This is a genomic window from Niveispirillum sp. FG156 (assembly GCF_057809555.1).
This window is the reverse complement of sequence record NZ_JBMDKE010000022.1, coordinates 55,126-111,446: the sequence shown is the minus strand read 5'-3', so window position 1 is coordinate 111,446 and position 56,321 is coordinate 55,126. Positions and strand designations below refer to the sequence as shown.

The 56,321-nt window shown below is 63.5% G+C and carries 48 protein-coding genes and 1 other RNA gene; 17 read left to right on the top strand and 32 right to left on the bottom strand.

Translation table 11 applies throughout. From position 1 onward, the window contains the following. Window positions 1-222: 222 nt before the first annotated feature. Both prmB and nudC read right to left on the bottom strand, forming a co-directional pair. On the bottom strand, window positions 223-1,164 hold the full coding sequence (prmB, locus tag ACODSP_RS15550) for a 50S ribosomal protein L3 N(5)-glutamine methyltransferase (protein WP_488966478.1): 942 nt from the start codon (window positions 1,162-1,164) through the stop codon (window positions 223-225). Window positions 1,165-1,242: 78 nt separating this feature from the next. After that, window positions 1,243-2,163, bottom strand: a complete 921-nt coding sequence (gene nudC / locus ACODSP_RS15545; protein ID WP_488966477.1) for an NAD(+) diphosphatase — start codon at window positions 2,161-2,163, stop codon at window positions 1,243-1,245. 112 nt (window positions 2,164-2,275) lie between these two features. Between nudC and ffs the strand changes: the two genes are divergently transcribed. From ffs to ACODSP_RS15530, 3 genes are all read left to right on the top strand, one after another. Next, window positions 2,276-2,373, top strand: an RNA gene (gene ffs / locus ACODSP_RS15540) — signal recognition particle sRNA small type. Window positions 2,374-2,491: 118 nt separating this feature from the next. Continuing rightward, window positions 2,492-4,399: a DNA polymerase III subunit gamma/tau gene (locus ACODSP_RS15535; RefSeq protein ID WP_488966476.1), complete on the top strand. Its 1,908-nt coding sequence runs from the start codon at window positions 2,492-2,494 to the stop codon at window positions 4,397-4,399. 3 nt (window positions 4,400-4,402) lie between these two features. Then, window positions 4,403-4,726, top strand: a complete 324-nt coding sequence (locus ACODSP_RS15530; protein ID WP_054169286.1) for a YbaB/EbfC family nucleoid-associated protein — start codon at window positions 4,403-4,405, stop codon at window positions 4,724-4,726. 130 nt (window positions 4,727-4,856) lie between these two features. Here ACODSP_RS15530 and ACODSP_RS15525 read toward each other — a convergent pair whose 3' ends face one another. Beyond that, a complete protein-coding gene (locus tag ACODSP_RS15525) occupies window positions 4,857-5,756 on the bottom strand; it encodes a LysR family transcriptional regulator (protein WP_488966475.1) in 900 nt (299 codons plus the stop codon). A gap of 228 nt (window positions 5,757-5,984) precedes the next feature. Here ACODSP_RS15525 and ACODSP_RS15520 point away from each other — a divergent pair, with 228 nt between their 5' ends. From ACODSP_RS15520 to ACODSP_RS15510, 3 genes are all read left to right on the top strand, one after another. Next, entirely contained in the window at window positions 5,985-7,034 is a 1,050-nt protein-coding gene (locus tag ACODSP_RS15520) for an enoyl-CoA hydratase/isomerase family protein (RefSeq protein ID WP_488966474.1), read from the top strand. Between the two features lie 207 nt (window positions 7,035-7,241). Continuing rightward, window positions 7,242-8,129: a 3-hydroxyisobutyrate dehydrogenase gene (mmsB, locus tag ACODSP_RS15515; RefSeq protein WP_488966473.1), complete on the top strand. Its 888-nt coding sequence runs from the start codon at window positions 7,242-7,244 to the stop codon at window positions 8,127-8,129. A gap of 1 nt (window position 8,130) precedes the next feature. After that, window positions 8,131-9,675: a malonate--CoA ligase gene (locus ACODSP_RS15510; protein WP_488966472.1), complete on the top strand. Its 1,545-nt coding sequence runs from the start codon at window positions 8,131-8,133 to the stop codon at window positions 9,673-9,675. Window positions 9,676-9,773: 98 nt separating this feature from the next. Here the strand turns inward: ACODSP_RS15510 and ACODSP_RS15505 are convergent, their stop codons facing one another. The 3 genes from ACODSP_RS15505 to ACODSP_RS15495 all read right to left on the bottom strand — a co-directional run bounded on the left by ACODSP_RS15505 (window position 9,774) and on the right by ACODSP_RS15495 (window position 13,195). Then, a complete protein-coding gene (locus tag ACODSP_RS15505; RefSeq protein ID WP_488966471.1) occupies window positions 9,774-10,319 on the bottom strand; it encodes a DUF1697 domain-containing protein in 546 nt (181 codons plus the stop codon). Between the two features lie 90 nt (window positions 10,320-10,409). Next, complete coding sequence (locus tag ACODSP_RS15500; protein ID WP_488966470.1) at window positions 10,410-10,799, bottom strand: hypothetical protein; 390 nt, start codon at window positions 10,797-10,799, stop codon at window positions 10,410-10,412. Window positions 10,800-10,924: 125 nt separating this feature from the next. Continuing rightward, window positions 10,925-13,195, bottom strand: coding sequence for a beta-glucosidase family protein (locus ACODSP_RS15495; protein WP_488966469.1), 2,271 nt, complete (start codon window positions 13,193-13,195; stop codon window positions 10,925-10,927). Window positions 13,196-13,892: 697 nt separating this feature from the next. Between ACODSP_RS15495 and ACODSP_RS15490 the strand changes: the two genes are divergently transcribed. The 3 genes from ACODSP_RS15490 (at window position 13,893) to ACODSP_RS15480 (ending at window position 20,135) form a co-directional block, all read left to right on the top strand. Next, complete coding sequence (locus ACODSP_RS15490) at window positions 13,893-16,961, top strand: TonB-dependent receptor (protein WP_488966468.1); 3,069 nt, start codon at window positions 13,893-13,895, stop codon at window positions 16,959-16,961. A gap of 117 nt (window positions 16,962-17,078) precedes the next feature. Next, window positions 17,079-18,590: a tryptophan halogenase family protein gene (locus ACODSP_RS15485; protein WP_488966467.1), complete on the top strand. Its 1,512-nt coding sequence runs from the start codon at window positions 17,079-17,081 to the stop codon at window positions 18,588-18,590. A gap of 30 nt (window positions 18,591-18,620) precedes the next feature. Next, complete coding sequence (locus tag ACODSP_RS15480; RefSeq protein ID WP_488966466.1) at window positions 18,621-20,135, top strand: tryptophan halogenase family protein; 1,515 nt, start codon at window positions 18,621-18,623, stop codon at window positions 20,133-20,135. Window positions 20,136-20,152: 17 nt separating this feature from the next. Here the strand turns inward: ACODSP_RS15480 and ACODSP_RS15475 are convergent, their stop codons facing one another. The 5 genes from ACODSP_RS15475 to flgF form a co-directional block, all read right to left on the bottom strand. Continuing rightward, window positions 20,153-21,193, bottom strand: a complete 1,041-nt coding sequence (locus tag ACODSP_RS15475; protein ID WP_488966465.1) for a LacI family DNA-binding transcriptional regulator — start codon at window positions 21,191-21,193, stop codon at window positions 20,153-20,155. Between the two features lie 220 nt (window positions 21,194-21,413). Continuing rightward, window positions 21,414-22,181, bottom strand: coding sequence for a flagellar basal body L-ring protein FlgH (flgH, locus tag ACODSP_RS15470; RefSeq protein WP_488966464.1), 768 nt, complete (start codon window positions 22,179-22,181; stop codon window positions 21,414-21,416). An 11-nt stretch (window positions 22,182-22,192) separates the two neighbouring features. Further along, entirely contained in the window at window positions 22,193-23,176 is a 984-nt protein-coding gene (gene flgA, locus ACODSP_RS15465; protein ID WP_488966463.1) for a flagellar basal body P-ring formation chaperone FlgA, read from the bottom strand. Between the two features lie 49 nt (window positions 23,177-23,225). After that, window positions 23,226-24,011, bottom strand: a complete 786-nt coding sequence (flgG, locus tag ACODSP_RS15460; protein WP_488966462.1) for a flagellar basal-body rod protein FlgG — start codon at window positions 24,009-24,011, stop codon at window positions 23,226-23,228. 26 nt (window positions 24,012-24,037) lie between these two features. Further along, window positions 24,038-24,760, bottom strand: coding sequence for a flagellar basal-body rod protein FlgF (gene flgF, locus ACODSP_RS15455; RefSeq protein WP_488966461.1), 723 nt, complete (start codon window positions 24,758-24,760; stop codon window positions 24,038-24,040). 137 nt (window positions 24,761-24,897) lie between these two features. Here flgF and ACODSP_RS15450 point away from each other — a divergent pair, with 137 nt between their 5' ends. The 3 genes from ACODSP_RS15450 to ACODSP_RS15440 all read left to right on the top strand — a co-directional run bounded on the left by ACODSP_RS15450 (window position 24,898) and on the right by ACODSP_RS15440 (window position 27,008). Continuing rightward, window positions 24,898-25,416: a mismatch-specific DNA-glycosylase gene (locus tag ACODSP_RS15450; protein WP_488966460.1), complete on the top strand. Its 519-nt coding sequence runs from the start codon at window positions 24,898-24,900 to the stop codon at window positions 25,414-25,416. A gap of 112 nt (window positions 25,417-25,528) precedes the next feature. Next, entirely contained in the window at window positions 25,529-25,846 is a 318-nt protein-coding gene (gene fliN / locus ACODSP_RS15445) for a flagellar motor switch protein FliN (protein WP_245924247.1), read from the top strand. 67 nt (window positions 25,847-25,913) lie between these two features. Then, entirely contained in the window at window positions 25,914-27,008 is a 1,095-nt protein-coding gene (locus tag ACODSP_RS15440; RefSeq protein WP_488966459.1) for a PA0069 family radical SAM protein, read from the top strand. 1 nt (window position 27,009) lies between these two features. On the opposite strand, the gene ACODSP_RS15435 is transcribed toward ACODSP_RS15440, so the two are convergent. Both ACODSP_RS15435 and ACODSP_RS15430 read right to left on the bottom strand, forming a co-directional pair. Next, window positions 27,010-27,573: a lysozyme family protein gene (locus ACODSP_RS15435; protein WP_488966458.1), complete on the bottom strand. Its 564-nt coding sequence runs from the start codon at window positions 27,571-27,573 to the stop codon at window positions 27,010-27,012. Between the two features lie 42 nt (window positions 27,574-27,615). Further along, on the bottom strand, window positions 27,616-27,939 hold the full coding sequence (locus ACODSP_RS15430) for an MmcQ/YjbR family DNA-binding protein (protein WP_488966457.1): 324 nt from the start codon (window positions 27,937-27,939) through the stop codon (window positions 27,616-27,618). Window positions 27,940-28,069: 130 nt separating this feature from the next. Here ACODSP_RS15430 and ACODSP_RS15425 point away from each other — a divergent pair, with 130 nt between their 5' ends. After that, complete coding sequence (locus ACODSP_RS15425; protein ID WP_488966456.1) at window positions 28,070-29,968, top strand: potassium transporter Kup; 1,899 nt, start codon at window positions 28,070-28,072, stop codon at window positions 29,966-29,968. Here the strand turns inward: ACODSP_RS15425 and ACODSP_RS15420 are convergent. Next, the gene (locus ACODSP_RS15420; RefSeq protein ID WP_488966455.1) at window positions 29,965-31,020 is read right to left on the bottom strand and encodes an AraC family transcriptional regulator; all 1,056 of its coding nucleotides are present in this window, start codon (window positions 31,018-31,020) and stop codon (window positions 29,965-29,967) included. The two genes, ACODSP_RS15425 and ACODSP_RS15420, sit on opposite strands and share 4 nt — an antisense overlap. Before the next feature lie 72 nt (window positions 31,021-31,092). On the opposite strand from ACODSP_RS15420, the gene ACODSP_RS15415 reads away from it, so the two are divergent. After that, a complete protein-coding gene (locus ACODSP_RS15415) occupies window positions 31,093-32,274 on the top strand; it encodes an acetyl-CoA C-acyltransferase (RefSeq protein ID WP_488966454.1) in 1,182 nt (393 codons plus the stop codon). 121 nt (window positions 32,275-32,395) lie between these two features. Next, window positions 32,396-33,523, top strand: coding sequence for an acyl-CoA dehydrogenase (locus ACODSP_RS15410; RefSeq protein WP_488966453.1), 1,128 nt, complete (start codon window positions 32,396-32,398; stop codon window positions 33,521-33,523). 42 nt (window positions 33,524-33,565) lie between these two features. Here the strand turns inward: ACODSP_RS15410 and ACODSP_RS15405 are convergent, their stop codons facing one another. Next, window positions 33,566-35,098 (bottom strand): hypothetical protein, encoded by a 1,533-nt coding sequence (locus ACODSP_RS15405; protein ID WP_488966452.1) that lies wholly within the window; start codon window positions 35,096-35,098, stop codon window positions 33,566-33,568. Then, on the bottom strand, window positions 35,095-35,850 hold the full coding sequence (locus ACODSP_RS15400) for an ABC transporter ATP-binding protein (protein ID WP_488966451.1): 756 nt from the start codon (window positions 35,848-35,850) through the stop codon (window positions 35,095-35,097). The genes ACODSP_RS15405 and ACODSP_RS15400 overlap by 4 nt, the downstream gene beginning before the upstream one ends. A 123-nt stretch (window positions 35,851-35,973) precedes the next feature. On the opposite strand from ACODSP_RS15400, the gene ACODSP_RS15395 reads away from it, so the two are divergent. Beyond that, on the top strand, window positions 35,974-36,576 hold the full coding sequence (locus tag ACODSP_RS15395) for a cytochrome b family protein (RefSeq protein ID WP_488966450.1): 603 nt from the start codon (window positions 35,974-35,976) through the stop codon (window positions 36,574-36,576). A gap of 36 nt (window positions 36,577-36,612) precedes the next feature. Here ACODSP_RS15395 and ACODSP_RS15390 read toward each other — a convergent pair whose 3' ends face one another. The 3 genes from ACODSP_RS15390 to ACODSP_RS15380 are packed head-to-tail and all read right to left on the bottom strand — an operon-like array spanning window position 36,613 to window position 40,018. Beyond that, window positions 36,613-37,683 (bottom strand): tartrate dehydrogenase, encoded by a 1,071-nt coding sequence (locus ACODSP_RS15390; RefSeq protein ID WP_488966449.1) that lies wholly within the window; start codon window positions 37,681-37,683, stop codon window positions 36,613-36,615. Between the two features lie 2 nt (window positions 37,684-37,685). Further along, on the bottom strand, window positions 37,686-39,158 hold the full coding sequence (locus ACODSP_RS15385) for an NAD-dependent succinate-semialdehyde dehydrogenase (protein ID WP_488966448.1): 1,473 nt from the start codon (window positions 39,156-39,158) through the stop codon (window positions 37,686-37,688). 2 nt (window positions 39,159-39,160) lie between these two features. Then, window positions 39,161-40,018: a GNAT family N-acetyltransferase gene (locus ACODSP_RS15380; RefSeq protein ID WP_488966447.1), complete on the bottom strand. Its 858-nt coding sequence runs from the start codon at window positions 40,016-40,018 to the stop codon at window positions 39,161-39,163. Window positions 40,019-40,203: 185 nt separating this feature from the next. On the opposite strand from ACODSP_RS15380, the gene ACODSP_RS15375 reads away from it, so the two are divergent. Then, window positions 40,204-41,715 (top strand): aldehyde dehydrogenase family protein, encoded by a 1,512-nt coding sequence (locus tag ACODSP_RS15375; protein ID WP_488966446.1) that lies wholly within the window; start codon window positions 40,204-40,206, stop codon window positions 41,713-41,715. A gap of 8 nt (window positions 41,716-41,723) precedes the next feature. Here ACODSP_RS15375 and ACODSP_RS15370 read toward each other — a convergent pair whose 3' ends face one another. The 13 genes from ACODSP_RS15370 to ACODSP_RS15310 form a co-directional block, all read right to left on the bottom strand. After that, window positions 41,724-42,149 (bottom strand): type II toxin-antitoxin system VapC family toxin, encoded by a 426-nt coding sequence (locus ACODSP_RS15370; protein WP_488966445.1) that lies wholly within the window; start codon window positions 42,147-42,149, stop codon window positions 41,724-41,726. Then, window positions 42,146-42,448 (bottom strand): hypothetical protein, encoded by a 303-nt coding sequence (locus tag ACODSP_RS15365; protein ID WP_488966444.1) that lies wholly within the window; start codon window positions 42,446-42,448, stop codon window positions 42,146-42,148. The genes ACODSP_RS15370 and ACODSP_RS15365 overlap by 4 nt, the downstream gene beginning before the upstream one ends. A 63-nt stretch (window positions 42,449-42,511) precedes the next feature. Further along, window positions 42,512-43,663, bottom strand: coding sequence for an NAD(P)/FAD-dependent oxidoreductase (locus ACODSP_RS15360; RefSeq protein WP_488966443.1), 1,152 nt, complete (start codon window positions 43,661-43,663; stop codon window positions 42,512-42,514). Next, the gene (locus tag ACODSP_RS15355; RefSeq protein ID WP_488966442.1) at window positions 43,660-45,051 is read right to left on the bottom strand and encodes an FAD/NAD(P)-dependent oxidoreductase; all 1,392 of its coding nucleotides are present in this window, start codon (window positions 45,049-45,051) and stop codon (window positions 43,660-43,662) included. The genes ACODSP_RS15360 and ACODSP_RS15355 overlap by 4 nt, the downstream gene beginning before the upstream one ends. Further along, entirely contained in the window at window positions 45,033-45,344 is a 312-nt protein-coding gene (locus ACODSP_RS15350; protein ID WP_488966441.1) for a (2Fe-2S)-binding protein, read from the bottom strand. The genes ACODSP_RS15355 and ACODSP_RS15350 overlap by 19 nt, the downstream gene beginning before the upstream one ends. Then, window positions 45,341-47,236 (bottom strand): ABC transporter ATP-binding protein, encoded by a 1,896-nt coding sequence (locus tag ACODSP_RS15345; RefSeq protein WP_488966440.1) that lies wholly within the window; start codon window positions 47,234-47,236, stop codon window positions 45,341-45,343. Before ACODSP_RS15345 ends, ACODSP_RS15350 begins: the two co-directional genes overlap by 4 nt. A 2-nt stretch (window positions 47,237-47,238) precedes the next feature. Further along, a complete protein-coding gene (locus ACODSP_RS15340; protein ID WP_488966439.1) occupies window positions 47,239-48,078 on the bottom strand; it encodes an ABC transporter permease in 840 nt (279 codons plus the stop codon). Beyond that, window positions 48,075-49,055 carry an ABC transporter permease gene (locus ACODSP_RS15335; protein ID WP_488966438.1) on the bottom strand — a complete coding sequence of 327 codons (981 nt, stop codon included), beginning with the start codon at window positions 49,053-49,055 and terminating at the stop codon, window positions 48,075-48,077. Before ACODSP_RS15335 ends, ACODSP_RS15340 begins: the two co-directional genes overlap by 4 nt. Before the next feature lie 5 nt (window positions 49,056-49,060). Next, entirely contained in the window at window positions 49,061-50,584 is a 1,524-nt protein-coding gene (locus ACODSP_RS15330; protein ID WP_488966437.1) for an ABC transporter substrate-binding protein, read from the bottom strand. An 8-nt stretch (window positions 50,585-50,592) separates the two neighbouring features. Next, complete coding sequence (locus tag ACODSP_RS15325; protein ID WP_488966436.1) at window positions 50,593-51,879, bottom strand: NAD(P)/FAD-dependent oxidoreductase; 1,287 nt, start codon at window positions 51,877-51,879, stop codon at window positions 50,593-50,595. A 212-nt stretch (window positions 51,880-52,091) separates the two neighbouring features. Then, window positions 52,092-52,760 carry a haloacid dehalogenase type II gene (locus tag ACODSP_RS15320; protein WP_488966435.1) on the bottom strand — a complete coding sequence of 223 codons (669 nt, stop codon included), beginning with the start codon at window positions 52,758-52,760 and terminating at the stop codon, window positions 52,092-52,094. Between the two features lie 174 nt (window positions 52,761-52,934). After that, window positions 52,935-53,861: a 2-hydroxyacid dehydrogenase gene (locus ACODSP_RS15315; RefSeq protein ID WP_488966434.1), complete on the bottom strand. Its 927-nt coding sequence runs from the start codon at window positions 53,859-53,861 to the stop codon at window positions 52,935-52,937. Between the two features lie 90 nt (window positions 53,862-53,951). Further along, entirely contained in the window at window positions 53,952-56,099 is a 2,148-nt protein-coding gene (locus ACODSP_RS15310) for a TonB-dependent siderophore receptor (RefSeq protein WP_488966433.1), read from the bottom strand. Window positions 56,100-56,321 lie beyond the last annotated feature (222 nt).

The window sequence follows — 56,321 nt, the reverse complement described above, 5'->3', positions numbered from 1 at the left end:
TCCAAGCCGTTGGGTATCCCCTTGCGATTCAACCTAAATTCATCCCGCTCTAGCGCGTTTTACGCCAATCTCCCTTGCTCGTGACCGATCAAGGGAGATTTCTTGTTCCCTCAGACGCCGGGCGCCGCCATCCGGCGGCTTGGCTTCACGCCGCTACCAAGCGGCGGGCCGGCGGTCGCCGGCCTCCACTCTGCCAACGGGCAAGCCCTTGGCAGAGTGGTATTACAGCTCCAACAACTGTTCACGCGTGATCCAGAACACCTCGCCGAAGGAATGTTCGGTTTCCAGCCACAGGAATTCTGCGTCCGGGTACGCTTCTTCCAGTGCGGCACGACCGGTGCCGACCTCCACCAGAAGGCCACCCTCGGGGTTCAGGTACTTGGGCGCTTCCTTCAGGATGCGGTGGACGATGGCCATGCCATCATCATCGCCGCCGACCAGGGCCATGCGCGGCTCCGCCTGATATTCGGGCGGCAGATTGTCCATCGCCTCCTTATCGACATAGGGCGGGTTGGAGATGATCAGATCGTATTTCTTGCCCTTCAGCGGCTTGAACAAGTCGCCATGGAACAGCTTCACGCGTTCTTCCAGGCCATGGTCGGCCACGTTGATCTTCGCCACTTCCAACGCGTCGGGCGACAGGTCGACGGCATCGACATCGGCCAGCGGGAAGATGCTGGCCGCCAGGATGGCAAGGCAGCCGGAACCGGTGCAGAGATCCAGCACCTTTTCCACGTCCGTCACGTCATCGACCAGGGTGAAATCCTGCTCGCCCCCGAACAACTCGCCAAACAGCAGCTCCCCGATGAACGACCGGGGGACGATGACGCGGTCATCGACATAGAAAGGCACGCCCTGGATATAGGTGCGCTTGGTCAGGTAAGCGGCGGGTTTGCGCGTCGTGACCCGCTGGTGGATAATCTCCGCCAGCGCCAGCCGTTCAGCGGGGATCAGTTTGGCATCGAAATAGGGTTCCAGCTGATCCACCGGCAGCTTCAGCGTTTCCAGCACGATGAAGGCCGCTTCGTCATAGGCGGTGACGGCCCCGTGCCCATGCACCAGCCCGGCGCGATTGAAGCGGCTGACGGCATAGCGGATGAAATCACGCACCGTGGACAGTTCCGCCGCCACGACATTGGTGGCGGGCAGGGACAGGTCGGACATTTGGGTACACACTCCGGCTGGGACGGGTTTGGGCGGTCAGGATGGCAGGGCGCGGATAAACGGGCAAGGATCGCCCTTTTATCCGCGCAGCCACGCCTCGATCAACTGTCTGGAAATGCTGTCGAACGGCGGCAGGCGGAAGTTCTCACCATTCTGATTCTTTCGCACGAAATCGCGGCTGAACCAGCGCACATCCTCCAGCTCATCCTCATCCGCCTTCACGTCAAGCGTGGTGGCACGCGCGTGGAAGCCCAGCATCAGGGAGGAGGGGAAGGGCCAAGGCTGGCTGGAATGGTATTTCACATCCGTGACGCGCACGCCCGCCTCTTCGAAACATTCGCGCATTACCGTCTCTTCCAGGCTTTCGCCCGGTTCCACGAATCCGGCGAGCGTAGAATACATGCCTGGGGGAAAGCGCGATTGCCGGCCCAGAAGGCAGCGGTCACCGCCATCATGGACCAGCATGATGACCGCCGGGTCATGGCGGGGGAAATGCTGGGCGGCGCAGTCGGGATTGGTGCAGCGCCGGCTGTGCCCGCCTTCCGCCGCCGCCGTGGGCGACCCGCAGGTGCCGCAGAATTTATGCTTGCCGTGCCACAGCATCAGGGCGCGGATATAGGCATACATGCCCCCCGCCCGCTGCCCGATGCGGGTGCCCAGCGACCGCAGTTCCACAAACCGGCCCAGCTTCGCCACCTCCGCATGGGTGTCGACATCTTCCAAAGGGGAGATATCGACGGCGAAATAGGAATGGCCGCCATCATCACCCAGATAGATGGGTGGCATGGCCAGATGCCATCCCCACCAGTCGGCAGTGACCGGCAGGTAAGCGGGCAGGGGTGCATCATCGGCCCCCGCAATCAGATGCCGGCCCCGCCACCAGGGGATGATCCGGGCGGCCTGCGGGTGGCGCAGACGGGCGGCAAGCCAGTCCTCATCCTTGCGCCGGTGGGCGGCCCGATCCAGGCCGGAGCCGGCATAGAAATTCAGTCTCATCATGGTTTGGCGACGGTGACATGCGCGCGGGCAAGCCGCCAATGCACAGGTGTCAGAGCGGCCCCGGCGGATTTCTCCCTTGTTTTTCTGCTGACACTCGCCGATATAGGCGTCGGGAGGTTGGCAACGGGCGGGTCCCTCGCCAACCCGGTCAGGTCCGGAAGGAAGCAGCCGTAACGAGTTTCGGCTCGGGTCGTTCGTCCAGCCTCCCACCTTTCACAAAATTCGCCATCGTCGCGCCGCTCTGTCAAAAGCGGTATCGCAAAACCATGGCGTCGGCGCGCTTGCATCACTAAACTGCCGCGTCCTTGCCGTAGACCCGAGACGCCCCGTGACCGACGAGACGAACAGCCATTCCGCCGCCGGTGCCGCCTATCGCGTGCTGGCGCGTAAATACCGGCCACAGAATTTTGATGAGCTGGTGGGGCAGGACGCGCTGGTCCGGACGCTGCGCAATGCCATCCAGTCGGGCCGCATCCATCAGGCCTATATGCTGACCGGTGTGCGCGGGGTGGGCAAGACGACGACGGCGCGTATCATTGCGCGTGCCCTGAACTGCATTGGGCCGGACGGGCAGGGCGGGCCGACCATCAGCCCCTGTGGCGTGTGCGAGATGTGCGTGTCCATTGCCGCCGACCGCAATGTCGATGTCATCGAAATGGACGCCGCGTCGAATACCGGCGTCGATAATGTGCGCGAGATCATTGAGGGTGTGCGCTATGCGCCGTCTGCCGCGCGCTACAAGCTCTACATCATCGACGAAGTCCATATGCTGTCGAAAAGCGCCTTCAACGCACTGCTGAAGACGCTGGAAGAACCGCCGCCGCATGTGAAGTTCGTCTTCGCCACCACCGAGATTCGCAAGGTGCCGGTGACAGTGCTGTCGCGGTGTCAGCGATTCGACCTGCGTCGTGTGGATCACCCCACCCTGGTGGGGCATTTCACCCGCGTGGCGGGCAAGGAAGGCGTGCCGGTGGAGCCCGACGCCATCGCCCAGATCGCGCGGGCCGCCGACGGATCGGTGCGTGACGGGCTATCGCTGCTGGATCAGGCCATCGCGCTGGGCGGCGGTAACGTCACCCTGGCGCAGGTGCGTGATATGCTGGGTCTGGCCGACCGGACACGCGTCATCGACCTGTTCGAAGCGACCATGACGGGCAAGCCGGCGGATGCGCTGGATATCCTGACCGATCTGCATCGTTGCGGGGCCGATCCGATTGTCATTACCCAGGACCTGCTGGATTTCGCGCATTTCCTGACCCGTGCCCGTGTCATTCCGGCCACTGCCGAGGATGTGTCGATCCCGGAGGACGAGCGGACGCGCGGTGTGGCCCTGGCCCAGAAGCTGGGCATGGCGTCGCTATCGCGGGCCTGGCAGATTTTGTTGAAGGGTTTGGCCGAAATCCAGCATGCGCCGGTGCCGATGCAGGCGCTGGAAATGGTGCTGATCCGCCTGTCCTATGCCTCCGATCTGCCCAGCCCGGCGGAACTGATCAAGAAGATCAATGAGGCAGGTGGGGTGGAGGCGGCGGCGCGCGCCCTGCACGGGGGTAGCCCTGGCGGCGGCGGATTTGCCGGTGGTGGCGGTCCGGGGCCGGTGGTGCATTCGGCCCCGACCCAGGGGGCGCCAATGGCCATGGTGGCGGGCGGAAGGGCCTTTGCCGGGGCGCCGGCGCCAATGTCGGCGACCATGCCGATGGCGACGCCGCAGCCGGTTGGCAAGATCGATACGGTGCCGGAACCAACCAGCTTCCGTGAGGTTGCCGATCTGTTTCTGGACAAGCGCGAGGGCGTGCTGGCCGGCATGCTGCGCGCCTCGGTCCATCTCGTCCGGTTCGAGTCCGGAATGATTGAGCTGCGCTTGTTGCCTGCCTGCCCGCAGAACCTACCTGGCAAGGTGGGGCAGTTGCTGACCGAATGGACGGGTAAACGCTGGGTCGTGTCCGTATCCGGTGCCGCCGGTGAGCCGACCATTGCCGAGCAGGAACGCGAAGCCGAGCTGCGCCAGCGTGCCGAGGCCGCCGAACATCCGCTGGTCAAGGCCGTGCTTGAGGCGTTTCCAGGTGCCAAGATTGACAAGATCATCGACCAGAGCCAGGTGACCCTGGCCCCACCGCCGATGGCCGAACCCGAGATTCCCGAGGCGATGGACGCTTTTGGGGGTGACGAGATGGCCGACAGCCCTTATTTCGATGCACCACCGCCCCTGGATGAGGGCGATTATGAAGGAGACTTCTGAGCCATGAAGAATATCGGCCAGATGATGAAGCAGGCCCAGCAGATGCAGTCCAAGATGGCTGAGATGCAGGCCAAGATGCAGGAACATGAAGCCACCGGTGTGTCCGGCGGCGGCATGGTCAAGCTGACCCTGAACGGCAAGGGCGATCTGCGCGGTCTGAAGATCGACAAGTCCATCGTCGATCCCGAGGATGTCGAGGTTCTGGAAGACCTGATCACCGCCGCGTACAACGACGCCAAGGGCAAGATCGAGGCCTTCACGGCGGAACAGACCAACGCCATGATGGGCGGTCTGAAGCTGCCGCCCGGTTTCAAGATGCCGTTCTGAGACGGACGGTTTCGTAGCGCGGATTAGCGACGCGTAATCCGCGGGATATCATCGACGGAATTTCCGCGGATTACGCTTCACTAATCCGCGCTACACTTCCTTTGGTCTTCCTGAAATCGCGTTGCACTCGTCACCCCTGGAACAGCCGTGCGTTGCGCTTTACCTCGTCTGCGATGAATTCCGCGGCCACGCGGATGCGGGAGAGGTGGCGCACGTCGGAATGCATGACCAGCCAGAAGCTGCGGATCAGCTTCACCTCGCCCGGCAGCAGCCGGACCAGCTCTTTCTCCCCCGCCGCCATGAAACAGGGCAGAACGGCAATACCGCTGCCAGCCTGCACCGCCCGGAACTGTGCCACCAGACTAGCGCTTTTCAGGTAAGGGCGGATATCGCGGGAGACGAGCGGGACGTAATCCAGCTCCGGCGTATAGAGCAGATCATCGATATAGGAGATGAAACGGTGGGCCGCGAGGTCGCCCGGCCCGTCGATGGGCGGCGCCGTCTCCAGATATGAGCGCGCGGCGTAGAGGCCCAGCTCATAATCGGTCAGCTTGCGTGCATGCAGGCGCCCGGCTTCCGGCTGTGCCAGGGTCACGGCGATATCCGCCTCACGCTTCGACAGGCTGAACAGGCGCGGCATGGCCACCAGCTGCACCTCCAGATCGGGATGCAGCGCGCCCAGGCCACCGATGCGCGGGGCCAGAAAGAAGCTGCCGAAGCCATCGGGCGTGCCGATCCGCACCGCGCCCGACAGCTTGGCTCCGGCACCCGACAGTTCCTCCTGGATGGTCAGGGCCATGCCCTCCATGGCTTCGGCACTTTGCAGCAGGGTCTCCCCCGCCTGGGTCAGGCTGTATCCCGTGGCATGGCGTTCGAACAGGGTGGTGCCCAGCGCCTGTTCCAGACCCGTCAGGCGGCGGCCGAGCGTGGTGTGATCCACCCCCATGCGCTTGGCCGCCAGGGTCAGCCGGCCCGACCGCGCCACCGCCAGAAAGGATTGCAGATCGTCCCAATCGAACCGGCTGGCCATACCCACCCCATGCGAATTTGCGCACAATAACGGCGAGGAACTTCGCATGGATGTGCGTCTGGCCGCAATGGTACTGGTTTAAAGAACGCGATGGCCGTAGGTCAGGTCGAGGCGTGAGCCGAGCCCTGACGGAAAAGGCATCAGGCAATGCCGTCAGGGCTCGCTTCGCTCGACCTGACCTACGATAAGATTGCCGCCGACCATTGCGATTGAAAGGGAGGATGGGTTTTGAGTGAGGATGTCATCTGCACCGTCAAGGGTGCCATCGGCCATATTCTGCTGAACCGGCCCAAGGCGCTGAACGCCTTGACGCTGGACATGGTGGAGGTGATCGCGCCGGTGCTGGATGCGTGGGGCCAGGATCCCGCCATCAAGGCCGTGGTGATCCGGGGGGCCGGTGACCGGGCCTTCTGTGCCGGGGGAGATGTCCGCGCCGTCTGGGATGCCGGGTGGGAACGCAAGCGGGGCGAGGGCACGGGCGCCCTGACCGCCGCCTTCTTCGGCGGCGAATATCGCCTGAACCGGCAGATCAAACGCTTTCCCAAGCCCTATGTCGCTCTGATGGATGGTATCACGATGGGCGGCGGTGTCGGCCTGTCGGTTCATGGCAGCCACCGGGTGGTGACGGAAAAGACCCTGCTGGCCATGCCGGAAACCGGCATCGGCCTGTTCCCGGATGTCGGCGGGACGTACTTCCTCCCGCGCGTGCCGGGCAAGCTGGGCCTCTATCTGGGCCTGACCGGCGCGCGGGTGCATGCGGCGGACCTGATCTATACCGGGATCGGCACGCATCATGTGCCGTCCGCTTCGCTGGATGCCATCGAGGCAGCACTGGCCGAGGGGCAGGATGTGGATGCGGTCCTGACAGCATATGCCGCACCGGTGGGGGAGCCGCCGCTGGCCGCTCTGCGTGACGCGATTGATACGGCGTTTGAGGTCGAGAATGTCGAAGGCATCGTGGCGGGCCTGATCTCCCAGGGCACGCCCTGGGCCGACAAGGTGGCCGAAACCATCCTGTCCATGTCACCCACCAGCCTGAAAGTAACGTTCGAGCAACTGCGGCGCGGGGCGGAACTAGACTTCGACGATTGCATGCGGCTGGAATTCCGCATGACCCAGGCGGTGATGGACGGCAACGACTTCTTCGAAGGCATCCGTGCCGTTCTGGTCGATAAGGACAAAAACCCGAAATGGAACCCGGCCAAGCTGGCCGACGTGTCGGCGGCGGATGTCGCGCGGTACTTCGCGGTGCCGGCGGGCGGGGATCTGGTGTTTTAAAGTTGAAAGTAGCCTGATTGGTCGCTCTCTGCCGTCATCCCGGCGAAAGCCGGGACCCAGCGTGAGCGGCGTCAGCCGCGACATGAATCATATCGGCGCTAAACGCGCCTTGACGCTGGGTCCCGGCTTTCGCCGGGATGACGGTTCATAGATGTTTCGACCTAACCTATTCGACTCCTGAAACAATAACCTGTGGAGGAAATGACCATGGCGACCATTGCGTTCATCGGGCTGGGCAATATGGGGCTGCCCATGGCCAAAAACCTTCTGAATGGTGGGCACAATGTGCTGGGCGTCGATCTGGCGCCCGCCAATATTGCCGCCGCCAATGAGGCGGGAATCGATATGTCCAAGTCCGCCGGCGATGCGGCGGCGTTGGCGGATGTCGTCGTCTCCATGCTGCCCGCCGGTGGCCATGTCCGCGCCGTCTACAGCAACGCGGGCGGGGTGATTGAGCGGGCCCGCCCCGGCACCATCTTCATCGACAGCTCTACCATCGATGTGGACAGTGCCCGCGCCGTGATCGCCCAGGCGGAGAAGGCTGGACACCTGATGGTCGATGCGCCCGTGTCCGGCGGCACCGGCGGGGCGGCGGCGGGCACGCTCACCTTTATGGTGGGCGGGGCCGAGGCGGCTTTCGCGGCGGCACAGCCGTTCCTGGCCCTGATGGGCAAAAATATCGTGCATGCCGGGGGTCCTGGCACGGGGCAGGCGGCCAAGATCTGCAATAATATGGTGCTGGGCATCTCCATGATCGCCGTGTCGGAGGCGTTTGCCCTGGCCGACAAGCTGGGGCTTGAGCGGCAGAAGCTGTTTGATATCTCCAGCACCTCGTCGGGGCAGTGCTGGTCGCTGACCAGCTATTGCCCGGTGCCAGGGCCGGTGCCGACATCGCCCGCCAACCGCGACTATGCGCCGGGCTTTGCCGTGGACATGATGTTGAAGGACCTGAAGCTGGCGCAGCAGGCAGCGGCCAGCAGCGGGGCCAGCACCCCCCTTGGCGCGCAGGCCGCATCCCTGTATCAGCTATTCTCAGCGGCGGGGAACGGGGGTCTCGATTTCTCCGCTATCGTGAAGATGTTGCAGGGGAAATGACATGAGCGGCGGGAAAAGCGGCAATCTCTACCATTTGTTCGAAAGCCGCTTTCCCGCCGATCCTACGGCCCGTTTCATCACCCTGATGGACGGGCCGCGTCAGGGTGTGTGGTATACCTACGCCGATGTCGCCTCCATCTCCGCCCGTTTTGCCCATGCCATGGCGGCGCTGGGTGTGAAGCGTGGTGACCGCGTGGCGGTACAGGTGGAGAAGAGTGCGGAAAACCTGTTCCTCTATCTCGCCACTCTGCGGATGGGGGCGGTTTATCTGCCGCTGAACAATGCCTATCAACGGGGCGAGGTCAGTTACTTTCTGGAAGATGCTGCCCCTGCTTTGTTCGTTTGCCGGCCCGAGGATGAGGTGGGCATGAAGGAACTGGCAACGCGGTGTGGCGTGCCGGCGGTGGCGACCTTGGGCGTGGCCGCGGATGGCAGCCTGCCCGATATGGCCCTGAACCTCAGCCCGCAGTTTGAGACGGTGGCGGTGGGCGAGGATGAGCTGGCGGCCATCCTCTATACCTCTGGCACCACGGGGCGGTCGAAGGGGGCCATGACCAGCCATGGCAATCTGGCCAGCAATGCCCTGACCCTTCATCAGCTGTGGGGCTTTATGCCGGGCGAGGTGCTGCTGCATGCCCTGCCGATTTTCCATGTGCATGGGCTGTTCGTCGCCACCAACACGACCCTGCTGAATGGCGGGCACATGCTGTTCCTGTCGAAATTCGATGCGGACCGGGTGGTGGAGCTGTTGGGGCAGGCAAGTGTCCTGATGGGTGTGCCCACCTTCTATACCCGCCTGCTGACCCATCCCGGCTTCACGCGCGATCTGGTGGCGCATATGCGGCTGTTCATCAGCGGGTCGGCACCCCTGCTGGCCGATACGCATACGGAGTTCTCTGCCCGGACCGGTCACGCCATTCTGGAGCGTTATGGCATGACAGAGGCGGGGATGATCACATCCAACCCGCTGACTGGGGATCGTGTGCCGGGAACGGTGGGCTTTCCGCTACCCGGCGTGTCGCTACGCGTTGCCGATGAAAAGGGGACGTTGCTGAGCACGGACGAGATCGGGCAGATCGAGATCAAGGGGCCCAATCTGTTCAAAGGATATTGGAACAAGCCGGAGAAGACGGCGGAGGATATGCGCGCCGATGGCTTCTTCATCACGGGCGATGTGGGGAAGGTGGATGCGCGCGGGTATGTCCATATTGTGGGCCGGGCCAAGGATCTGGTGATCTGCGGCGGGTTCAATGTTTATCCCAAGGAGATCGAGACGGTTCTGGATGCCATTGATGGCGTTGTGGAAAGTGCCGTGATCGGCCTGCCGCACCCGGATTTCGGTGAGGCGGTCGCCGCGGTGATCCAGAGGCAGCCGGCGCGCGATGATGTGACGGAGGCGTCGATCATCGCGCATGTGAAGGGCGAACTGGCCAATTTCAAGGTGCCCAAGCGGGTCTGGTTCGTGGATGAACTGCCGCGCAACCAGATGGGCAAGGTGCAGAAGGCGGCCCTGCGGGAGCAGCACAAGGCGGCTTTTGGCGGGTGAACGCCGTAGGTCAAGTCGAGCCGGAGGCGAGCCCTGACAGCGAAGGATTGAAAGCTATACTGTCAGGGCTCGCCTCCGGCTCGACCTGACCTACGTCATTACCCCGCCATCAGCGCGGCCAGCTTGTTCAAGGTCGTCCAGTTGCGGGACGTGCCAGTGACGCCGGCCAGGCGCAGCAGCTTCACCGGGTCGGTGGTGGCCTTGCCGGCGCCGTTGATGAAATGCATGTAGAGCAGGTTGTCCGACAGGTGCAGGCGGTCGGGGCCGGTATCGAGGGCGGCCAGCTTCGCCGCGCCCGCCGCATCCGGGGCCTTGGACAGGAAAAAGACCAGCAAATGGTTGGGTACGTTGGCGGCGGCGTCGGGGAAGGGGTTGTCGGCGATGGCGGCCTGCACCTGCGTGGTGTCGCGGATGATATGGTCGGCGGTGAAGCCGAATCGCGTGGCGAATGCGGTCTCCAGCCGGGGGTGTAGGCTCTCAAGCGGTTCGTCGCTGGCTGTGTCGAACAGCAGGTTGCCCGATTGCAGCAACGTGCGGACGTTGGTGAAGCCCATTTCCTCATAAAGCTGCTTCCACAGGGCCATCTTCACGATCTTGTTGCCGCCGACATTGATGCCGCGCAGCAGGCAGGCGAGGGTGGGCATGCTGGTCCTGTTCGTAGAGCGGATGAGCGTAGCGTAATCCGCGGAAGAGCCGCGACGGGGCCGCGGATTACGGCTGACGCCTAATCCGCTCTACGCCATGCGCGCTGTCAAGCCCGTCCGCAGACTGACGATCTGGGCGGCACTGATCCCGGCGACGGCCAACGCTTGTACCAGAACGAAGCCGGTGCCCAGCGGCGTGGTCCAGCCCAGCGACAGCAGGGCGAGGCTGCCCAGGATCCAGGACAGGTTCAGCGCGATCATCAGTTTGGCGGGACCCGCCGGCACGCCCACCCGACGCCCGGCCCAGGCCGCGAAAAGGGTGCAGGGGAACAGGATGATGCCCGCCTCTAGCAGCAACCAGGATGGCAGGCCCAACAGCGGCTCCAGCAGGCCGGCACCGAACGTCAGCAGCAGGCCCGAGGCCAGGCAGGTGGCGGCGTCGATCAGCAGAAGCTGGCGGGTGAGGGGACCGATACCCATGATCATCTCCATCATTTGGCGTTGTGATGGGCGGATCATGGCGCGGGCGTCGCAGCGGCGCGATTACCTGTGGCGTAATAAGGAAAAGAAAAAGGGCCGCCCGGTGAAGCGGCCCTTGATCTTGGTTACTTTCCCTTCACGGCACTGAAACTGCCGCCTTTCAGCGTGACCTCTGTGGTCACGGGCAGTTCGGCGGCTGACGCGCCCAGCCAGACCTTGTAGCGACCGGGCTTCACCACCCATTCCTTCTTGGCCACGTCAAAATTGGCCAGCAGGCGGGCATCGACGGGGACGGAGAAGCGGCTGCTGGCGCCTGGAGCCAGTTCCAGCTTCTGCCAGCCGGCCAGACGCTTGGGCGCCTCCCAGCCGCCGCCGACGGGACCGATATAAAGCTGCGGCACGGCCTTGCCGGCCCGTTCGCCCTTGTTGGTGACGGTGCCGGACAGGGTCAGGGTGCCATCCGATCCGACCTCCGCCTTCAGGCCGCTAAAGCTGAAATTGGTGTAGGACAGGCCATAGCCGAAGGGGAACAGCGGCTTGTGGCCCTTCTGGTCGAACCATTTATAGCCGACGGCGGCCCCCTCCCTATAGGAGACGTCGAACTTGGTCCCATCGGGGAGGCCTTCGCCGTCCAGCTTGGGACGCGGCAGCTGATCCAGGCTGGCGGGGAAGGTCACCGGCAGGCGTCCGCTGGCATCCACCTCGCCATAGAGCACGCGGGCAATTGCCTCGCCGCCGGCGGTGCCGGGATACCAGGCGGCCAGGACCGCGCCGACATCCTTCAGCCAGGGCATGAAGACGGGGCCGCCCGACTGCACCACCACGATGGTGCGCTTGTTGGCCTTGGCGACGGCGGCGACCAGCGCATCCTGATTGTCAGGCAGGGTCAGGGCGAAATCCATCGCCTCGCCCGTCCACTGGTTCACGAAGACGATGGCCAGATCGCTGTCGGCGGCCAGTTTGGCCGCTGCCGCCGGGTCGGTGCCGGCATCGAACGCGACACCACCGCCGGCGCGGGCCTGGATGGCGGCCAGGGGCGGGTTGGCGTGATAGACGATGGGGCCGGGGAAATTCTTCGGCCCCGTGCCCGGCACGGGATTGCCGCCGCGCCCGAAGACGGTGGAAGAACCCCCGCCCGACATCACGCCCTTGTCGGCGTGACCGCCGATGACGGCGATCTTTTTTGCACCTTCCGCCAGGGGCAGCAGATCACCCTGATTCTTCAAAAGGACAATGCCTTCCTCCGCGTCGGCGCGTGTGATCTTGGCATGGGCATCATAGTCGATCTTGTGGTCTTCGACGGCGACGGGATTGTCCATCACGCCATGCGCGAATAGGGCGCGCAGGATGCGGCGGTTCATATCGTCAAGACGGGCCATAGGCACGGAGCCATCGGCCAGCGCCTTGCCCAGCAGATCGGCGCCGAAGAACATCTCCTTGTCGAAGATATAGCCCGATTCCTGATCCAAACCGTTGTTGGCGGCCTTGGCGGTGCTGTGGACGGCGCCCCAGTCGGACATGACATAGCCCTTATAGCCCCAATCCCCCTTCAGTACCTTGTTCAGAAGGAAGTCGTTTTCGCAGGCATAGTCGCCGTTATAGCGGTTGTACGCGCACATGACGGAGCCGGGGTTGGACCGTTCCATGGCGATCTCAAAGGCCAGCAGGTCCGACACGCGCGCACCCGCTTCATCAATATTGGCGGACAGGACGAAACGGCCCGTCTCCTGTGCATTCAGGGCGTAATGCTTGATGGTGGAAACGATGTTGTTGGACTGAATACCGCTGATCTGGGCGCCGACCATGATGCCGGCCAGAAGCGGGTCTTCCGTCCCATATTCGAAATTGCGGCCATTGCGGGGTTCACGCACCAGATTGATGCCACCGGCCAGCATGATGTTGAAGCCCGACAGGCGCGCTTCCTTGCCGATCATGGCGCCACCCTGCCGGGCCAGCGCGGGATTCCAGGTGGCCACGGTGGCGATGCCGGCGGGCAGGGAGGTGCGCTCGCGCATCGGCTCGCTCGAGTCCCGCTGGGTTGCCACGCCGACGCCAGCATCGGTCTGCCACTGTGCCGGGATGCCCAGACGGTCGATGCCGGGGATATAGCCAGCCGAACCCATGCGGATGCCAGCGGGCGGAACATAATTGCGTTCCTTGAACGGCGATCCGAAATAGCCGAAGACCAGCAGCTTCTTCTCTTCCACCGTCATTTCGCGCAGCAGCAGATCGGCGCGCGCATCGGCGGAAAGAGAGCTGTCCATCCAGGGACGGGCGGCCGGGGCCGTGGTGGCGGTGGCCGGTGCCGCATTTTCGGCGGCCCGCGCCGTGCCAGCGGACAGAGCCGTGGCCAGCAGCAGGGTGGACATGAAGGCCCGCATCTTCCTGTTATTCATTGCCGTTTCTCTTTCGTCGTTTATGGCACAGGCCGAGGATCGGATGATCCAGCGTCCTCCCGCATCAATTTTCATCCTTTGAAGGAGACAGGTTTTCCGCCACCGAATTGATGACTTCTCCTGCTCCTCCCAAAGGCGTTCCCCCGGCATTGGCGGCGGGTGGTTCATTCTCCATAGTAGCACCAGCGTATCATCGCACCAGTGAAATCAGACAACGTTGTCTGATTTCTGTCTGTCCCAACATTCGTAAATCCTCTCTTAACCGTGACATCCTGGCAACAATGAATGGATTGGGGGGCCTGTGGGGTAAGGGTGTGTTAGGGAAATGCTTGAAATCCCGTGATTTGGGCGCATGCGTCTCGCAGTCGCGGAAACTTTCAATAAGCCAATCCACCATGGATTATGCGTTTATATCCCAGACAGCCCATGTTCGCGCTGTCACTTTGTATGACAACGATGACATATAGCGCTTGACATCAAACCGGCCTGTCGTAAATTCAGAACCACTAAGGATGGGAGCGTGTGACGAAACACGCCGGATGGGTGGGGAAACAAACCGAGCGGCTAAATAAATAGCCCGAAGGAAAATATCAGACGCATGGCACCCTGAACCGGTGTTCTGCGAATGATCCCGCGCATTCTGGCGCCAAAAAATCACACGTAAAACTTTGCTCTGAGGGAGGATCTCTTGACAGGGATGCATTCAATGCTTGGTCGCGGCATGGCCGTGGCCCTGCTGGCAAGCGCGTCGCCGTTCGCGCTGGCATCGACCGCCATGGCCCAGGCCGCACCGGCAGCCACCGATACGCTTGATGAAATCATTGTTACCGGCGTGCGCGCTTCGCAGCAGCGCTCGGTCGATGTCAAGCGCAACCAGACGGCCATTGTCGATGCCATCTCGTCCGAAGATATCGGCAAGCTGCCGGACGTGACCATCGCGGACAGCTTGCAGCGCGTTCCCGGCATTCAGATCCGCCGCGACGCCGGCGAAGGCTCGACGGTGAATGTCCGCGGTCTGCCGCAGGTCATCACGATGCTGAACGGCGAACAGTACCTGTCCGCCGGCAACCAGGGTGAAGCCAAGCCGAACCTGACCGACGTTCCGGCCCAGCTGATGAACGCGGTCGTCGTCTATAAGAGCACCGAGACCAAGAACGCCCTGTCGGGCATTTCCGGCACCATCGACCTGCGCACCCGTCGTCCCTCCGACATGCCCTATGGCTTCTCCGCCTCCGGCGCTGTGGAAGGCCAGACGGGCAAGGACACGAAGGAAAAGGATTACCTGGCCAACGGTCTGTTGGCCTATCGCGGTGACCGTATCGGCGTGCTGGTGTCTGCTGCCGGCAGCCAGTCTAATCTGGGTAACAACTTCTCCGGCGTGGCGCCGGGGCCCGGCGTCGGTGGCCTGTCCGGCAACAATGACTGGGGCGGCAGCAATCCCAACCAGTTCATCTCGCCGCACGGCTTTGAAAGCTTCAAGAAGGAAACCGAGCGCGACCGTCTGTCCGTGTCCGGTGCGTTCGAAGCTGATCTGGGGGAAGGCTTCACCTTCCTGGCCGAAGGCTTCTACACCAAGATGGACGAGTATAACCGCGCGGCCGGTTTGAACATCTCAAACCGCTGGTCGGGCGACGCTTTCGGCGTCTGGACCAAGCCGACCGACAGCACGCCGGTCAGCGGCGGCAACTGGCTGGCCGTAGATGAATATGACATTGACGCCTGGTGGGTGAACTCCTTCTCGGTCAACCGCGTCAACAAGTCCGAGTCCAAGAACTACAACGCGGAATTGAAGTACGACAATGGCGGGCCGTTCAAGATGGAAGCCCGGGCCATGCGGTCGGATGCTGACCGTCTGTCGATGAATGGTCAGGCCCAGGGCGATCTGTCGAACTGGAAATACGCGCCGGGCCGTTTCACGCTGTTCCGTGACGCCAATGATCGTACCCGCGGCACCTTCTATCCGGCCTCCATCGCCTCGACCTTCCCGGCCTCGCGCTACACCAACAACGTCGTTGGCAGCCTGGGTGGTCGTTATGTCGACCCGAACCCGCTGGGTTATGGCCAGAACCCGCAGTTGCACTATGACATTTCGGGCAGCAGCCCGGTTTGGTCCGGCTTCGACAAGGTCATCTCCGGTGGTTTGGGCGCGGGCAAGACCCTGACCGACTACATGGCGAACAAGGACAGCTACGCCATCGGTGCCTTCTCGTCGGAAGGCAATAACGAGGCGAAGTCTGACCTGAACGTTTATCGCATCGACACCCACTACGATTTCGAGGAGCCGCTGGGTGGTTTCCTCAACAAGATCGATGTGGGTATCCGCCGCGCCGATCGTTCCGTGTCGATCGAACAGTTCCACCTGTTCTCCAACTTCTACCAGGGCAAGGGCGTGAACGCCGCCGGTCAGCCGAACACGTCGGGCTGCTCGGCCCAGTGGAAGGCCATCGACGTTGTCATGAACCAGAACCAGTGCCAGGCCGGCGAATTCGTTCGCGACCCGGTCACGGGCCAGCAGGTGTTCCAGGGTTACACGGTGAACGCGCCGACCCGCCTCGACACGTATAATAACGTGATCTGGGTGGACAATATGGGTTCCATCACCAAGGGCATCCCTGGCTTCTGGGCAATCGACCCGCGTGACTTCGACGATCCGGAGGCCTTCCATAAGAAGGTGTTCGGTGGTGCCGACCGCGCCATCATTCCCGGCCAGTCCTATGCCGTCGATCTGACGGAAGACAGCGGCTATCTGAACACCACGTTCGAGTATGGTCGCCTGTCCGGTACCGCCGGCGTGAAGATCATCCGTACCGAGCTGCAGGTTCGCCAGAATATCACCGGCGACACCCTGAACTATGGCGACACCAACATCGATGCCGGTGACGTCGTTTCCAAGCGCAGCTATTACGACTACCTGCCGGCTGTGAACGCTTCGTATGACGTCACTGACGATCTGCGTTTGCGCTTCAGCTACAGCAAGACCATGCAGCCGCTGGACCTGCTGAAGTATGGTGGCGCTCTGAAGATCAACACGGCGGATGATCCGGGCCTGGGCATTCGTGTCGTGACCAGCGCTGAGGCCAGCGGTAATCCCGATCTTGATCCATGGCGTGCGGATAATTGGGACGCGGCCATCGAATATTATATCGGCGACGCCAGCATGCTGAATCTGGCCGTGTTCCGAATGAATATTGAAAGCTACGTCGTCACCCGCACGACCGCCGACGGTCGTTATCCTGACCAGGACGGCGTCATTCGCCGGACGGTCAACGTGACCCGTCCGCAGCAGGGTGAAGGCGGTCGCGTTGAAGGTGTTGAAGTTGGCGCCAAGCTGTCCTTTAAGGACTTCCTGGACAATGACAGCTTCATTTCCAACTTCGGTGTCGACACCAACTACACCTACTCGCCCTCCGAACAGACGCTGTCGTCGGGTAAGAAGCTGCCGTTCTCTGACAACTCTAAGCATCAGTACAACCTGATCGGCTGGTACCAGGACGATAATTTCCAGGCACGTATTGCTTACAACTTCCGTAGCAAGCGTCTGGAAAACACGTTCAAGGACTTCCCCGTCTATCAGGATAGCACGCAGTTCGTTGACGTGAACCTGAGCTACAACATCAACGAAAAGATCACGATTTACGCCAACGGTTCCAACATCACCGGCGAGATCGAGGATTACTTCGTGGAGTTCGCACCCGGCACCACCCAGTACGCCTGGCAGAACGAGTATGAAAGCCGTTACACCGTTGGTGTCCGCTTCAAGTGGTAATCATCGTGTAGGTTGAGTACGAGGGCGCCGCCGGGACGTGATCTACGTCAAGGCGGCGCCCTTTTTTCTTTGCCATTCCACTGTACAATCCCAACAAATCTGCCTGGAAGAATGAAGATGCCCAGCGATAACCGTATTCGTGAACTGGTCATTGTCGGTGGCGGTACGGCAGGTTGGATGACGGCTGCTTCGCTGGCCAACCATTTCCAGGGATCGGGGATGAAGATCACCCTGATCGAAAGTTCCGCCATCGGCACCATCGGGGTGGGGGAGGCGACGATCCCCACCATCCGCCGCTTCTATCAATCGCTGGGTCTGCGCGATCTGGATGTGCTGAAGGCCACGCATGGTACGGTGAAGCTGGGTATTCGCTTCGATGGCTGGCTGAACAAGGATAGTAGTTTCATCCATCCGTTCGGTGTCTATGGCCAGGATTTACGCGACATTCCCTTCCACCAATATTGGCTGCGTCTGCGCGCCGCTGGTGAGAAGGCAGACCTGGGTGATTATTCGCTGGCAGTGGCCCTTGCGCGCGGCGGGCGGTTCACGACCCCGTCGCCCAACCCGCCATCCACCTTGTCGGTCTTCGACTGGGCCCTGCATTTTGATGCCGGCCTGTTCGCGCAGCTGATGCGGCAGACGGCGGAAAAGCTGGGTGTTCGGCGTATCGACGCCAAGATCGAAAAGGTCGATCTAAACCCGGAGAACGGCCATATCACGGGCTTGCTGCTGGATAGCGGCGCCACGGTAGGGGGCGACCTGTTTGTCGATTGCTCCGGCTTCCACGGGTTGCTGATCGAAGGCGCGATGAGTGCAGGGTATGAGCATTGGGGCCAGTGGCTGCTGTGTGATCGCGCGCTGGCGGCGCAGGGACATGCCATCATTCCGCCGCCGCCCTTTACCCGTGTCACGGCGCACAATGCCGGCTGGCGCTGGACCATCCCGCTTCAGCACCGGACCGGTCACGGCTACGTCTACTCCAGTCGGCATATCAGCGACAGCGATGCCGAGGCTGAACTGCTGGCCGCGGTGGGGGGGGATCTGAAAATGGCACCGCGCCGCATCGCCTTCACGCCGGGCCGCCGCAAACAAGCATGGAAGGGAAACTGCGTTGCCATCGGCCTGTCGTCAGGCTTTCTGGAACCGCTGGAAAGCACGTCCATCGCCTTGATCGAAACGGGTATCGACAAGCTGAAGCAGCTGTTTCCGGGTCGGGATATCGATCCGCTGCTGGTCGATGAATATAATGACTGGAGCCGGCGGGAGATGGAGCGGGTGCGCGACTTCATCATCCTGCATTATTGGCTGAACCGGCGCGAGGATACGGAATTCTGGCGCGACTGCCGGGCCATCGAGTTGCCCGACACATTGACCCGAAAGGTTGAGATGTGGAAGCGTCGGGGACACATGGTCCGCTATCGCTGGGAGATGTTTCAACCGGCCAGCTGGCTTGCCATCTATGCCGGGTTTGATTTCCTGCCCGACGGTTACGATCCGGCACTGGACGGGTTTGATGTGCCTAGCCTGTCGCGCGGGCTGGCTGGCATGCGCAAGGCCATTGCCGATACGGTGGCCGATTGCCCCACACATCAGGAATTTATCGACCGGTACGCCAAGGTCGCGCCTTAACCAACAAGAAATCGGACAAGAGGGAACGTCATGAAGCCGTTGAACAAGATCGTCATCGCCGGGGGCGGTACGGCCGGCTGGATCACCGCCGCCATGCTGTCCTTCATGACGAAGGGAACGGGCACCGCCGTCGAGTTGGTTGAATCCGATGAAATCGGTACAATCGGTGTGGGCGAGAGCACCATTCCGCCCTTCGTCGTACTGCTGCGCAGTCTGGGGATTGATGAGCAGGATTTCATCAAATCGACCAATGCCAGCTTCAAACTGGCCATCCGGTTCGAGGATTGGTTCAAGAAGAACCAGCATTATTACCACCCGTTCGGCACGCTGGGTGGGTTGATCGACAATCACGAATTCTATCAATGCTGGCTGCGGGCCAAGGCGGCGGGCCATCCGTCGGAATTGCAGGATTTCGCGGCGGCCACGGTGATGGCCGACCAGATGAAATTCCTGCTGCCCTTCAAGGCGCCGCGCACCATGATCGCGTCTGCGTCCTATGCGCTGCATGTCGATGCCAAGCGTGTGGCGCAGTATCTGCGCCGCTATGCCGAAGAACGTGGCGTGACGCGGACGGAGGGGCGGATTAACCGGGTGCGCACCCATCCCGACGGGTCCATTGCGGGGCTGGACCTGGCCAATGGCAAGGTTGTCGACGGCGATTTCTTCATCGACTGTACGGGCTTCCGTGCCCTGCTGATTGGTCAGACGTTGGGCGTGGGCTATGTCAGCTGGGCCGATGAGCTTTTGTGCGACCGGGCCGTGGCGGTGCAGACGGAGAATACCGAGGATGATGCCGATGTGCATCCCTACACCCTGTCCCAGGCGCAAGATTGCGGCTGGCGCTGGCGCATTCCGCTGCAACACCGGGCGGGCAATGGCTATGTCTATTCCAGCCGCTTCCTGTCGGATGATGAGGCGGTAGCGACCCTGATGCGTCAGGTGAAGGGCCGCCCCCTGATCGAGCCGAACATCATCCCCTTCAAGACTGGCATGCGGGCCAAGATGTGGGAAAAGAACTGCGTGGCGCTGGGTCTGGCCGCCGGTTTCATTGAGCCGCTGGAATCAACGGCCATCCATCTGGTTTATCGTGCCGTTGATTACCTTTTCCGCTTCTTCCCCGACGGCGATATCGACCCGTCACTGCAGGCCGAATTCAACCGCCGTGTCGCGGCAGAGTATGAGGAAGTGCGCGATTTCATCGTGCTGCATTACTGCACCACCCAGCGCGACGACACGCCGTTCTGGCGCGCGGCCCAGCGTACGCCGATCCCGGCCAGCCTGCGCGCCCGCATGGACCTGTTCAAGGCGACCGGTATCCTGCGCCAGGGGCTGGAAGAACTGTTCGGGGCCGCCAGCTGGCAGTCGGTCTATGAGGGCATGGGCGTGCGTCCGGCGCGGTATCAGCCGTTTGTGGACAAGGTACCGATGAGTGTGATTACCGAAACGCTGGACCGGTCCGCCCCGCTGCTGAAGGCACAGGTCGCGGGTCTGCCGCATCATGCGCAGTTCCTGCGCGACCATTGCCGCGCCGAACGGGATTTTTAAGGCATCGGAATGCCGGTTCACCGCCGCGCGGGCGGGGCGGTGGACCGGCGGATCACCACATGGTGGGGCAGCACGCGATGGGCCTGGGGTGCAGGCTCACCCGGCTGCTTTTTCCGTGTCAGGATATTCACCAGGATTTCCGCCGCCGCATCGGCCAGTTCCTGGATGGGCTGCTTCACCGTTGTCAGAGGCGGCCAGACCATTTCGGCCAGTTCTATATCGTCGAAACCGACCACCGACAGGTCGCCCGGCAGGGACAGGCCCCGGTCATGGGCCACGGACAGGACGGCGGCGGCCATTTCGTCGTTTGACGCAACAATGGCCGTCGGCGGTTCGGCCAGCGACAGGAGACGGCGGGTGCAGGGCAGGGCGGAACGGTAGGTGAAGCCGCCCTGCTCAATGATCTCCGGGTCCGGTTCCAGCCCATATTCGCGCAAGGCGTCGCAATAGCCGGAATAGCGCAGGCGGGTACCGGCATGATGTTCCGGCCCCTTGATGAAGCCGATGCGCCGGTGACCGAAGGCCAGCAGATGCATGGTCAGATCGTTGGCTGCCGCCCGCTCATCGATCCGCACCGAGGAACCGCCGTCGCGTTCATGCTGTGGCGTGACGCGGACATAGGGAATATTGGCGCGTTCGATGACGCTGATGACGGTGTCATTGTCCGTGACGGGCGCGGTCAGGACGACGGCGTCCAGGTTCAACTGATTGACCAGCTTGCTGACACGGTCTTCCACATCGTCGCCGCGATAATCGATTTCCTCGATCAGCAGGTGATAGCCCTGGTCGCGGAACCGGGTCAGCAGGCCCATCTGGATCTGGCCCGTATATGGACCGCCGGGGTCACCATAGACATGAGCGATCAGGTAGGATTTGTCGCCCTTCAGGCTCTGCGCCGACTTGTTGGGCTGGAACTGCAATTCCGCCATCACACGCTGAACACGTTCGCGGGTTTCCGCGCTGACATAGCGTTCATTGTTCATGACGCGGGAAACGGTCTTGATCGACGCGCCGGCGGCGCGGGCCACATCAATGATCGTCGGCTTGCGATCTGCCACGATGGAACACCTGTGCATAAAGGCGGCCAGAGGTCGGCGCCCCGGCACTCAAATTTCACGGAAACCAGCCGCTTGGCAAGCATCAGATAACGATGTCAGGTTTTCGGCAAGAGCGCTTGGGCGTCAGTGCGGGCGTCCGTCTGTCCCTGGACATGACAAAGCCCCCGGACGGTTTCCCATCCGGAGGCTTTCCCTGTCATACCCTGTGCCGCCGCCCGTGTCAGAACGGGCTGATGGCTTCCAGGACCTGCTGACCCCAGCGCGGGGCCTGCACATCGGTGATGTGGCCGCGACCGCCGTAAGAGATACGGGCCTCGGCGATCTTTTCGTAAGAGATGGTGTTGGCCGACGTGATGTCTTCGGGCCGGATGATGCCGGTCAGGGTCAGTTCGCGCACCTCGTTATTGACGCGCACCTCCTGCTTGCCATTCACCACCATGTTGCCATTGGGCAGAACCTGCACGATCAGGGCGGCCACCTGCAGGTTGATCTGCTCCTGACGCTGGATCTGGCCGGTACCCGTGCTGTTGGAGGTGCCAGACGCGCTGATCAGGCTGCCGGGGTCGACGGCATTGGGCAGGATGTTGTTGGTGGAGGATTCCAGACCGAACAGGTTGGGGATGCCCATGCTGTCGCTACCGTCCCGGGTGCGGGTCGTGTTGTTCTGCATCTGGGCGCGGTCATTGATCTGGATCGTGACGGTCATGATGTCGCCGACGCGTGCCGCGCGCTGATCCTTGAAGAAGGCGCGGGCACCGGCCCGCCACAGGGAATTGGCCTGGCGTTCCTGCACCGGCGCTTCGGGCATCGGCAGGCGCACGGGGCGGTAGCTGGGATCGCGCGAAGGGTCCTCAATGCCCGACAGAGCTGGGGTCTGTCCGACCGCCGCCAGCTTGTCCGTCACACAGCCGGTCAGCGGCAGGACGGTCAGCGACAGCAGCAGGGCGGTGCGGATGGAGGGGCGGACGGTCAGGGCACGGGCGGACATTTCGGTTCTCCTTACCGGGCCGCCTTCTTCGACGGGCCCGACACTTGGCTGACAGGGGCGATGACCGGGTTGGACGGGTTGACGGTCACCAGATTGGGACCGGCCACCACGGCCTCGATCACTCTGTTGGAGGATGTATTCACAATCCGTACCAACTCGCCCATGCCACCATCAGAAAGTGCCTTTCCCGATGCTGTCAGGCTCATTGTCGTGCTTTGCAGAAGGATGGTGACGGCCTGACCCTTGCCCACCACCACCGGTTCCCGCACGTCGCGGACATTCACCGCCTGGTTCGGGGCAACAGCCCGGCGCAGGGTTTTGCCAATCATTTCAGATGCTTCAACAACAGCGCCGGCCTGCACCCGGTCGCGCGGCTGTCGCAGATAGGTGATGTCACCATCCCCGATCACTTCACCCACCGCCATACGGCGGGCCAGCACGGGCAGTTCCACCATATCCATGACGCGGGCGCCGATGGTCTGACGCACCACCTCCGGCCCGGTGGCCGGGGCAATGATTTCCGCGGTAACGCGGCCACGAACCGTGTCATAGGCAAGATTTTCCACGCGCACCGAGGCATCGTTGCCGGTCGGGAGGAACAGGCTGAGCGTGCGGTTATCCAGCAGCACATCGGCCTGACCGCCGACCCCGGCATCGCGCAGGGCCAGACGCAGCCCATCGACGATGGCGTCGTTCGTCACCTGTACCGAGGCTCGTTCCACCACGATCCGATCCGCCCCGCCCGACGCACGCCAGTCGATGCCATTGCTGGCCGCGATGCGCGACAGGGTGGGGGCATCCAGGCTGGCGCGGCGGCCCGGAACGGGGGCAACCATGACCGCGCGGGTCGCGACATCGGGTTCCAGCCCGTCGAACAGGTCACCCAGCAGAATTTGCCCATCGGCCACACTGGCAGCCGGCTTCAGCGTGGCGGCCTGCGCGGCGGTGCCGGACAGCAGGACAGCGGCGAGCATCAGGGCGGCGAAGCGGGTCATGACGAAGGCTCCGAAAACGGGGTGGGCAGAAATGACCTAGTGACTCAAATCAGCGCAGCTGGCTGACCGACTGCATCATCTGATCCGTGGTGGAGATGACGCGGGAATTCATTTCGTATGCGCGCTGAGCGGTGATCAGCTGGGTGATCTCGGCAACGATATTGACGTTGGAGGTCTCCAGCGTGCCCTGCATCACGCGGCCAAAGCCGGGGCCGCCGGGATTGCCGGTGATGGCCTGACCGGAAGCCGGGGTTTCCAGCAGCAGGTTGTCGCCGATGGCTTCCAGACCCGCCGTGTTGGGGAAGGCCGCCAGCTGGATCTGGCCCACATTCTGCGGCACGGTCTGGCCGTCAATCTTGGCCAGGACCTCGCCGTTCGGGTTGATGGTGATATCCACGGTGTTCTGCGGTACCACGATGCCGGGCTGCACCTGATAACCATCGGCGGTGACCAGGGTACCTTCTGCGTTCAGCTGGAACGAACCGGCGCGGGTATAGGCCGTTTCGCCGTTGGGCAGCTGCACCTGGAAGTAACCCTGGCCGTTGATGGCCACGTCCAGCGTGTTGCCGGTCGGGTTGATATTGCCCTGTTCGTTGATGCGGTAGATGGCGGCGGCCTTGACGCCCAGACCCACCTGGATGCCCGACGGGACGATCGTGCCGGCATCAGACGAGGTGGAGCCCACGCGGCGCTGGTTCTGGTACAGTAGGTCCTGGAATTCGGCCCGCTGACGCTTGTAACCGGTCGTCGTCATGTTGGCGATGTTGTTGGAGATGGTTTCGACATTCAGCTGCTGGGCCAGCATGCCGGTGGAACCAATGGAGAGGCTGCGCATGGTTTCTATCCTTCTAGCTGGCTGGATTACTGAACGCGGGCGAGCTTGCCGATGGCGCCGCGGATGCGTTCATGTTCGGTGTCGATCATCTTCTGGACGCTCTGGTAGGTACGCAGGACATCGATCATCTGCGTCATCTCCACCACGCTCTGAACATTGCTGCCTTCGATGGCGCCCTGGGTGATCTGGGGCTGTTCGACGGCAATTTCTTCCTGGTTGGCTTCATACAGACCGCCGCCCAGTTCCATCATCCGCTGCTCGTCAGCGAAGGTCACAACCTTCAACTGACCCAGCTGACCCTGCTCCGTGGTGACGGCACCGTTGCCGGCGATATGGATCTGGGTGGCGTCGACGGGGATGACGATACGCTGGTTGTTGGTGTCCAGCACCGGCAGGCCGGAGCGGTCCACGATCTCGCGGTTGGTGTTCAGCTGGAACGCGCCGCCACGGGTGTAACGGGTGCCGGTCAGCGTTTCGACAGCGAAATAACCGTCACTGCGCAAGGCAACATCCAGTTCGTTGTTGGTCACGGTGATGGGGCCGGCGTCGACATTGCGCTGCAGACCGAAATCCTGAACGAAGCTCATCCGGTCGCCCTGACGGTCGGGACGCTCCAGATATTCCAGGAACAGCATGCGCTGCGACTTGAAGCCGGTGGTGTTCATGTTCGCGATGTTATTCGACACCACGTCCAACTGCCGGCGCAGGGCTTCCTGGCGGGACAGGGTGATGTAGAGTGAATTTTCCATCGCTCGAATTCCTCATGCTGGCCAGGGGCCGTTGCTTGCCAGGATTAAAAGCAAACAGCGTGCCAAGTCTGGGGAGTGGCGGAAATCCGCCCTTTTCGGTTGCGCGGGGAAAGGGGGCGGCAAATAATGCCGGGATCATGATCCTGCCCGATATCCTGGCCCCCGACCTTCACCTTGTCTTTTGCGGAACGGCCCCGTCGCGCGTATCCGCCGCCAAGGGCGCCTACTACGCCAATCCCGGCAATGCCTTCTGGCCTACGCTGGTTCGCATCGGTCTGGTGCCCGATGGCTGGCGGGCCGCTGACTTCATCCGTATGAATGAGTTGGGCCTGGGCCTGACCGATCTGAACAAGGTGGAGATCGGCAATGATGTGGACCTGACGCCGGACGGGTTCGACATTCCTGGCTTCATGGTCAAGATGCGCGCCCATCGCCCTGCCGCCATCGCCTTTACCAGCAAGAACGGCGCGCGCCTGTTCCTTGGCCCCAAGGCGGTGATCCCGTGGGGGCGGCAGCCGGAGGATTGGGAAGGCATTGCGCTTTTCGTTCTGCCCTCGCCATCGGGGCAGGCGCGGGCCAGCTTTGACATCGGGCCATGGCGGGAGGCGGCGGCTTTTGTGAAGACCTACCGTAGGTCAGGTCGAGCCGGAGGCTAGCCCTGACGGAAACGGCTTTCAATCCATTTACTGTCAGGGCTCGGCTTGCACCTCGACCTGACCTACGGCATGTTAGGTTTGTGGGAAGCAACCGGCATCAGGGACCAAGGACATGCCCGATCAGGACGATATCGATGCCATGTTCGGCGAAATGGCCAGCGGCGGTTCGGTCCGCGCGCTTCCCGAACAACAGGAAATCTCCGCCGTCTACGACACGGAGGTGGAGATGAGCGTCGTTCTGGGCACGTCCAATATCCGCGTGCGCGACCTGCTGAAGCTGGGCCGTGGCGCTATCGTGGAACTGGACCGCAAGATTGACGACCTGTCCGACATCGTTGTCTCTGGCCGCATGGTTGCACGGGGCGAGGTGACGATTGTCGAGGACAAGATCGCCGTCACCTTCCGTGAGTTCGCACGCATCAATAACTGAGGGCAGGGGCCGTTGGTTGCACTTGCCAAATGTTATGTGTCTGTTATGTTCATGATGTGTTCCAATCATGAACGGGCGGATGGCCGTGGATGTTCTGGCTCCCCAGGCATTGAAGGGCAGGGCGGCGGTCAGCAACCAGGGTTCCCGGTTTGACCGGGAAGAACGGGTGCGGATCGATGATGGCTGGGGCTGTGATGGTGGCCTGCCGGAAAAGGTGCGGACCGTGGTTATGGCCGACACGGCGCGCAGCATCATCAGCCGCAATGACAGCCCCGATGTGCCGTTCGAAAGCTCCGTCAACCCATACCGGGGGTGTGAGCACGGGTGCGTTTACTGTTTTGCCCGGCCCACCCACGCCTATCTGGGCCTGTCGCCGGGGCTGGATTTTGAGACGCAGTTGTTCGCCAAGCGCGATGCGGCCCAGTTGTTGGTCAAGGAACTGCGCTCCCGCTCCTATGTCTGCAAGCCGCTGGCCCTGGGGGCCAATACCGACCCCTATCAGCCGATAGAGCGGGAGGAGGGTATCACGCGAGAGATATTGGCTGTTTGCCGGGACTTCAATCAACCGGTCAGCATCATCACCAAATCAGCCAATGTCCTGCGCGATCTGGATATCCTGGCGCCCATGGCGGCACAGGGGCTGGCGCGGGTGGCCATGTCCATCACCAGCCTGGACCGCGATCTGGCCCGGACCATGGAGCCGCGTGCCAGCACGCCGGGTAAGCGGTTGGACGCCGTGCGGGCCCTGTCAGGGGCGGGGGTGCCGGTGGCGGTGCTATCCAGCCCCATGATCCCGGCCCTGAACGACCATGAGATGGAAGCCATTCTGGAGGCGGCGGCGGAAGCGGGGGCGACGGCGGCCAGCTATATTCTGCTGCGCCTGCCGCTGGAGATTGCCGACCTGTTCGGGGAATGGCTGCGCGAACATTATCCTGACCGGGCCGAACGGGTGCTGTCGCTGGTCCGGCAGACGCGGGAGGGGGCCCTGTACCGGTCAGACTTTTCGACCCGGATGAAGGGAACGGGTGCCTATGCCGAATTGCTGCGCAGCCGGTTCCGGCTGGCCGTCAAACGACTGGGTATGGACCGCCGGACCTGGGACATGGATTGCTCTCGCTTCAAGGTACCCGGCGCGCCGGTGAAGCAGCTGTCGTTGTTCTGACCTATGCCCAGCGCAGCCGTTCGCGCAGGGCCAGGACGCGTTCGCCGTAATCGCGACCACGCGCCTCATCCATCCAGGTATGGTAACGGCCAATGGCGCGGGCCGTGTCGCCGGGCAGGCTGTCCAACGCCTCGCGCAGGATGCCGGCCCCGATACGCAGATTGATGCCGGGATGCAGCAGGTGGCTGATATCGGCCACGCGATGGCCGTGCCAGCGCACATTTACCTGCATCCAGCCCAGGTCTGCATCCTTCACCTCCTCGGCGGGCAGACGGTGGATCAGGTCCATGGCCGCCTTGAAATTCTCCGGGAAGTAGGACTCGACAGTCGTGCGCACGGCATAGGGCCAGGGGCCGGTGCGGCCCTTCCGGTCCTGCCGGCTTTCGACATAGGAAACGGCATAGAGCAGATAGGGGTCCAGCTTCGCCAGACGACCCGTCTCTTCCCAGATGGTTCCGGCCAGGGTGAAGGCACGGGCAGGCGTTGCGGCCAGACATAAACCACCCGCCGCCAGACCCAGCAGGGCGCGGCGCGACAGGGTAGGGCTGAAGGGCATGGTCGTCATGCCCTTTTCTTACGCCGCCCGTTCCGTCCCGTCCAGATAGGCTCAGCGTTTACGCCGTGTGGGCTGGGCATGCGCCGAGGCCATGCGAAGGGCGGCGTCCAGTTCCGGTTCGGTCAGGTTGGTAAGTGTCGCCTGGGTCCAGCCCTGCCATCCCCAGCCATTGGGAATGGCGGCGAAGGCATCGGCGGCCACCAGGCATTTCTGTTCCTGCTCCTCCGGCGTGAACTTGAAATTCGCACTTTTGCCGTCCGGCCCCAGGGTCACAAAGATACGGGCCACACGGAAGGCCGCGCGGTCCATGTGCGGCTGCTCCTCCACCCCCGGCAGCGCCAGGGCCAGCCGGCGCAGATCATCCCCCGTGGCCATCCGCCATTTCCCCCTGTTTCGTGCGCAATTTATAAAGCAATTATTAACCAATGACGCCGATTTCTTGCGCCCCGCTGCCGAAAAGGGTAGCCTTCGCAGCGCAGCATGATGGGGACAGGGGTATTTCAGCGTGGGGCATTCGGCCAGTGCGGCGCATGACGCGCCGCGTTCCTCCTTCGGTGCCCTGTTTCTATCCGCCATTGGCGTGGTGTTCGGCGATATCGGCACCAGCCCGCTTTACGCCATGAAAGAGGCCTTTGCCGGCCCGCACCCGCTGCCGGTGGACCGGATGCATGTGCTGGGTGTGCTGTCGCTGGTCTTCTGGACGGTCATGTTGGTGGTGTCGATTAAGTATGTCGCCATCATCATGCGCGCCGATAATGAAGGCGAGGGCAGTTCCTTTGCCCTGCTGGCCCTGTTGCAGAAGGCCTTGTCCAGCAACCCGCAGATGACGGCGCTGGCCGGCACACTCGGCGTGTTCGCTGCGGCTCTGTTCTATGGTGACAGCGCCATTACGCCGGCCATTTCCGTTCTGTCGGCGGTGGAGGGGTTGCAGGTCGCGGCCCCCAATCTGGCGCCATGGACGGTACCCATCGCCATCGCCATCCTGGTGGCCCTGTTCGCGATCCAATCGAAAGGCTCGGCAGCGTTGGGCGGGGCGTTCGGCGTCGTCATGCTGATCTGGTTCGTGGTGCTGGCCGTGCTGGGCATCAGCAATATCGGCAAGGCGCCGGGGGTGCTGGCGGCCCTGTCGCCGCATTATGCCGTCGCCTTCCTGGCCCATGATGGCTGGATTGGGTTCCTGGCGCTGGGCTCCGTCGTCCTGTCGGTCACGGGTGCTGAGGCGCTTTATGCCGATATGGGCCATTTCGGGCGCGGGCCGATCCGGCTGGCGTGGTACATGCTGGTCTGGCCGGCCCTGATGCTGAATTATTTCGGACAGGGCGCGCTGCTGCTGACCAATCCTGAGGCTGCGGCGAACCCGTTCTTCTTCATGGGACCGGCCTGGTCGGCGGTGCCTATGGTGATGCTGGCAACGCTTGCCACCATCATCGCCAGTCAGGCCGTGATCTCTGGCGCTTTCTCTGTCACGCGGCAGGCGATCCAGTTGGGCTATCTGCCGCGCATGAACATCATCCATACGTCCGAGAAGGAGATGGGGCAGATCTATATGCCCTTCATCAACTGGGCGCTGATGCTGGCCGTGGTGGCGCTGGTCCTGGGTTTCGGTAGTTCGACCAATCTGGCGTCGGCCTACGGTGTTGCCGTGACCGGCACCATGATGATCACCACCACCCTGGTGGCGCTGCTGGCCTTCAACCGCTGGGGCTGGAACGGCAAGTTCGCCGTCGGGTTCTTTGTGCTGCTGCTGGCCGTGGACATGGCCTATTTCCTGGCAACGGCGACCAAGATCACGCATGGCGGCTGGTTCCCGCTGGCGGCCGGCCTACTGGCCTTCACGCTTATGACCACCTGGAAGATGGGGCGCAAGCTGCTGCATGCCAAGCTGCGCGACAGCGCCATGCCCCTGCAGGAATTCCTGGGCACCCTGTCCTCGCGCATCTCCCGTGTGCCCGGCACGTCGGTGTTCCTGACCTCCGATCCCGATGGCGTGCCGCTGGCCATGCTGCATAACCTGAAGCACAACCACGTCCTGCATGAGCGCGTGGTCGTGATGACAGTGAAGGTCGTGGAGCGGCCGCGTGTGCCGATTGGCGAACGCATCGTGTCGGAGAAGCTGCGCGACGATGTGTTCCGCGTCACCATGGTTTGCGGCTTCATGGACGATCCCGATGTGCCCAAGGCCCTGGCCAATGCCAAGCGCACGGATTTGGGCTTTGATTATGAGCCGCTGCGCTTCTCCTACTTCCTGACCCGCGAAACGGTTGTGCCCTCGGCGGAGCCGGGGATGGCGCCATGGCGTGAAGAGCTGTTCGCCTTCATGATGCGCAGCGCCACCACCACCGCCGACTTCTTCCACCTGCCGCTGAACCGCGTTGTGGAACTGGGTGGGCATGTGGAGATTTAGCTCCCCCGCCGATAGCGGGCCGGCGTTGTGCCCGTCCATTGCCGGAAGGCGCGGTTGAAGGCGGCGGGTTCGGCAAAGCCCAGTTGGGCCGTGATGTCGGCAATGGAAAGGTCGGGCCGTGCCAGTGCCGCCCGCGCCATGTCCAGGCGCAACCGGTCCTTGATGGCCTGATACGACGTGCCTTCCTGGCGCAGCATGCGCCGCAGCGTGGCGGGCGAACAGCGCAGCAGTGCCGCCACCTCATCCGCCCCCGGCCAGTCGGTGGGGCGGCGGCGGCGCAGCAGGTTGGCGACGCGACGACCGAACCCGTCCGGATTGCGGTACTTAACCAGGAAATTTTCCGGCGCCTGGTTCAGAAAGGTCTTCGCCGACCGCCTGTCCTGCGCCACCGGCAGGGATAGGGTGTCGGCGTCGAACCAGAGCTGGCATTGGTCGTGTGAGAAGCGCAGCTGCGTGCTGAACAGCACGAAATACTCCGCCGCGTGTGGTGGCTCGGGATAGGGGAAGCAGGCTTCCTCAATCACGATGCGCCGCCGCGCCAGCCAGCAGGCGATGCCATGCATATAGACGAACAGGGTCTCCACCGCGAAGACCGGCAGGTGATGACCGGGCCTTGTCGGCGCGATCTCCAGCGCTGCCCGCCGCCCGTCCCGCCGTACGGCGACACGCAGGTCGTCAAAAATCGTGTTATAGGCGCGGCAGAGTAGGCCCAGTGCGCCTCCGACATCACCACCGCCTTCCAACGCCAGCAGACAGGACAGGGCGAAGCTGCCCACCTTCATGCGGCGGCTGTCCTGTCCAAAGAATTCATCATCCAGCAGCTGCGCCAGGATACGCAGCAGGGTGGCATGGGCCTGGACCGGTACGCGGGCCGATGGCTGATGCAGCAAGGCGGGATCGATGCCGGCCTTGCGCAGGATGGGCGCCGGCTCCATACCCCGCGCCATCGCCCCGTTCAGGGCGGCGGCCACGAAATGGATGGAAACGCTGCCCTTCTCCACCTTACCAACCCATTCGTTATTGACATAAGTGATCAGGAAATTTGATCGCAACGGTTATGGCTGATCGGAAGCGACAAGTCTACGCTATGCCCAACCAATCAATATCGACGCCAGAGGAATGCCATGACCGACCCCATCGTGATCGTGTCCGCCGCCCGCACCGCCATGGGCGGCATGATGGGTGACCTGTCCGCCCTGACGGCGGCCCAATTGGGCGCTGTTGCCGTGAAGGCCGCCGTGGAACGGGCCGGGATTGCTGGCGACAGCGTTCAGGAACTGCTGATGGGCAATGTGCTGCAGGCGGGCCAGGGGCAGGCGCCGGGCCGTCAGGCGGCACTGGGCGCGGGTCTGCCTCTGTCGGTCACCTGTTCCACCATCAACAAGATGTGCGGCAGCGGCATGAAGACCACCATGCTGGCCCATGACCTGATCCTGGCCGGTAGTGCCGACATTGTGGTGGCGGCGGGCATGGAAAGCATGTCGAACGCACCCTATCTGCTGGACCGGGCACGCGGCGGCTATCGCTATGGCCACGCCACCATGTATGACCACATGGCGCTGGATGGGCTGGAGGATGCCTATGAACGTGGCCGCGCCATGGGCACCTATGCAGAGGACACGGCAGCGTATTTCGGCTTTACACGTGAGGCGCAGGATGCTTACGCCCTGGAAAGCCTGCGCCGCGCCAAGGCTGCCGTCGAGGACGGAACTTTCGATCTTGAGGTGGTTCCGGTCACGGTCAAGGGCCGTGGCGGCGATACAATCGTGTCGCGCGATGAACAGCCCGGCAAGGGCCGTCCGGACAAGATCCCGACCCTGAAGCCCGCCTTCCGCAAGGATGGCACCGTCACGGCGGCCAATAGCAGCTCCATCAGCGACGGGGCAGCCGCCCTGGTCCTGATGCGTGCCAGCGAGGCGGAAAAGCGGGGCCTTTCTCCCCTGGCCAGGATCGTCGGCCATGCCAGCCACGCCCGTGCCCCGGCCTGGTTCACGACGGCGCCGGTTGGTGCCATGCAGACCCTGTTCGCCAAGACCGGCTGGACGGCCAAGGATGTTGACCTGTTTGAGATCAACGAAGCTTTTGCCGTCGTCGCAATGGCGGCCATGAAGGAACTGGACCTGCCGCACGACAAGGTGAATGTGCATGGCGGCGCCTGCGCCCTGGGCCATCCGATCGGCGCGTCGGGCGCGCGTATCCTGGTGACCCTGCTGAATGCGTTGAAGAAGCATGGGCTGAAGCGCGGCGTCGGCTCACTCTGCATCGGCGGTGGCGAGGCGACGGCCATGGCGGTCGAGCTGGTGTGAGTGTGGGCGTAGGTCAGGTCGAGCCGAAGGCGAGCCCTGACAGAGAAGGCTTTCAATCCATTGCTGTCAGGGCTCGGGCTGACGCCCTCGACCTGACCTACGGTTCTGGCAGGGAACACAGATGATCCTCACCGAAGAACAGACCATGATCCGCGACATGGCACGGCAGTTCGCGCGCGAGCGGCTGGCGCCCGGCGCCGCCGAACGTGACCGGACAAGCCGTTTTCCCGCGCAGGAACTGCGGGAGATGGGGGAATTGGGTCTTCTGGGCATGGTGGTGCCCGAGGAATGGGGTGGGGCAGGGGCCGATGCCGTCGCCTATGCCCTGGCGATTGAAGAGATCGCGGCGGGGGACGGCGCCATCTCCACCATCATGAGCGTGCATAATTCCGTCGGCTGTGCCCCCATCCTGAAATTCGGCAATGCCGAGCAGAAGGAACGCTATCTGCGTGCCATGGCGTCGGGCCGGATGCTGGGCGCCTTCTGCCTGACGGAACCGCAGGCGGGGTCGGATGCATCGGCGTTGAAGACGCGGGCGGTCAAGGATGGCGACCATTATGTGCTGAACGGCGCCAAGCAGTTCATCACCAATGGCCAGAATGCCGGCGTTGCCCTGGTCTTTGCCGTCACCGATCCGGCGGCGGGCAAGAAGGGGATTTCCGCCTTCCTGGTGCCCACCGACAATCCGGGCTACAAGGTGGCCCGGCTGGAACATAAGCTGGGGCAGCGCAGTTCCGATACCGCGCAGATCCTGCTGGAGGATGCGCGCGTACCGGCCTCTTCCATGCTGGGCAATCCGGGGGAGGGGTACCGTATCGCGCTGGCCAACCTGGAAGGCGGGCGTATCGGCATCGCGGCACAGGCCGTCGGCATGGCGCAGGCAGCGTTCGAGGCGGCGCGCGATTATGCCCGTGACCGGACCTCCATGGGCGTGCCGATCATCGACCATCAGGCCGTGTCTTTCCGTCTGGCCGATATGGCAACCCGGATCGAGGCGGCGCGGCAACTGGTCCTGCACGCCGCGAGCCTGCGCGGGGCGGGGCAGCCCTGCCTGAAGGAAGCGTCGATGGCCAAGCTGTTTGCGTCGGAAATGGCCGAACGTGTCTGCTCTGACGCCATCCAGACCTTCGGCGGCTATGGCTATGTCGAGGATTTCCCGGTTGAGCGCATCTACCGTGATGTGCGCGTCTGTCAGATTTATGAAGGCACCAGCGATATCCAGCGTCTGGTGATCGCCCGCAACCTGTGACAGGGATGGCGGGCGGGCCAGTATGGCACCGCCCGCTTCTCCTCAACCCTCACCACGCCTTTGCAGCAGCAACCCGGCAAGCGCACCGGCATTCGCCAAGAGAAGCAGCGGGATCGCCCAGAACGGGGCCAGGAATTTCAGGGTCAGCCAGCCCAGGCCGAACAGGGCGAAGCCCAGCAGCATCTCGCCAAACAGGGCGATCATGTTGCTTTGATATCGCTTCTGGAAGGCCTTGCGCCCGCCCAGCACCGGCCCCTGCCGCATATCCATCAGCAGATAGAGGCTGATCGACAGCAGGCAGATCAGCCAGAGGATCAGGCCAGACCAGGGCGTTTGCGTGATCACATACAAACTGACCGCCGTCGCGATGATCAAGGACGGGACGGCGGCGGCCAGCAGCCGGTCACGCAGCATGCGTCGTGCGCTGACCGGGGCGGTGCCCAGCAGGTCGGGCGCGTCCTCGCCCGCGAAAGCCAGCCAGACCAGGGCACCGGCCAGCAGGCCGGCAACCGGCACGACGCCCATCCAGCCGACGGCCATCACCTCCCCCGATGCGGTGCTAATGCTTTTGCCCATGCTGGGCAGCACGATGGGGGCGGCGACCAGGAGGATGGAGGCGACCTGCGTCAGCAAGCTGGGGTCGCGCAGGATGAGGCGCCATTCCTTCCACAGGATGGAACCGGTCACGCCACGCAGATGCATGGAGAGCGGGCGCGTGTCATTGCTGCCTTTGCGCCGGGCCGTCAGGTCGGTGCCGGCGGCAGCGTTGACGCTGCGCACGAAGGCCGGACCCAGCAATATCGTCACCAGCAGGAACCCGCCGAATGACAGCAGGGCCAGCAGCAAAAACGGCCCTGTCTCCCCCGTGATGGCTGCGCCAAACCAGCGGATCGGCGCCATGGCGGGATTATCGGCCATCGCGGCCATTGCCTGGAAATTCTTGGTCTTGGTCGCCTGATCGGCGGCGTTGTTCATGTTGGGAATCTGGGCCGCCAGGGCCGCACCGATACCGATGACCCCGCCAAGAACCTGCGCCACCGTCCGCGCCCGCCGCGCCCCGATCATCTTGACCAGCCCCAGCACGATCAGGAAGGAAACGGTGACCGTCAGCAGGCACAGAGCCGGCAGGGTGACATACCCGATCAGCCAGCGCGCCGAAATCATGATGGCGCTGGGGTTCATGAAGCAGGCGGCCATGGCCAGCGTTGTGCCCATCACCGCCAGGGCGATGGCCAGCAGCCGGATCGGCAGGATGGCGCCGGGCCGCAGGGGCGAGGACAGAAGCAGGTCCATGTCCCCGCGCGTATAGATGGAGTTGACCGTCAACTGCATCGAAACCGACAGCATGATGGCCATGCTGAACAGGCCGATGCCGCCAAAGACCATCTGCACATTCTCCGGCTCCAGCTTCATCTTTCCGAACCCGAAGGCGGAAAGGAAGCCGATCCCGTGCATGAACAGGATGCCTACAATCAGAATGGCCCAGGCCCAGGGCCCCGTCTTCTTGGTCCGGAACGCCAGCCGTAATTCATGCCGCAGCAGCCAGGGCATGCTGCCCGGTGTCAGGGCGATCATGCGGCCACCGCCTTGCCCGAAACGAGATCAAGGAACAGTTCTTCCAGCGAGGCACCGTCGCGGCCATGCTTCTGCCGCAGCTCCGCCAAGGTACCCTCGGCCAGCAGTTGCCCATGCTGGATGATGCCGATACGGTCCACCAGCCGTTCCGCGACCTCCATGATGTGGGTGGTCAGGATGATAGTGCAGCCGGCCCTGGCCCGCTCGGCCAGCAGGTCCTTCACCTGCCGCGCGATGGCGGCATCAAGGCCCGTCAGCGGTTCATCCAGGATCAGCAGGCGCGGATCATGGATCAGGGCGCCGGCCAACGCCGCCTTCTGCTTCATCCCGCGCGAGAAACCTTCGCAGCGTTCATTGCGGTGTTCGTGCAGTTCCAAACGGGTCAGCAGTTCATCCGCACGCGATGCGGCGGTGCGGGCGTCAATGCCCCAAAGGCCCGCCACGAATTCCAGATATTCCAGCGGCGTCAGCTTGTCATACAGCATCGGCTCATCCGGCAACCAGGCGGTCTGGCGCTTGGCGGCCACAGGATCGCGCTGATTGTCCACGCCAAACACGCTGATGCTGCCCGATGTCGGGGTCAACAGGCCGACAACCATTTTCAGGGTCGTGGTCTTACCCGCACCGTTGGGACCCAGAAGGCCGTAGAATTCCCCCGGCTGGATGGTCAGATCAATGCCCTTGACCGCCTCCTTCTCTCCGTAGGATTTACGAAGGCCGCGAATTTCAAGAGCAGAGCTGGTCGTGGTCATGCGTATCAACCGGGGTAAAGCCATCGGGAAGACATAGTTAACAATAAATGAGTGTGGATAGAAGTCTTCTCCGTTTCTTCACTGGTTTCCCGGTGGTGAGGGGAAGAGAAAAGGGGGGGTGTCTTGAAGGGATCGCTTTTCAACGGATGGGGGCTGACGGCGGGTATCGCTTTGGTGCTTGTGCTGCTGTCCGCCGTCATGGTGCAGATGGCACCTGATCCGGTGCATCAGGCGCGCTGGGTGATCCAGCTGACGGCCTGGACATCGCTGTTGCTGTTCGGGTTGGCCTTCACAGCGTCCAGCCTTGTGCGCTTGTCGCCCTCACCGGCGACGCGCTGGCTGCGGCGGCAGCGGCGCTATCTGGGGGTATCGTTTGCCGTGTCGCATCTGATCCATCTGTTCGGCATCATCGCCCTGATGGATCTGGATTATGCGCTGTTCCAGCAATTGACCAACCGGATGACGGTGATTGCCGGCGGCGGTGCCTATCTGCTGATCTTGGCGATGACGCTTACATCCTTCGACCGGATGGTGCGGCTGCTGGGGCCGACGGCCTGGGGCTGGCTGCACCTGATCGGCGGCTGGTATGTCTGGGCATCCTTTGCCGTCAGTATGGGCAAACGCCTGGGACAGGGACCGCTCTACTGGCTGGGCCTGGGCGTTGTCCTGTCGATGCTGGCGCTTCGTCTGGTGTCACGACGGGCCGCGACGGCGTTGCTCCGGTAGAACCGCAACAACGCCGTCGAAGGGGTGGTCTTTACATCACCCCAGGGCCTCTTCCACCGCCTTGCCGCAGGTACCGGTATCGGCGGTGCCTTTCAGGTCGCGGGTGCGCAGGGACGGTTCGGCCAGGACCCGTTCGATGGCGGCCACGATGGCGGTGGCGGCCTGCGTCTCACCCAGATGTTCCAGCATCATGGCCGCTGACCAGATTTGACCCACCGGGTTGGCGATACCCTGGCCGGCAATGTCGGGGGCCGAACCATGCACCGGTTCGAACAGGGACGGGCCGGTGCGGTCGGGATTGATATTGCCCGACGGCGCAATACCGATGGTGCCGGTGCAGGCGGGGCCCAGATCGGACAGGATGTCGCCGAACAGGTTGGACCCCACCACCACATCGAACCGGTCGGGGTTCAGCACGAACTGCGCCGTCAGGATGTCGATATGGTACTTGTCCCAGCGCACGTCGGGATAATTGGCGGCCATCGCCTCTACCCGGGCATCCCAGTAGGGCATGGTCACGGCGATGCCGTTGGATTTGGTGGCTGACGTCAGGTGGCGGTTGGGCCGGCTGTTGGCCAGTTCGAAGGCGTAGCGCAGGACACGGTCAACACCAACCCGCGTCATCACCGTTTCCTGGATCACCACCTCACGGTCGGTGCCGGGGAACATGGTGCCGCCGACGGAGGAATATTCACCCTCCGTATTCTCCCGCACGATCCAGAAATCAATATCGCCCGGCTTGCGGCCCGCCAGCGGGCAGGGAACGCCCGGCATCAGGCGCACGGGGCGCAGATTGACATACTGGTCATATTCACGGCGGAACTGCAGAAGCGACTGCCAGAGCGAGATATGGTCCGGCACCTTGGCGGGCCAGCCGACGGCGCCGAAGAAGATGGCGTCAGGCTTGCCGATCTGCGCCTTCCAGTCCTCCGGCATCATGCGGCCATGCTTCAGGTAGTAATCGCAATGCGCGAAATCGTGCCATTGCTGTTCGATAGTGAAGCCGAACAGGCTGGCGGCCTTTTCCAGGACGCGGATGCCCTCGGGCATCACTTCATTGCCGATACCGTCGCCCGGGATCACGGCGATCTTATAGGTGCGGGCCATGGTTAGAGCGCCTCATGCAGTTTCAGGCCGCCAATATGGAAGGCCTTGGTTTCCAGATATTCCTCGATGCCGGTCGGCCCGCCCTCGCGCCCCAGGCCGGATTGCTTGATCCCGCCGAAGGGGGCCATTTCCATGGCGATGGAGCCGGTATTCAGCGCCACCATCCCGGCCTCCAGGCCCTCGGCCACGCGGAAGGCACGGTGCAGGTTCTCGGTGTAGAAATAGGCCGCCAGGCCGAACGGCGTGGCATTGGCGATGTCCAGCGCCTCCCGCTCGTCCTTGAACCGGAACAGCGGGGCGACGGGGCCGAAGGTTTCCTCCGATGCCAGCCGCATGTCGGTGCTGGCCCCGGTCAGGATGGTGGGGGTAGCGAAGCGGCCCGTGCCGGGGCCATCCGCCTGGGCAAAGATTTTGGCGCCCTTGGACAGCGCGTCATCGACATGGGCGTTGACCTTGGCCACGGCGGCATCGTTGATCAGGGGGCCGATGGTCGTGCCGGGCGTGAAGCCGGGGCCGACGCGCAGGGCCGCGACGGCGGCGGCCAGCTTGTCCGCGAACCTTTCATAAACGCCGCCCTGCACCAGGATGCGGTTGGCACAGACACAGGTCTGGCCGGCATTGCGGAACTTGCTGGCCATGGTGGCGGCGACGGCAATGTCCAGGTCGGCATCGTCGAACACGATCAGGGGGGCATTGCCGCCCAGTTCCAGTGACAGACGCTTCACACTGTCCGCGCATTGCCCCATCAGCAGCGCGCCGATGCGGGTAGAGCCGGTGAAGGACAGCTTGCGCACAAGCGGGGAACCGGTCAGGGCGGCGCCAATCCCGGTGGGCCGACCCGTGACGACATTGAACACGCCCGCCGGAATACCGGCCCTTTCGGCCAGCACGGCGAGCGCCAGGGCGGTGAAGGGCGTCAGGTCCGACGGCTTGATCACCACTGGGCAGCCAGCGGCCAGGGCCGGAGCGCATTTGCGCGTGATCATGGCGGCGGGGAAGTTCCAGGGCGTAATGATCGCCGAGACGCCGACCGGTTCCTTCCAGGTCAGGATGCGGCGGTCGGCATCAGGCGCGGGGATCATGCCGCCATAGATGCGCCGCCCCTCACCCGCGAACCATTTCACGAAGGTGGCGGCATAGCGGATTTCACCGGTGGCCTCGGCCAGGGGCTTGCCCTGTTCCGCCGTCATAATCCGGGCCAGATCATCGATATGGGCCAGGATCAGGGCGTGCCAGCGTTCCAACAGGTCGGCGCGGGCACCCGCCGTCAACGCCCGCCAGGCCGGCCAGGCGGCATTGGCCGCGGTAATGGCTTGTTCGGTATCCGAATCATCGCAGTCGGGCACGCTGCCGATGATGGAGCCATCGGCGGGATTGTCCACGGCCAGCATGGACAGGTTGCCGGCCTGACGCCATTCACCGCCGATGAAGGCGGACTGACGGAAAAGACCGGGATCGGAAAGGGTCAGCGTCATGATTACCCCAGCGCCTGGGTGACAAGGGAGAAGGTGTGGAAATCCGGATCGCGAACCGGCGGCGTGCCCCGGATCATGCGGGTGACGCGGCCGACACATTGCAGGCCCAACTCATCCAGCCAGGGGGACAGGCCGCTTGCCTCCGTCACGTCCACGCGACAGAACATGCCGGCATTGGTGCCCAGCCAGTGGGAGATCAGGGCCTTGGCACCGCCCAGGTCGGGGGCCACCGTCGGGCCGACGACATAGCCACGCCCGAATTTACGGAACAATGCGAAGCCCGCCACTTCATGCTCGCGCGTCAGCATGACGCCCAGCGCGTTTTTATCCATGGTGTCGATCAAGCGGCGGCGGTCCATGCCCGTGGCGCGGGCGTCCAGTTCGGGAATGATCTCCATGTCCCGCTGCCCCATGGGACGGACCCGTTCATCGGGCAGAAGGTCGGGCAAGGGGACGGAGAAAGCCGTACCCTGGTGTTGCAGAACATCGCCGACAGGCCTGAACCCCAGGCTTTCATAAAGCGGCATCCCCTCCGGCGTGGCGTGCAGCATGATGGTGCGGTCGCCCAGGATGTCCATGACGCCGGCCATCAGCCGACGACCAATGCCCAGCCCCTGTGCCGCCGGTGAAACGATGACCATGCCCAGCGTGCCCGCCTGTTCCCCGAACAGCCAGCACATGGCGGTGCCGATCACAGCCCCGTCCCGTTCTGCAACCAGCCCCTGCCCGAATTCCAGAAAGAACTGCCAATCTTCCATACGGTGCGGCCAGTTCAGTTCGCGCGACAGGGCATGGGCCTGTTCGAGGTCCGCCTCGGTCATCGCCCGCAAATTCACGGCGGGCCGGGTCGGTTTTTCCATCACATCATCCCCTCGGATACCGGTTTGCGGCGGCATGAACTGCCGTGGTCGCAAACCCAGCTGTCATGCGGGCATATTAAGCGTGGGTGCATGGCATTCGCTGCCGGGATGCGGGTGATTTCGGAAGATTGTGGCGTGGCTCTTCCGGGTGATCCCGACCAAATGCCGTGCCATCGGGATTATCCATGGCGCATATGGAATGCCAGCCGGAGTTGCCGTTCGTGAGCGCCTTTGACCCCAACAGCCTGACCCTGCCCGCCGCATCCAACTTCATCAATGGCGCCCGCGTGGCCGGCGTCGGGGCCGAAATCCCCGTGCGCCGCCCGTCGGATGGACAGGTCTATGCCCATTTGGACAGCGCCGGTCAGACACAGGTGGATGCTGCCGTCCAGGGCGCCTATGACGCCTATCGGAACAGCGGCTGGGCCAAGGCCGATCCGCGTCAGCGCATGCGGGTTCTGCGCCGCTGGGCCGACCTTCTGGATTCACATGTGGCGGAACTGGCGGCGCTGGAGGCGGTGGGGTCCACCCGCACCATTACGGAGGCGACGGCCTGGGACATTCCGTATTCGGCCGAATGCATTCGTTTCTATGCGGAGTTTGCGGACAAAGTGGGAGGAGAGGTCGCGGCGACCACGCCGGACAAGCTGGGCCTGACCATCACCGAACCCTATGGCGTGGTGGCGGCGGTTGCCCCCTGGAACCTGCCCATCGTCATGGCCATGTGGAAGGTGGCGCCGGCGGTGGCGGCGGGGAATTCCGTGGTGTTGAAACCGTCGGAGATGACGCCCTTCTCAATCGTGCGGGTGGCGGAACTGGCGATTGAGGCGGGCCTGCCGCCCGGCATCTTCAATATCGTGCAGGGGGATGGTCGGTCGGTCGGTGACACGCTTTGCCGGCACCCGCTGGTCGCCAAGGTGACCTTCACTGGCTCCACCCGTACCGGTGCTGCCATCATGACGGCGTGCGCGGAGACGGGGCCGAAGCCGGTCACCCTGGAACTGGGGGGCAAAAGCCCGCAACTGGTGTTTGCTGACTGTCCGGATATGGAGAAGACGGCAGGGATCGTGGCGCGTGCCATCACGCTGAATGCCGGTCAGGTCTGTGTGGCGGGATCGCGTCTGATCGTGCAGGAGAATGTGGCCGAACGGGTGGTGGACCTGATCACCGCGCGTTTCCGCGCCTTGAACCCGGCCCCGACCTGGGACCCGGCATCCACCCTGTCCCCGATCATCAGCCATCCGCAGCTGGACCGCATCCACGGTATCGTCGGGCGCACAGTGGCGGCGGGTGCAACCCTGGTGACGGGCGGCGGTCGGGCGGCAGGGCCGCAGGACGGATCGTTCTTTCAGCCGACCATCCTGGCCGGTCTGGACGCAAATGCCGAGGCGGTGCGGGAAGAGATTTTCGGCCCCGTCCTGACGGTCCAGACCTTCCGGGAGGAGGAGGAGGCCCTGGCCCTGGCCAATGATACCCAGTTCGGGCTGGCCGCCGGCGTGCATACGGGCGACGTGGGCCGCGCCTTGCGTACCGTGCGCGGGCTGGAGGCCGGGACCGTCTGGGTCAACCGCTATGGCCGCTCCAACGATTTCATGCTGCCCACGGGCGGGTTCAAGCGATCCGGTATCGGCAAGGACCTTGGGCGCGAGGCCTATATGGCGAATTTGAAGGTGAAGACGGCATTGGTGGAGTTTTAAGGGCGCCTCTATCCCCGCAGCGGGTTCAGGACCGGCAGACCATGAAAATCTCGTTCATTGTCGGTCACGATCTCGCAGTCATTCGCAAGGGCGACTGCGGCAATGATCATGTCCAGCGCACTGCGCGGTCGCCCCATCGCCTTGCCTTCCGCCATCAACCGACCCCAGACAAGGGCAGCCCGGTCGTCGAACGCAAGAATGCGGCCTGCAAACAAGGAGGGTGGTCCCTCTGGTCCGGAAAACCAATCGGACAGGGCGTTGCGCTTGCGACCGGCTGGCTTCTCCAGGATGCCGCGGTGAAGTTCGGCCAGTGTCAGCGCGGCGATATTCAACTCGCTGTCCTGGCGAGCAGCCATCCATGCCATCAAGCCTTCTGATGGTTGCGGCTTCACAAGATTACTGATGATGTTGGTGTCGAGCAGGTAGCGCGTCACAGGTCCACCGTCCTGCCTTCCTCACGCGGACGAGAAAAGTCGATATCGGCACCGATGAGTGGCGAACGGCGGAGAGCGGCCAGGATACCGCCCGACTGTGGCGGTTCACTGCCCACCATCTTGGCGATGGCCGCCCGTACCTCCTCCGCCTCTTGTCCCTGTCCGGAAAGACGCTTGGCCAGGGCACGGATCAGGTCGCGGTCACCATCGGGTACCGCAACCTCGAACCGAACAATTCCGCGCTCCACCATGCGGGCGCGGTAATTGACGGTTGCCTTTTTCTGCGCGGGGTTGGGCATCACATCCTCCGACCGGACTATATCCAGACACTATAACCGGATATAGGGGCCGAAGCATGGTTTTCATCCCATCTTCCCAAACCGCTTCACCCTGTAATGCGACAGGTCGATGCCCGTGGCACCGGTCGCAATCAGTTCGGCCATGGTCTGGCCCACGCCCGGCCCGATCTGGAAGCCGGAACCGGAGAAGCCGAAGGCGTAGAACAGGCCGCTGGTGGTGCCGCTCGGCCCCATCACCGGCAAACTGTCATCCATATAGCCTTCGATACCGGTCCATACCCGGATGATGTTCAGCCGGGCCAGGGCCGGGGCCAGGCGGCGCAATTGCTGCAACTGCGTCAGGATGTTCTGCGGCTTCACAAAAGACCGATAGGTCTCTGCCACCGCCGGCCCACGCGTGGACCCGCCCAGCACGATATTGCCGCGCGCCACCTGCCGGAAATAGACGGTCTCCACCTCCAGCGGCGTCATCACGCCCACGGCGGGCGCGATGGCATAGGGCACGGGTTCGGTGACCGACATGGTGGGGCTGCGCGCCGTTAGCTTTACCGGTTCCCCGAACTGCGCCGACAGCTCCCCGGCCCAGGCACCCGCCGTGATCAGAAGGATGGGTGCCTTGAACACCCGCCCATCCTTGGCCGTGGCGATGAAATCAGTACCCGTCTTGGTGACATGGAGGATGCGAGTATTCTCAAATATCTGCGCGCCCAGCTTCTGGGCCGCGCGTGCAAAGGCGGGGGCCGCCAGACGCGGGTTGGCATGACCATCCAGGGCGGAATAGGATCCGGCCACCACATCGGTGCCGAAGAACGGAAACCGGTCGCGCAGCGTATTGCCGGTCAGGATTTCCAGGTCCAGCCCGTTCTGCCGCGCGTCCGCCGCGTACTCCTCCATCTTGGCGATGTTTTCCGGTCGCTCGCGGTAGCAGACGCGGATATGCCCGGATTGCAGATATTCAACATCCGATCCCAGCAGTTCGTTGGCCTTGCGCCAGATTTCCAGGGATCGGTTGGCCAAGTGCAACTGATAGATGGGCCGCCCCTGGCGGCGGACATTGCCGAAATTGGTGCCGCTGGCCTGCCGACCCACCAGATCGCTTTCGATCAGGGTGACGGATTTGCCATGGGTATGGCGCAGGAAAAAGGCGGCCGAGGAGCCCATCAGGCCGCCACCGATGATCAGGACATCGCTATGCGTCACAGGGTTGGTCATCATTCCGCCTCCCCGATGGCGATGGGCAGGGGTTTCACTGGGGCCTGCCCGCGCAGGCGCCCGGCATCGGCCACCGGGAAATCGCCATGCGCGGCGATCACTTCGGCTGCCGCATGCCCGCAATAGCGGCCCTGGCAGCGGCCCATGCCGACCCGGCTGAACGCCTTGGTGCGGTTGGTTTCCGCCGCACCGGTGACCTCCATGGTCCGGCGCACATCGCCCACCGTCACGCATTCGCAGCGACACAGGATCGTATCATCGGCAAGCGCCGCCGCTTGGGCGTGCGGCCAGGGGAAAGCCTTGGCCAGACCGCGCGCGAAGCGGCCATAACGCCCGACCTCCCGCCGCAGCATGATCATGGCCCCCTTATCAACCGGCAGTCCCAAATCTGACAGCGCCGCCAGGGCGGCAAGCCGGCCCGACGCCTCCGCCGACCGCGCACCCAGCACCTTGGCCCCATCACCAGCCAGATAAAGGGGTGTCGGCGCCTCGGCCCGACCATCCTCGTCGCGCACGGGCAGGTACTGTCGCGTCAGTTCGTCAAAGGTGAAGTTACAGCGGGCCAGATCGGCCAGCTGCGTTTCGGGCCGCAGGTGATAACCCATGGCCACCGCATCCGCCGCGAAATGCCGTTCCTCGCCATTGCCCAGGCGCACCGTCACCCCGGTGACGCCCGTTTTGGCATCGCCCTGGATGGCCACCGGCGTGGCACCGGTCAGCAGCGGCACGCCCGCCGCCTTGATGGCGCGGGTCAGGGCGATGCCGTTCCACAGGACCGATGGCAGGGCCAGAAGGTCGGGCAGGGCGGTGATGCGCGCGGCAAAGCCGGACGTGTCCAGCACCGCTGCCACCTTTGCGCCGGCCTTAATATATTGCGACGCCACCAGATACAGCAGCGGCCCGGTGCCCAGGAACACGACCTGCGACCCGATGGACACGGCCTGCGCCTTCAACGCCACCTGCGACCCGCCCAGGCTGTAGGTGCCGGGCAGGTCCCATCCGGCCATGGGCATCAACCGGTCCGTGGCACCCGTGCATAGGATCAGGGCGTCATAGGGTAGAGCCTCTTGCGCCTTGCCGTTAGCGGTCCAGACATGGCCGTCGGCAATGTTCCAGACCAGGGTTTCGGCCTGGTAATCGATGCGGTCGCCCAGGGCGTCGAACCCGTCATGCACCGCCTTGGCACGGTCTGCTTCGGTTCCATACAGGTCGCCATAGGGCCGGTGGAAATTGTCCGGCTGCCGGCGATAGATCTGGCCGCCCGCACGCCGCCCCTCATCAATGACGATGGGGGTCAGGCCGGCGGCGGCGACGGTTTCGGCGGCCCGCACCCCAGCGGGACCGGCACCGACGATAACGACCCTGGGGGGGATCACCCGTGGTTCGGCCATGATGCCCCCGGCTGGCTGGTGGTGACGGACATGCCATCCTCGGCAACGGTGGAACAGGCGCGCAGCCGGTGACCGCTTTCGGTCCAGACCCAGCAATCCTGGCACGCCCCCATCAGGCAGAAGCCCGCCCGGTTACCCTCGGTAAATTCCGATTGGCGCAGTGTCCCGCCCGCCGCCAGCATGGCGACCATCAGCGTATCGCCTTCCATGGCCCGCACGCGGGTGCCGTCGATGGTGATATGGATGGCGGGCCGGTCCCTTTCGGCCAGCCGTACGAACCGCCCTTGGCTCACGATGCCCCCTCCGATGCGCCCTCTGGCCGATGGCAAAGAATGATATTGCCGCCCGGCGTCACATGCCGGGGCGGGGTGAATTCCTCGCAGGTCCCACAGACGCGCCAGGAACAGCGCGGCAGGAACCGGCACAGATCGGCCCCGTCCTTGGGCTGGCCGATGGCGGGTGGTGCAGGGCGTGTGCCCTGTTCCTCCAGCCAGCCGGGCCGCAGTTCCGGCACCGACCCGATCAGCAGGTCGGTATAGGGGTGGCGCGCCACCCCGTCATATCCCTGCCGCCGGCCCGTCTCTACCTGTGTGCCGGCATAAAGCACCATGATATCGTCGGCGATGGCGCGGACCGTGCCGATATCATGGCTGATGAACAGGTACGCTAGCCCCAGTTCCCGCTTCAGTTCGGCCAGCAGGTCCAAAATGGCCGCCCCGACGACGGTATCCAGCGCCGATGTCACCTCGTCGCACATGATCAGGTCGGGTTTGGCGGCCAGCGCGCGAGCCAGGTTGATACGCTGCTTCTGTCCGCCCGACAGGCCGCCGCAGGGCCGGTCCGCCAGCGTTGCGGGCAGCTTGATCAGATCCAGCAGTTCCGCCACGCGCTTGGCCGCCGCCGGCCCCTTCAGCCCGTGATAGAAGGCAAGTGGCCGGCCAATAATCTCCCCCACCGAATGGGCGGGGTTCAGGGCCGTGTCGGCATTCTGGAACACCAGCTGTATGCGCCGGAACTGTTCCTTGTCGCGCATTGACAGGGAGGGGGGCAGGCGGGCGCCGTCGAAACTGATCGCACCGGTGGATGGCGGCAACATGCCGGCGATCACCCGCGCCAGGGTCGATTTACCTGACCCGCTTTCCCCGATCACGCCCAGCGTGGCGCCGCGCGCGATGGTCAGGTTGATATCGCGCAGGATCGGCGTGGAGCCATAGCTGGCGCTCATGCCCTTGATTTCCAGCAGCGGTCGTGTGTCATCCCGCACCCTCTCGTCATCCCGGCGAAAGCCGGGACCCAGGGGTCCCATGCCTGACATTACCGCCGCATCGCCGGCTGTAGCGGAAACCGCAGTCCCTGTACCCCCCGGGTCCCGGCTTTCGCCGGGATGACGGAAGGGGGCGGGAGTGCCGCGCGTATCCGGGCGTGCCGCCGCCATCAGGGTGCGCGTATACTCATCCTCAGGCTGTTGCAGCACCTGCACCGCGCGGCCATTCTCCCGGATGCGGCCCTTGTTCAGCACCACGATGGCATCGGCCATCTGTGCCACCACCGCCAGATCGTGGGAGACATAGACGGCGGTCGCCCCATGCTCCCGCACCGCCTGCTTGAAGGCGCGCAGCACCTCGATCTGGGTGGTGACGTCCAGGGCCGTGGTCGGTTCGTCCAGGATGACCAGTTCCGGCCCCGTGATCAGGGCCATAGCCGCCATCAGGCGCTGCAACTGCCCGCCCGAAAGCTGGTGCGGATAGCGCTCGCCAATGCTGTCTGGGTTTGGCAGGGCCAGTGACCGGAACAGGGCTACCGCCTTCGTCTCCGCCGCCTTGCGATCCATCCGTCCATGGATCAGGGCGGGTTCCACCACCTGATCCATGATGCGCCGCGACGGGTTGAACGATGCCGCCGCCGACTGTGCGATATAGGACACCCGGTCCCCGCGCAGCGCCGCCAGCCCATCCTCATCCAGTGACAGGACATCGGTATCACCGACCCGCACCGATCCGCCCGCGATACGGCAGCCCAGGCGGGCATAGCCCATCAGGGCCATGGCGATGGTGGTTTTGCCCGACCCGCTTTCCCCGATCAGGGCCAGCACCCCGCCACGCGGGATGGCAAAGCCCACATCCGCCACGATGCTGGTGGCACCGGCGGCGACGCACAGGCCGCGCACTTCGACATGGCTGTTCATGTTCATTCCTTCCCGGCCATGCGGCGGCCCCGGCCGGGCAGCGCGTCGATCAGCAGGTTGACGCCGACCGTCAGGGTGGCAATCGCGATGGCCGGCATCAGGATGGCGGGTGCGGCCTCTCCCAGACCGGAAATATTCTCGCGCACCAGCGACCCCAGATCGGCATCCGGCGGCTGCACGCCTAAGCCCAGGAAGGACAGGCCCGACAGCAGCAGCACGATGAACACGAAGCGCAGACCGAAATCAGCCAGCATCGGGTGGATCATGTTGGGCAGGATTTCCCGGATGGCGATGTAGACCGCCCCTTCGCCCCGGCACCGGGCCACCTGCACATAATCCATCTGCGCCAGATTGACGGCCAGCGACCGGGCGATCCGGAAGGAACCCGGCATATAGGTGATGGATGCCACCAGCAGCAGCAGCGGCAGGGAGGAGCCGACCACTGCCACCAGCACCAGGGAGAAAATCTTCGACGGGATGGAAATCAGCGTATCCATGAACCGGCTGATCCCCTCATCCAGCCAGCGCGGGCTGACCGAGGTCAGCAGGGCCAGGGTGATGCCCGCCGTGCTGGCCAGCAATGCTGCGGCCAGTGCCAGCCCGACAGAGTAGCGGGCACCCGACAACAGCCGGCTCAACACATCGCGGCCCAGATAATCGCTGCCAAGCAGGTGAGCGCCGGTGAAGCCGGCGAATACGTCATGGGCTACGAAGGCGCCGGGATCATACGGCGCCAGGAACGGGCCAACGATGGCGATCATCAGCCAGAACACCACCAGCACCAGACCGATGCGGCCACTGCCGGAAAGGGCTTTCACCCAGGATCGGATCGCGTTCGTCATCGGTTGCGCAGCCTCGGGTTGGCCAGGATGGCGACGGTATCGGCAATCAGCACCAGCAGCAGATAGGCGGTGCAGAAGATCATGGCGCAGGCCTGCAGCAGCGGCATGTCACGGCTGGTTACGGCATTGACCATCAGGCTGGCCAGGCCCGGATAATTGAAGATCGTCTCCACGATGATCGCCCCGCCCAGAAGGTAGGACAGCGACAGCGCCATGGCATTGACGATGGGGCCGATGGCATTGGGCAGCACATGGGTCAGCACCACCCGCGCCGGCTTGATCCCCTTCAGCAGCGCCATCTCCACATAAGGCTGGCTCAACTGCTGAATGATCGCGGCACGGGTCATGCGGGCCATCTGGGCGATTACGATCACCGACAGGGTCAGGATCGGCATGGCCAGCGACCTCAGCACCAGCCAGGGACTGGCATCAGGCGGGATCAGGGCGATGGAGGGCAACCAGCGCAGCTGCACCGAAAAGACCAGTACCGCCAGCGTGGCGACCAGGAATTCGGGCAGCGCCACCATGGACAGGGTCGCCACATTCAGGCCCCGGTCCAGGCGGGCATCGCGGTGCATGGCCGACAGGATGCCGATGGTCAGCGCCACCGGCACCGACACCATGGCCGACAGGGCCGCCAGCAGCAATGAGTTGGGCAGGCGGGCCGCGATGACATCGGAAACCGCCATGTTCGCGACCAGCGAATAGCCGGGGTCCCCCGTCACCATGCCGACCAGCCAGCGCACATAACGTTCAGGGGCGGGCCGATCCAGGCCGAACTTTTCACGCAGGGCCGCGACCGCATCGGCGGTGGCCGCCTGTCCCAGCATTTCCTGGGCGGCGTCACCGGGCAGAAGCTGGGCAATGAAGAACACGACAAGTGAGACCAGCAGCAGCGTCAGCATACCCGACGCAATACGCTTGCCGATCAGGGGCAGGGCGGTGGCCAACAGGCCACGGGTCGCGGGTCCGGCCATGATGATCAGCCCTCCCACCAGACATGTTCAGGGAATTTATAGCCCATGAAGCCGCCCAGCGGGATGGGGCGCAGGCCCTTCACCCGCTTGTCGAACCCGTCGATCAGGGTGATGAAGACGGGGATCGCCGTACCGCATTCGGCCGCCACGATCTCCTGCATATCACCATAAATCTCCTTGCGCAGGGCGAAATCCCCCTGGGCGCGGGCTTCCAGCAGCAGCCGGTCGAACCGTTCATTCTTCCAGCCGCTTTCATTCCAGGCGGCGGTGGATTTGTAGAACAGGCTGAACATCAGATCGGCGGTGGGGCGCGGGTTGGTATTGCCGAAGCCCAGCGGATGCTTCATCCAATGGGTGGACCAGTAGCCATCCGCCGGCATGCGGTTCACCGCCAGCTTCAGCCCGACCTTCGATCCATATTCCTGCAGCACCGACGCCATGTCGACCGACCCTTCCGCAGCCGGCGAGCAGTAGAGCGGCAGCGGGGTGGAGGGCAGGTCGGCGCGGGCGAAATGGTAGCGCGCGCGGTCCAGGTCCAATGTCCGCTGCGGTATATCGGCCCGGTAGAGCGGGTCGAAAGGCGGGATCGGATGGTCATTGCCGATGGTAGCATAGTCACGGAACAGGGCGCGTTTGATCAGTTCCCGGTCGAACAGATATTTCATGCCCAGCACGAAGTCCGGGCTGCTGGTCGGTGCCGCATCGCGGCGCATGATCAGGTTGGTGTACAGGCCTGACGGCGTCACCAACAGGTCATGCGTGCCGCTTTCCCGGATGCGGCGGGTGGAGCGGGGATTGATGGCCAGGATCATCTGCACATCGCCCGAGAGCAGCGCATTGACCCGCGCCACCTCGTCCGGGATGCCGATCAGTTCCAGACTGTCCAGATAGGGGCGGCCGTCGCGGAAATAATCCTCGTTACGGACACCCAGGGTACGCACGCCCGGCTGAAACGTCTGGCACCGGAACGGCCCGGTGCCGTTGGCTTTGCTGAAATCCGTGGTGCCGGCCTTGATGATATAGAAATGCGACTGCGCCAGGATCGACGGCAGGTCGACATTCGGGCTGGTCAGCACGATCTCCACATCGCGGGGCGACAATACCCGGACGCTGGCCATCTGCGAGGCGATGGGCTTCACCTTCGATCCCGATGCCGGGTCCTGCAGGCGCAGCAGGGAGAAGACCACGTCATCGGCGGTCAGTTTGCTGCCGTCATGGAATTTCACATCGTCGCGCAAGGTCACGCGCCAGGTCATCTGGTCGCCGCTGTCCAGGCTTTCAGCCAGGCTCAGGCGTGGTTGGGCATTGTCGTCATAATCTGTCAGGCCGTTATAGAACATGGCATGACGGCAGTAGTCGGTGGACAGCGCGCCCTTGGCGGGGTCCAGCGTGTCGGCGGTGGAACTGGACATGCAGGCGGCGGTGACATGACCGCCACGTCGGGCTTGCGCGCTGGCCATCCGGGGCAGCAGCGGCATCATGCCGGCGGCAAGGCCGGTGCCCAGTAACTGTCGTCGGGAAAGGCGCATGGGGCCCCTCAATGCAGGATGTCCTGGATACGATAGTAAAGGCCGACCAGCGGCAGGAACCAGGGCTTGCCCAGATGGCCCGGAACCGGCGGCCAGGACAGGTCGGCCCAGGGATTGGCGCTAGGCTCGCCCCCCATCACGCGGGCCATACGTTCGCCCATATGCACCGCCATCTGGGTGCCATGGCCGCTATAGCCCATCGCATAGAAGATGCCGTCATGTTCACCGGCGCGGGGCAGGCGGTCGGCGGTCAGATCCACCATGCCGCCCCAGCAATAATCCACCTTCACGTCCTTCAGCGCCGGGAACAGGGTGCGCAGCGTGCTGTCCAGAATACGCCCGCTCTTGGCATCCGACAGCGGGTCCGACACGGCGAACCGCGCCCGCCCGCCGAAGATCAGGCGGTTGTCGGGCGAGAGGCGGAAGTAATTCCCGATATTCTTGCTGGTGACATAGTTGCGGCGGCCCGGAAACAGGCTGTGCGTCACCGCCTCTGGCAACGGCTCGGTCGCGATCACAAACGACCCGACCGACACGATGCGCCGGCGGAACCAGCCGAACGGGCCCACCGGGCTGGCCCCGCCGGTAGCGACCAGCACCTGTTTGGCCTGCACAATGCCCTTCGGTGTCCGAAGTTCCCAGCCACCACCGGCAGCGCTGGCCAAGCCGGTGACCGGCGCCCCCTCATGGATCAGGGCACCCTTGCGTGCTGCTGCCTCGGCCAGCCCCACGCCGAACCTGCCCACATGCAGCTGTGCGCTGGTGGTCTGCAGCAGGCCGCCATGGAAATCGTCAGATTTGATTTCCGTGACCAGATCGGCTCGCGATAGCAGATGGACATTGGGATCGACAGTCGCCAGCGTTTCCGCCGCGCGGGCCAGCTTGTCGTAATGTTCGGGCTTAGCCGCTAGCTTCAACCGACCGCAGCGGCGGAAGGAGCAATCGATCCCTTCCTCCCGCGCGATCCGTTCGACATCGTCCACAGCATCGACATGCGCCTGATTGTATTTGCGCGCTGTCTCCACCCCGAACCGTCCGGCCAGGGAAGCGAAGTCATGGGCGGTGCCGCTGTTGCACTGCCCGCCATTGCGACCCGACGCCTCGCCCGCCACCCGGCCCGCCTCCAGCACCATGGTGCTGGCGCCTCGCTTGGCCAGCGCCAGGGCTGCCGACAGGCCGGTAAACCCACCCCCGATGACCGCCACATCCACCCGCCCCTCAACAGGCCCCGCCGCCCCGCCGGTAAAGCGGGGGGCCGTATCCAGCCAGTAGGAGAGGGTCTGCGGAGCGGTCATTTGGGTACCTATCGTAGGTCAGGTCGAGCCAGAGGCGAGCCCTGACGGACAAGGATGCCTAATCTCGTCATCCCGGCGAAAGCCGGGACCCAGGGGCCACAGGATCAATCCCATCCGCTGCATCGTCCAACGATGAAGGGTGCGGTAGTGCGCTTGGCCCCTGGGTCCCGGCTTTCGCCGGGATGACGGGAAGGGTGAGGATTACACAATACTCACAACCCCAGCAGCGCCGGCAGGATGCCGATATGCGGGATTTCGTAATCGCGGTAGTTGGGGTTGGTCGGCTCATGACCACGCGCCACGAAGACGCGGGCGCCGAAGCCCAGGTCGGTGGCACTGTTCTGGTCATAACGGAAGCTGGAGGAGACATGCATCATGTCCTCCGGGCCGCAACCCAACTGGTCGAACATATATTCAAACGCCTGGAAGCGCGGCTTGTAGGCCTGGGCCTGCTGTGCCGTATAGACACGGTGGAACGGCGCGCCCAGCAGGGCCACATTGTGGTGGATCTGCTCGTTCATGGCGTTGGACAGGATGACCAGCGGGATTTCCTTGGCGACCTTGGACAGGCCTTCGGCCACGTCGGGATGCGGGCCCCAGGTCGGGACGGCGTCATAGATACGGCGCGCTTCCTCGGGCCGGAACTCGACCTTCCACTTCTTACAGGTGCGCTCCACGGCATTGTGGATCACCTGATCATAGGGCTTCCAGGCGCCCAGCACCTCATCCAGGCGGTAGGCGGAGAAGTCCTTGCAGAACTTTTCCATATGTTCCGGCGCAATGCGGTCCGGGAACATCTCGCGCGCCATCTCCGACATGCGGAAACGGGTCAGCGTGCCATAGCAGTCGAAGGAGATGTATTTGGGCCGGAAGGGGGCCATGGCGTCGTCTTTCCATTGCTGCGGTGAAGATCGGGAGGGGCCGTTCAGCCCCCTGCACAAGAGATATTAGGCCATGGTGAAACCGGAACTTCTGTCTGAAAGCGGGAAGGGGACAGCAGGGAATGCGGATTTGCCGGCCACCTGTGCGGCATGTTCTGCCGCGTCTGGCAGGGCTCAATATCCGCGCGACCGGTCCACCTGCCCCTGCATGGCCTCACCCGCCTGATGGCGACGGATATTGGCGATCAGAACCTCTACGGACGAATCATCGCGGGTCTGGCTGGCTACATGCGGGGTCAACAGGATACGGGGATGCGACCAGAATGGATGGTCCGCCGCCGCCGGTTCGGTATTCAGCACATCAATGACCGCCCCCGACAATTGCCCGCTGTCCAAAGCGCTCAACAGATCATGCTCCACCAGATGCCCGCCGCGCCCGACATTGATGATACCGGCACCGCGCGGCAGAAGATCGAAGCTTTTGCGGCACAAAATGCCGCGCGTCTGTTCGGTCAGCGGCAGCAGGCAGATCAGGATGTCGCAGCCCGACAGAAAGGCGGGCAGGGTATCGGTGCCTGCGAAGATCTCCACGCCATCCACCGCGCCGCCCGACCGGCTCCACCCCCGCAGGGGGAAGCCGAAGGGCCGCAGGGCGTTCAGCACCGCCATGCCCAGATTGCCCAGGCCCATCACCCCGACACGCCGCTGTGCCGCCGGCAGGAGATGGCGTGGGGCCCAGCGATGGTCGGCCTGCGCGCTCCGGTAGTCCAGCATCTCCCGATGCAGGGCCAAAGTGGCGAAGGTGACGTACTGCACCATGCCGCCGGTCAGGCCCGGTTCCATCATCCGCACCACCTGCACATGATCAGGCACCTGCGACAGGTCCAACTGGTCCACGCCCGCACCCACGGAGAACAGGACCTCCAGGTTGGGCAGCCCCTCTAGCAGGTCGCGCGTCACCGTCCAGGCCGCCAGGTAGCGGATATCGCCGGCGTCACCGACATCGGGCCAGGTACGGAATGGCATGTCGGGCAGCAGCCGGGCGAAGGCCTCACCCCAGACACGACTACGTTCCGCCGATGATTTGAACAGGAAAGCCATGATGATCGCTCCTGTCAGAACAAACAAAAACCCCCGCCCAGGGGGAACCATCGGGCGGGGGTGTGGAGTTTACAAGGAAGGAGCGCGAGATCAGAAGTTGTAAGATACCCGACCGGTGACGGTGCGCGGCGTGCCGGGCGCCACCCACAGGCGGGCGTAGGAGGAAGCGTAGTAGCGCTTGTCGAACAGATTGTTCACATCGACCGACAGCTTCACCTGCTCCATCGGCTCGTAAGAGGCCTGGAGCTTCACCAGCGTGTAGCTGGGCAGGTAGAAATTCACGCCCGTCTCGCCCAGACGCTTGGACACATGGTTGATGCCGCCGCCGACACTGGCCGTACCCGTGCCGACCTCAAAATCCTTGAACAGCATCAGGTTGGCCGTGTGCTTGGGCACATTGATCAGGGGCGAGCCTTCCAGAACCGACAGGTTGAAGTTCGGGTCGCGGTAATCCTCCGCCACCTCGGCATCGGTATAGGCATAGGTCGCGAAGACGCGCATGTCGGCGGGCAGCTTGGCGTTCATATCGAACTCCAGACCCTTGGAACGGGCGGAACCGACAGCGATGGAGAAGTTGGCGTTGGTCGGATCAGCCGTCAGCACATTGGTCTTCTTCATCGTGAACAGCGATACGGTGCTGTTCAGATTGCCGTCTTCGCTCTCATACTTGGCACCGACTTCATAGGACTTGGACTTTTCCGGCTCGAACAGGACCCCGGCGGCACTGGCGCCGCTGTTGGGACGGAAGCCCTTGCCATAGCCGGCATAGAACGAGACTTCTTCGGTCACGTTATAGACCAGGCCTGCCTGCGGGCTGAATTCCTTATAGGAGCGGACCTTGGGGTTAGCGGCCGAAAGGGCAAGAGCGCGGTCGTGCAGGTTACGCTTGAAATCGTCATACCGGCCGCCGAAGCGGATTTTGAACTGTTCGGTAATGTCGATCTGGTCCTGCAGGTAGATGCCCCAGGCATCCTGCTTTTCATAGGTATTGGTAACGGTGGCCGTTGGGGTGGGGCGGTTGCCATAGGTCGGGTTGAACACATCAATCGCGTTCAGCCCCGTTGTGATGGCCCCACCCGCCGTATAGGCACCGGGACGATAACGGAACTGCAACGTATCGATATTGAACTTGTCCCAGTCGGCACCGGTGATCAGGTGATGGGTAAGGCCACCGGTGTTGAAAGTACCCGACAGTTCGGCACGCACCACCGCATGCTCGGTATCGTAATCGCGCTGGCGACGCTGGCGGGACAGGAAACGGTTGGTGGAATTCAGCGGCTGCCGCCCACCGGCCAGTTCGGCCTCGGTGGAGATACCCTCGAACGAGGTCTCCTTGTAGCTGCCGCCCAGCAGCACGGCCCAATTGTCGTTCAGATCATGCTGCAACTGCACCTGATGACCCAGCACATCGATCTCAATGGGACCGTCGCCCGGTTCACCCAGGAAGCGGGAGATGGGAAGGGCGCCCAGATCGCCGTTCACGGCCACGATACCGCGGTCAAACGGCACCTTCTGGTTCACATACTCCATCTCATAGGACAGTGTCGTGTCCTCGGTCAGGACGGCCAGGATGGAGGGGGAGGCGACCAGCTTCTTGCTATCCAGTGTGTCGCGGAAGCTACCGGCATCTTCGTATGCCGCGTTCAGGCGCACGGCGATGCTCTGTGTGACGGGGCCGGTGATATCGCCTTCGACACGGTAGGTGTCATAGCTGCCGGCAGAGGCCGCGACACTGCCCTTGGTCTTGAATTCCGGCTTCTTGGTGATGATGTTCACCGTACCGCCGGGTTCCCCACGACCGAACAGAGCGGAATTGGGGCCCTTCAGAACCTCAATGCGCTCCACGTTGGAAGCATCGCGGGGGCCGCCGTAACCACGGCCGCCATTGAAGCCATTGACCAGGAAGCCCGACGGGAAATTCTCGTCACCGGCAAAGCCGCGGACCGCAAAGCTATCCCAGAGGCCGCCGAAATTATTCTGCTTGGCGATGCCGGACGCCAGTTCCAGGGCACCTTCCAGCTTGGTGATGCCCAAATCCTGCAACAAGGCACCATCCAGCACCTGGACAGCCTGCGGCGTCTCTTTCAAGGCGACGTCGCCGCGATAGGCCTGACGCTGGCCCACGACAATAATCTCTTCCAGGGCGCCATCGGCGGGCTGGGCGATCGCCACAGGCGCAAGGGCCACGCAAGCGGCGGTGGCGGCAAGCGCCAGGCGGAACCGGTTAGTCACATACATCGTTGATCCCCTTTGTGAAGCTGCTCCGCTGTTCACTCATTGCGGCGCTGACCCTGAAGGCCGTTATCTCGTGCCGCCTGTTATGTTATAACGTTCCTCCGGGGCAAGGCCTTTTTTAAAAAAACCGAGGTCCTTGTCCCCTCACCCGATCAGCTTAGGCCGTACGGCAGATAATTTTGCTCGAAGCAGCCGGTTGCGGCGGTGTGTTCTATTGTTGTAAGG

What these genes read in the sequence shown, in the direction of transcription:
- prmB (WP_488966478.1), bottom strand. Translation starts at nt 1,164, where the DNA reads ATGTCCGACCTGTCCCTGCCCGCCACCAATGTCGTGGCGGCGGAACTG.
- nudC (WP_488966477.1), bottom strand. Translation starts at nt 2,163, where the DNA reads ATGATGAGACTGAATTTCTATGCCGGCTCCGGCCTGGATCGGGCCGCC.
- ACODSP_RS15530 (WP_054169286.1), top strand. Translation starts at nt 4,403, where the DNA reads ATGAAGAATATCGGCCAGATGATGAAGCAGGCCCAGCAGATGCAGTCC.
- ACODSP_RS15525 (WP_488966475.1), bottom strand. Translation starts at nt 5,756, where the DNA reads ATGGCCAGCCGGTTCGATTGGGACGATCTGCAATCCTTTCTGGCGGTG.
- mmsB (WP_488966473.1), top strand. Translation starts at nt 7,242, where the DNA reads ATGGCGACCATTGCGTTCATCGGGCTGGGCAATATGGGGCTGCCCATG.
- ACODSP_RS15510 (WP_488966472.1), top strand. Translation starts at nt 8,131, where the DNA reads ATGAGCGGCGGGAAAAGCGGCAATCTCTACCATTTGTTCGAAAGCCGC.
- ACODSP_RS15505 (WP_488966471.1), bottom strand. Translation starts at nt 10,319, where the DNA reads ATGCCCACCCTCGCCTGCCTGCTGCGCGGCATCAATGTCGGCGGCAAC.
- ACODSP_RS15500 (WP_488966470.1), bottom strand. Translation starts at nt 10,799, where the DNA reads ATGGGTATCGGTCCCCTCACCCGCCAGCTTCTGCTGATCGACGCCGCC.
- ACODSP_RS15495 (WP_488966469.1), bottom strand. Translation starts at nt 13,195, where the DNA reads ATGAATAACAGGAAGATGCGGGCCTTCATGTCCACCCTGCTGCTGGCC.
- ACODSP_RS15490 (WP_488966468.1), top strand. Translation starts at nt 13,893, where the DNA reads ATGCATTCAATGCTTGGTCGCGGCATGGCCGTGGCCCTGCTGGCAAGC.
- ACODSP_RS15485 (WP_488966467.1), top strand. Translation starts at nt 17,079, where the DNA reads ATGCCCAGCGATAACCGTATTCGTGAACTGGTCATTGTCGGTGGCGGT.
- ACODSP_RS15480 (WP_488966466.1), top strand. Translation starts at nt 18,621, where the DNA reads ATGAAGCCGTTGAACAAGATCGTCATCGCCGGGGGCGGTACGGCCGGC.
- flgH (WP_488966464.1), bottom strand. Translation starts at nt 22,181, where the DNA reads ATGTCCGCCCGTGCCCTGACCGTCCGCCCCTCCATCCGCACCGCCCTG.
- flgA (WP_488966463.1), bottom strand. Translation starts at nt 23,176, where the DNA reads ATGACCCGCTTCGCCGCCCTGATGCTCGCCGCTGTCCTGCTGTCCGGC.
- flgG (WP_488966462.1), bottom strand. Translation starts at nt 24,011, where the DNA reads ATGCGCAGCCTCTCCATTGGTTCCACCGGCATGCTGGCCCAGCAGCTG.
- flgF (WP_488966461.1), bottom strand. Translation starts at nt 24,760, where the DNA reads ATGGAAAATTCACTCTACATCACCCTGTCCCGCCAGGAAGCCCTGCGC.
- ACODSP_RS15450 (WP_488966460.1), top strand. Translation starts at nt 24,898, where the DNA reads ATGATCCTGCCCGATATCCTGGCCCCCGACCTTCACCTTGTCTTTTGC.
- fliN (WP_245924247.1), top strand. Translation starts at nt 25,529, where the DNA reads ATGCCCGATCAGGACGATATCGATGCCATGTTCGGCGAAATGGCCAGC.
- ACODSP_RS15440 (WP_488966459.1), top strand. Translation starts at nt 25,914, where the DNA reads ATGAACGGGCGGATGGCCGTGGATGTTCTGGCTCCCCAGGCATTGAAG.
- ACODSP_RS15435 (WP_488966458.1), bottom strand. Translation starts at nt 27,573, where the DNA reads ATGACGACCATGCCCTTCAGCCCTACCCTGTCGCGCCGCGCCCTGCTG.
- ACODSP_RS15430 (WP_488966457.1), bottom strand. Translation starts at nt 27,939, where the DNA reads ATGGCCACGGGGGATGATCTGCGCCGGCTGGCCCTGGCGCTGCCGGGG.
- ACODSP_RS15415 (WP_488966454.1), top strand. Translation starts at nt 31,093, where the DNA reads ATGACCGACCCCATCGTGATCGTGTCCGCCGCCCGCACCGCCATGGGC.
- ACODSP_RS15410 (WP_488966453.1), top strand. Translation starts at nt 32,396, where the DNA reads ATGATCCTCACCGAAGAACAGACCATGATCCGCGACATGGCACGGCAG.
- ACODSP_RS15405 (WP_488966452.1), bottom strand. Translation starts at nt 35,098, where the DNA reads ATGATCGCCCTGACACCGGGCAGCATGCCCTGGCTGCTGCGGCATGAA.
- ACODSP_RS15400 (WP_488966451.1), bottom strand. Translation starts at nt 35,850, where the DNA reads ATGACCACGACCAGCTCTGCTCTTGAAATTCGCGGCCTTCGTAAATCC.
- ACODSP_RS15390 (WP_488966449.1), bottom strand. Translation starts at nt 37,683, where the DNA reads ATGGCCCGCACCTATAAGATCGCCGTGATCCCGGGCGACGGTATCGGC.
- ACODSP_RS15385 (WP_488966448.1), bottom strand. Translation starts at nt 39,158, where the DNA reads ATGACGCTGACCCTTTCCGATCCCGGTCTTTTCCGTCAGTCCGCCTTC.
- ACODSP_RS15380 (WP_488966447.1), bottom strand. Translation starts at nt 40,018, where the DNA reads ATGGAAAAACCGACCCGGCCCGCCGTGAATTTGCGGGCGATGACCGAG.
- ACODSP_RS15375 (WP_488966446.1), top strand. Translation starts at nt 40,204, where the DNA reads ATGGCGCATATGGAATGCCAGCCGGAGTTGCCGTTCGTGAGCGCCTTT.
- ACODSP_RS15365 (WP_488966444.1), bottom strand. Translation starts at nt 42,448, where the DNA reads ATGCCCAACCCCGCGCAGAAAAAGGCAACCGTCAATTACCGCGCCCGC.
- ACODSP_RS15360 (WP_488966443.1), bottom strand. Translation starts at nt 43,663, where the DNA reads ATGATGACCAACCCTGTGACGCATAGCGATGTCCTGATCATCGGTGGC.
- ACODSP_RS15355 (WP_488966442.1), bottom strand. Translation starts at nt 45,051, where the DNA reads ATGGCCGAACCACGGGTGATCCCCCCCAGGGTCGTTATCGTCGGTGCC.
- ACODSP_RS15345 (WP_488966440.1), bottom strand. Translation starts at nt 47,236, where the DNA reads ATGAACAGCCATGTCGAAGTGCGCGGCCTGTGCGTCGCCGCCGGTGCC.
- ACODSP_RS15340 (WP_488966439.1), bottom strand. Translation starts at nt 48,078, where the DNA reads ATGACGAACGCGATCCGATCCTGGGTGAAAGCCCTTTCCGGCAGTGGC.
- ACODSP_RS15335 (WP_488966438.1), bottom strand. Translation starts at nt 49,055, where the DNA reads ATGGCCGGACCCGCGACCCGTGGCCTGTTGGCCACCGCCCTGCCCCTG.
- ACODSP_RS15330 (WP_488966437.1), bottom strand. Translation starts at nt 50,584, where the DNA reads ATGCGCCTTTCCCGACGACAGTTACTGGGCACCGGCCTTGCCGCCGGC.
- ACODSP_RS15325 (WP_488966436.1), bottom strand. Translation starts at nt 51,879, where the DNA reads ATGACCGCTCCGCAGACCCTCTCCTACTGGCTGGATACGGCCCCCCGC.
- ACODSP_RS15320 (WP_488966435.1), bottom strand. Translation starts at nt 52,760, where the DNA reads ATGGCCCCCTTCCGGCCCAAATACATCTCCTTCGACTGCTATGGCACG.
- ACODSP_RS15315 (WP_488966434.1), bottom strand. Translation starts at nt 53,861, where the DNA reads ATGGCTTTCCTGTTCAAATCATCGGCGGAACGTAGTCGTGTCTGGGGT.
- ACODSP_RS15310 (WP_488966433.1), bottom strand. Translation starts at nt 56,099, where the DNA reads ATGTATGTGACTAACCGGTTCCGCCTGGCGCTTGCCGCCACCGCCGCT.